Raw genomic sequence first — 41,058 nt, forward strand, 5'->3', positions numbered from 1 at the left:
GGCGTTTTGCTGTGGGGCGCAAACAGGGTTGCCATTTGCCTGCCCCCGGAGCCGGTGCTAGGTTTAGCCCACGCCGGTGTAGCTCAGTCGGTAGAGCAGCGCACTCGTAACGCGAAGGTCGCAGGTTCGATTCCTGTCTCCGGCACCACTCCTTTCCGACTCATGTGACTCCCGCCATTGATCGGCAGCAGCCCTTTCAGGCGCTGGCCCCCGGGCTCACCTCACCTTGCGGCTCAGCTCATCGAGGCTGCGCTGTAGTCGGTCCAACTGACGTTCCTGATTGCTCACCGTACGCTTGAGGTCGGACAGTTCACTGCTGTTTGAACTGGAACCCGAACCCCCGTTGCGCTTGAGGTCTTCTACCTGCTTGCTGAGTTTGTCCAACTGGCGCTCCTGATCGCTGACGCTGCGCTTGAGGCTGGATTGGTCATTGCTGCTGGAGCTGGAGCCATTGTTGCGTTTGAGCTCTTCGATGACACGGGCCTGTTCGCTGACGGTCTTCTTCAGGCTCTCCACATCGGCGTTGCTGCGCTTCAGGCTGTCCTGCAGGTTCTGCAAGTCATTAGCACTGAAACGTGAGTTGTGTAGGGTGTACACGCCGTGGGAATCGCGGCGAAGGGTGCCGATGCTGTCGGATGACGAGCCGTTGTCCGGGCTGAACTCGATACCGGCCTGGGCCGCCTGCGCCAGGGATGTGCCGCCCAGCAGCAAGGTCGCCAAGGCGGTGGCCAGAAGGGCTGGGGAGGAGGTTGAACGCTTGGGCATCACTGGGTTCCTTGTGAAGTGCCGATGTGGCACATCGCTATGACTGCGAATGTTGATTTCGGTTCCGGGGTGCAGTCCCGCCTGGGCGGCGGTGGTGTGGGCTTTGTACAGGTTCTTAGGAAATTGATGTCGTGACCCATATAAATCGTGGGCCAAAGGTCCTATATTCAGACCCTGTCTGAGCACCAGCTTGCTGTTTTCAGATGATCCCGAATGGTTCTGAGGGCCAGATAAACCGGCATGTGCAGCGGTTTTTTGCGGCAAAGAGATCCCAACGATCCAGATCCATCTTCCATTCCTATGATCAGAGAGAACGAGATGATTCCTAAAGAAGCAAGAACCGACGTAGCGCTTGAAAGGTACTTGGCTGCCACGCCTTCCTTGCAAGAAGAAATCAGTGCCCTGAGCCCGCAAGAGCAGAAGCAGCAGGCGCAGTGGGCTTTTGAGGACGAGGCGGAGTCGCGGGGCATCGAGCCCTGGGAGCTGGTTCTGGACCTGGTGGCCGAGAACCCGGAAGAGCTCAAGGCCATGCGCCTTGAAGTGCATCAGGAAGTGGCTGAAGCACTGGGCATGGACCTGCAGGACTATCTGGAACTCAACGAAATCGAAGTATGACCCGAGCGCCAGCCTGATCAGGGCTGGCGTTTTTCCTGGATCAGATGCTCAAGCGCATCGACAGGTCCACGGCCTTCACATCCTTGGTCATCGCGCCAATGGAGATGTAATCGACGCCGGTTTCGGCGATCGGGCGCAAGGTGCTCTCATTGATCCCGCCGCTGGCCTCGAGCTTGGCCTTGCCGGCATTCAGGCGCACCGCTTCGCGCATGTCATCCAGGCTCAGTTCATCGAGCATGATGATGTCGGCACCCGCCGCCAGCGCTTCCTGAAGCTCCTCCAGGCTTTCCACCTCGATTTCCACCGGCTTGCCCGGGGCAATCTTGTGGGCGGCCGCAATGGCCTGGGCAACGCCACCGCACGCCGCAATGTGGTTTTCCTTGATCAGGAAGGCGTCGTACAGCCCGATGCGGTGGTTATGGCAGCCGCCGCAGGTCACCGCGTACTTTTGCGCCAGACGCAGCCCCGGAAGGGTCTTGCGGGTATCCAGCAGCTTGACCTGGGTGTCAGCGACGAAATCGGCGTAGTACTGGGCGCGGGTCGCCACGCCAGACAGCAATTGCAGGAAGTTCAGCGCGCACCGTTCGCCACTGAGCAGCGACCGGGCCGGGCCTTCGAGGTGAAACAGCACCTGGTTGGGGCTGACCCGCTCGCCATCGGCGACCTGCCAATGCACCGCCACCCGTGGATCCAACTGGCGAAATACCGCGTCGACCCAGGCCGTGCCGCTGATGACGGCGGCTTCACGGGTGATGATGGTGGCTTTGGCCAGGCGTTCGGCCGGGATCAGTTGCGCGGTGATGTCGCCGTTGCCGATGTCTTCCAGCAACGCGCGGCGCACATTGGCTTCGATTTCGGCGGTCAAGTCGGCGAGGCGTAGATTCGGCATAACGGGCTCCACAAACAAAGTGCGCCGATTATAGGGCCATGGCCTTGGCGAACCCAAGGCGGCAAATACCTTCACCTCCGGCGAACCTGAATTGGCTCGGCTTGTCTGAGACTTCAGGCAGTGACGGCGCAGGCTAATTGAAGACGCGTTGCAGAGTCTGCTGGCACAAGAGGGGGCTTTTGCCAGATAATCCGCCTTTCGATTGACGTCATAGCTTTGACGTTCCTTGATTCCCTCTCAATACCGACGTGCAGTGGAGTGCACCTGCTTCCGCTGAGAGCCGACTGTGAGCGTTGTCGGCGCATTATTCGAACCGAAGAACCACCTTTCAGGAGGCTTGGATGCACAACGACGGGAATGTAGTGCCTTTGCACAAGGCGGCTACAGATCAGGCGACGGCTTCGCCGCTTGCCCGCCTGCCTGTGCTGCTGCTTCAGGTTCGTGACAAGGCGGCCCAGCAACTGCGCCATGGCCTGCAGGAACTGTTCGATAACGCCGACGATACCCTCTTCGAAATGGCCGACCGGGCGCAGAACAACGTCGACCAGAACACGTTCTTCGAAGCCATGCGCGACCTGCGCCTCAAGCGCAAAAGCATTGAGCGCGCGTTCCTCGAACAATTCTTCGAAGCCTTCGCCGGCCTGGTGCAGTACGAGCCGCCGCTGAGCCTGCCGACCGCGACGGTCGACGATTCGGCCCAAACCACCGATGACCTGGAAAAGGCCGTGGCCCTGGAAGCCATGGTGGCCAAGGTGCTCAAGCGCGACGGGCTGGTCCTTGGGCAGTTGACCGCGCGTTTGAGTGCACTGTTGGGCAAGCACCTGGATGAGCAAAGCAACCCCATGGGCCCGGGCAGGCTTTGTGGGTACTTCATGCAGGCCGGGCGCAGCCTGGGGGTGGAGATCAAGGTCAAGCTGATCATCCTCAAACTCTTCGAACGCTACGTGCTCAGCGACGCCGACCATCTGTACGCCGAAGCCAACCAATTGCTGATCGTCACCGGCGTGTTGCCTGAGTTGCTGCCCACGCCGGCGCGCCGGGCCACCGACCGGGCGGTCAACCGCCATTCCTACAGCGCACAGGCGTCCACTCCGGCCGGGGCGGGCCCTTCGACCATCGACGACAGCGTCCATGAAGTCTTCGGTGCATTGCAGGCGCTGCTGTTTCACGTACGCGGCAGCGTCGCGCCGACCCTGGAAGCCAGCGCCGAGACCCAGCCCATTTCCACTCGCGATTTGCTGCGCCTGCTGTCGCACTTGCAGCAATATGTGCCGGCCCACAGTGCCCTGGACGATTTCGACCTGCGTAACCAGCTGGAACAGCTACTGACCCGGGTCAGCGTCAAGAGTGGCAAGTCGCGGGTGGTCGATGTGGTCGACGAGGACGTGATCAATCTGATCGCCATGCTCTTCGAATGCATCCTCGATGACCGCAACCTGCCGGACTCCCTCAAGGCGCTGATTGGCCGCCTGCAGATCCCCATGCTCAAGGTGGCGGTGCTCGACAAAAGCTTCTTCAGCCGCGGTAACCACCCGGCCCGGCGCCTGCTCAATGAAATCGCCACGGCGGCCATGGGCTGGGAAGCCTGCGACGATGGCCAGCGCGACAGCCTGTACCTGCGGATCGAGCAGGTGGTGCAGCGTTTGCTGAATGATTTTGTCGACGACCCGGCAATTTTTTCCGAGCTGCTGGCGGACTTCCTGGTATTCGCCACCGACGAGCGCCGGCGCAGTGAGTTGCTGGAACAGCGCACACGGGATGCCGAAGAGGGCCGAGCCAAGGCCGAACTGGCCCGGCGTTGCGTCGAGCAGGCACTCAATGATGCGTTGCTGGGCAAAGTCTTGCCCCAAGTGGTGGTGGAGTTCGTCGAGCAGGCCTGGAGCCAGGTATTGCTGCTCAGTTGGCTCAAGCACGGCGAAGCGTCGATGGAGTGGCAGGCCGCGCTGAACATCATGGAGGAGCTGATCTGGAGTGTGCAGCGTCACTCGCAACCGGATGCCGCAATGCGCTTACTGGCGCTGGTGCCGGGCCTGCTCAAAGGCTTGCGCGACGGCTTGAGCAGCGCCGCGTTCGACCCCTTTGCCACCAGTGAATTCTTCAGCCAACTGGAGGCCCTGCACCTGGACCTGTTCGAGCAACAGGCCGAGGCTTCGGTGGCGGTGATCGACGCCGCACGCTCGCCGCTGGTCAAGGTCGAGCAGGAAATCGTCCTGCCGTCCGCCGAAGAGGGCCCTCTTGAGGCGGCGCCGCTGGCCCTGGCGGCGACCGACCCGGGCGTGCTCCAGGTCGACCAGTTGCGCCTGGGCGCGTGGGTCGAGTTCCTCGAGGACGACGACATCAACGTGCGCTGCAAATTGGCGGCAATCGTCGAGCAGCCGGTGGCCAAGTACATCTTCGTCAACCGCACCGGGATGAAGGTCCTGGAGCGCACGCGCATGGGGCTGGCCCTGGAGTTTCAGCGCGGTGCGGTGCGTACGCTGGACGATACTCTGCTGTTCGACCGGGCACTGGAGTCGGTGATCGGCACCTTGCAACGGCTCAATCGCGGCAAGTGATCGCAACCTGTGGGGCGAACGCGGCATACTGAGCCACCCAAGGCTTTAGTTGAAGGAAACGGTATGCGGTTGGACCCTGCCACGGGTTGGTTTCACGGTGTGCGTCATTGCCCATCACCCAATTTCAATGAGCGCCCGGGGGGCGAAATCTCCCTGCTGGTGATTCACAACATCAGCCTGCCGCCGGCCCAGTTCGCTACGGGCAAGGTGCAGGAATTCTTCCAGAATCGCCTGGATGTCACCGAACACCCTTACTTTCTCGGGATCGCCGATTTGCGCGTGTCGGCGCACTTTCTGATTGAGCGCGACGGTGGCGTGACCCAGTTTGTCTCTTGCCTGGACCGGGCCTGGCACGCCGGGGTGTCCTGTTTCGAGGGACGCGAGACGTGCAATGACTTTTCCCTGGGGATCGAGCTGGAAGGCACCGACGAGTTGCCGTTCACCGATGCCCAGTACACGGCCTTGATTCGCCTGACCCGGCAGTTGCGGGCAGCGTTCAGCGCCATCACCGTGCAGCGCATTTGTGGGCACAGCGATATCGCTCCCGGGCGCAAGACTGACCCGGGGCCAGGATTCGATTGGGCGCGTTATCGTGCCGCTTTGGAGCAGGGGGAAGAACAATGAGTTTTCTGGTGTTGCTGCTGGCGGTGTGGGTCGAGAAGTTCTCCGCGCTGCGTCAACGTATCCAGCGGGACGGCCCTTGGTTGGGCGAGCTGGCCAGGCTGGAAGCAAGTCCCCGGTTAAGCCAGCGTCCCTGGCTGACCTTGGCTTTGCTGGTGCTGGTGCCGGTGCTGCTGTTGGGCCTGCTGCTGTGGGCGCTGGAGCCGCTGCTTTATGGCTTGCTGGCCCTGCCGGTGCACCTGCTGGTGCTGATTTACGCCCTGGGTCGTGGCGATCTGCTGGCGGGTCTTGGCCCGTTCCGTGACGCCTGGCGCCGAGAGGACTTGCAAGCCTCGGCCCATGTCGCCCAGCGCGACCTGAACATCTGCGCCGAGAGTGGCGAACAGCTGCTGGAGCGGGTTCAGGGACACTTGCTGTGGCAGGCCTACCAGAGCTTTTTCGCGGTGATTTTCTGGTACTTCCTGCTGGGGCCGGTGGCAGCCTTGAGTTATCGCCTGCTGGCCCTGGCTGCCGAGCGGGGCCAAAACCCGGCACTGGTGGAGCGCGCCGCACAACTTAGGCACGCCTTCGACTGGCTGCCGGTGCGCCTGCTGGCGGCCAGCTTTGCCTTGGTGGGCAATTTCGTGGCGGTCAGCCGGGTGATGCTCCACGAATTGCTGAACTGGAACATCAGCGCTGCGCAGTTGGTGGAAAAGGTCGGCCTGGTGGCGGGGGAGATCCCGGCACCGGCGGCGGGCGCCGATGGCATCAACAGCCTGGACCGGATCTGGGAGCTGCTGCTGCGTGCGGCGGTGCTCTGGTACGCCGGCTTTGCCCTGTGGACCCTGTTGCTCTGATCCCAACGAGTGGCGAGGCACCTGCCTCGCCACGGCTTCCTTTCCAGACGGCCCTTGGCCGTGTCCCGCTGACCGCCCCTAAGCGCGGTTAACTTTAAGTTACAAAACCTCCTGTGGATTTGCGCTATACAGAAACAGCGTCGAAATAGTGGCGATCTGCTGCTTTCTCGTGCCTGCCCATAACAATAAAACAATTGGGGGACTTCCTTGTGAAGCGCTTGCTCTATCCCGCCGTGGCCCTGATGAACCGCCTGAGCTTCGGCATGAAGTTCAGCCTGATCAGCGTGTTGTTTTTCCTGCCGATGCTGGTCACCAACTTTTACCTGGTGCGCGATGCCTATCGCGAGTTCCAGGGCACTCAGGTGGAGCTGCAAAGCCTTGACCTGTTGGGCAGCAGCCTGAGCCTGCGGCGCGACCTGGAAACCCTCAACAACCTGGTGCAGATCAACACCAGCCTGGGGCAATCGGGCAAGGCGGGGGATATTGAAGGCACCATCAACGCTCTGGAGCAGACTGTGCTTGAGCGTCTGCAGGGGTTGCACGCGGTGACGGTGGAGCCTGAGCAGGTCGAGGTCTTCGATGGCAAGCGTGACGAACTGATTGCCGCGTTCAAGGCGCAGCAGGCGGAAAAATCCCTGCAAAGCAAAAGTGCAATGATCGGCAAGCTGCTGGGCAGCGCACAGATTTTCAGCCAGATCATCGCCAGCCAGTCGGGCCTGAGCCGCGACAGCCAGAGCGACATTCGCCAACTCAGCGAATTGATCACCAGCGTCACTCCGCAAATCACCCAGACCCTGGGCGAGGGCCGGGCCATGGGCGCCTACTCCCTGGGCCTGGGCTTTTTGAATTCATCCTCCAGCACGCGTTTCGACGAGCTGTTGGTGCAGATCGAGAAACTGCAGGCTGAATACGGCCTCAAGTTGCACGACGCCCTGGCCGCCAGCCCCGCCGCCCGCAACGCGCTGCAGGCCCGCGCCGACGCCAGTCGCGGCACCCTCAAGCAGGCCAGCGAGCTGTTCGAGGAGCAGGTGGTGATGGCCGACACCTTGGACGCGCCCTGGCAGGGCTTTTATGACCAGCTCAGCGGTTTCATGGCCCAGACCTACGCGCTCAACGAGGCGACCCTGGGCTTCCTTGCGGTAGAGCTGCAACAGCGTCTGGAGCAGAACCGCAGCCAGATGGTCCTGCTGGTCTTGGCCCTGGCGGCGGTGTTCCTCCTGATTGTTTACCTGTATGGCGGCTTCTATGCCTCGACCCGCACCACCCTCAAGCGCCTGGGCGGCGTGATGGACAAGGTGGCCGCCGGCGACATGACTGTCAGCTTCACCGCCCACAGCCGTGATGAGCTGGGTGAGTTGGGCAAGGTGTTCAACGGCACGGTGCTGAAGATCCACGACCTGATCGAGCGAGTGGGCCAGACCGTCGACGAAGTCGAGCGCCAGGCCGGCCAGGTGGAGAACGTCTCGGCCCAGAGCAACCAGGCGGTGGCCGGTCAGCGCAACCAGATCGAACTCGTGGCCACGGCGATGAACCAGATGTCCGCCACCGCCCAGGAGGTGGCGCGCAGTGCCGCGGCGGCGGTCAGCAGCGCCCACAGCGTGAATGACGAAACCCTCAGCGGGCGCGGGCTGGTGGAGTCCCAACAAGGCAGCATTGCTCGGCTGGCCAGCGAGATCGACCAGTCAGTGGTGGTAATCAACCAACTGGCCAGCGACAGCCAGTCCATCAGCCGGGTGCTGGAAGTGATCAAAAGCATCGCCGAACAGACCAACCTGCTGGCCCTCAACGCCGCCATCGAAGCGGCCCGGGCCGGTGAACAGGGGCGCGGTTTTGCCGTGGTCGCCGACGAGGTGCGGACCCTGGCCAAGCGCACTCAGCAATCCACTGAAGAGATCGAACAGATGATCGCCAAGCTCCACGGCGGGGTGAGCGCGGCGGTCAAGGCCATGGGCAGCAGCCATGAGATGGCCAGCGGCACGGTCGGGCAGTCGGAGAAGGTCCAGCAGGCGCTGGAAAACATCCTTGGCGCGGTGGGCATGATCGTCGACCAGAACCAGCAGATTGCCGCTGCCGTGGAGCAACAGACGGCAGTGGCCCACGACATCGATCAGAACATCGTCGAAATCAACCGTGCCGGTGAGCGCACGGCGGAAGGCGCCCACCAGACCGAGGACGCCAGTCGCCAGTTGTCGGTCCAGGTGTTGCAGTTGAAGCAGCTGATCGGCGCTTTTCGCGTCTGAGTTCAGGCCGTTGTGGCTGGCCAGCCGAACAGCGCGCAGGCATTGGCGGTGCTGGCGGCGGCCAATTGCTCGGGGGCGATGCCCATGAGGTCGGCCAGGGCGGCGCAGATGGCCGGCAGGTGCTGGGGGCTGTTGCGCAGCCCGGCGAACATGACGGGCGCCATGTCCGGCGAGTCGGTTTCCAGGACCACCGAATCCAGCGGCAGCTCGGCGATCACCTTGCGCAGGCGCAGGGCCTGGGGCCAGGTGGCGGCGCCGCCCAGGCCCAGCTTGAACCCCAGCTTGAGGTATTCCCGGGCTTCTTCACGGCTGCCGGCAAAGGCGTGGATGATCCCCGCACGTTTGAGCTTGAAGCGCTTGAGGGTGGCGATCACTGCCGCGTGGCTGCGCCGCACATGGAGCAGGGCGGGCAATTGAAAGTCTGCGGCCAGCTGTAATTGGGTCTCAAACAGCTGTTGCTGGCGCTCCCGGTCCAGGTGCGGCAGAAAGTAGTCCAGGCCGATTTCGCCCACCGCGCATAGCTGGCGATGGCCCACCAACCGGGCCAGCCAGTCGCCCAGCGCCTTGATATCGGCCGGTTGGTGCTGGTCCAGATACACCGGGTGCAGGCCAAAGGCGGCGTACAACTGGGGATCGCTTTGCACCAGATCCCAGACCCGCTGCCAGTTGCCCTGATAGACCCCCAGCACCACCATTCGCCGCACCCCAAGGGCGCGGCTGTCCGCCAGCAGCGCGACGCGATCCTGATCGAAATCCGGGAAATCCAGGTGGGTATGGCTGTCGATCAATTCCACGCGTCAGTCCTGCAGGATGCGCTGCTTGAAGGTCCGGGGAATGGCCTGCACGCCTGGCTGGTAATGGTTGTCTTCGATGGCTGCCAGGGCCAGTTGCAGCGCCTTGTCGGCCATCAAGGCATGTTGCTGGGCCATGGCGTTCACCGGCAGCGGCAGGAAGTCCAGCAACTGGGTGTCACCAAAGGTGCCCAGGCGCAGGGGCCGGGATTTGAGCGGGAAGTCCTGCAGGGCATCGAACACCCCCTGCAACAACACGTAGGAGGTGGTGACCAGGGCGTCCGGCAGGTGGCCGAGGCGCTGCAGCAGTTCTTCCATCAGTTGCCGGCCGCATTCACGACTGAAGGACTCGCCGTGTTCGACCAATACTTCGCCGTCGAAGCCTTCCAGGGCCAGGCGGAAACCGGCAGCCCGCTCCTGGCTGATGCTCAGTTCGGGGCGGGCGCCGATCAGGGCAATCTGCTTGGGTTCGGGCTGCAACAGGCTGCGGGTCAGGTGCAGGCTGGCTTGCTGGTCGTCGCTGACAACCGAGCAGAACAATTCAGGTTGCATCACCCGGTCGATGGCGATGATCGGCAAGCCTTGCTCTTGCAGCAGGCGATAACTGTCATCGTCGGCGGGCAGGCAACTGGCGACGAACAGCGCATCGCAGCGCCGGGCGCGGAACAGTTGCAGCAGTTGCCGCTCGCTTTCCGGGGCGTCGTCGGAGCTGGCGATCAGCAACTGGTAGCCGCGTGCCCGGGCACCTTGTTCCAAGAGTTTGGCGATGCGGGCGTAACTGGGGTTTTCCAGGTCCGGCAGGATGAAACCCAGGGTCCGGGTGCGCCGGCTGCGCAACCCGGCCGCCTGCGGGTTGGGGGTGAAGCCATGTTCTTCGACCACCGCGCGCACCCGTTCGACGGTGCTGCTGCTGATGCGTTGTTGTTCGGCTTTGCCGTTGATGACGTAGCTGGCAGTGGTAACAGACACACCGGCCAGCCGAGCGATATCACTGAGTTTCAACCCGGTTTTTCCTTGTTTTTTGACGCATGCGGCAGGATTTTGGCCGATCCTACTCCATCTGGGCAGACGACCATCGTCGGAACATGCATTCGACCGGAAGGGCTTCAAGGATGCGACATTATCGAGTAACGTGCCCAAGATTCTAGATTAAACGTTTCAGCAAGCGTATTTTCCAGGGTTATAAACAAACCGGAAGCCTGCCTGCCAAGCAATCAGTCCTGTTTGTGGCATTAAAGACACCTAAGCTGAATCATTCAAAACAATACCTAGCGCCCACCCCCGCGCTAAATAGGAGAAAGCATGCTCGAGCTCACCATAGAGCAGATATCCATGGGCCAAACGGCTGTGGATAAGTCCGCGGCACTGCACCTGCTGGCCGACAAACTGGTTGCCGATGGTTTGGTTGCCGAGGGTTATCTCGCCGGCCTCAAGGCCCGGGAAGCTCAGGGCTCGACCTTTCTCGGACAAGGTATTGCCATCCCCCACGGCACTCCGGAAACCCGTGACCAGGTGTTCGCCACCGGCGTGCGCCTGCTGCAATTTCCCGAGGGTGTGGATTGGGGCGACGGCCAGATCGTCTACCTGGCGATCGGCATTGCCGCCAAATCCGACGAACACCTGCGCTTGCTGCAACTGCTGACCCGGGCCCTGGGCGAGACCGACCTGGGCCAGGCTTTGCGTCGCGCCAGTTCGCCTGAAGCCTTGCTGAAGCTGTTGCAAGGGGCGCCGCAAGAGCTGGCCCTGGACGCGCAAATGATTGGCCTGGGCGTGGCCGCTGAAGATTTTGAAGAGCTGGTGTGGCGTGGCGCTCGCCTGCTGCGCCAGGCCGAGTGCGTGAGCAATGGCTTTGCCGCCGTGCTGCAACAGGTGGAAGCGCTGCCCCTGGGCGATGGCCTGTGGTGGCTGCACAGCGAGCAGACCGTGTTGCGCCCGGGCCTGGCCTTTGTCACCCCGGACAAACCGATTCGTTACCTGGGTCAGCCCCTGAGCGGGCTGTTCTGCCTGGCCAGCCTCGGCGAGGCCCACCAGGCCCTGCTGGAGCGCTTGTGTGCGCTGCTGATCGAAGGCCGTGGCCATGAGTTGGGCCGCGCCACCAGCAGCCGGGCGGTGCTCGAAGTGCTGGGCGGCGAATTGCCGGCGGACTGGCCCAGCGCCCGTATCGCCTTGGCCAACGCCCACGGCCTGCATGCGCGGCCGGCGAAGATCCTGGCGCAACTGGCCAAGAGTTTTGAAGGCGAGATCCGCGTTCGCATCGTCGACGGCAAGGATTCCGCCGTGTCGGTGAAGAGCCTGAGCAAGCTGCTCAGCCTCGGCGCCCGTCGCGGCCAGGTGCTGGAACTGATCGCCGAACCGAGCATTGCTGCCGATGCCTTGCCGGCGCTGTTGGCCGCCATCGAAGAAGGCCTGGGCGAAGAAGTCGAGCCGCTGCCGGCGGTGAGCGCACCTCGGGAAGTGGTTGAAGAGGTGGCTGTGCCCGTCAGCGCCCCGGCGTCCGGTAGCCTGGTCCAGGCGATTGCCGCCGCGCCGGGGATTGCCATCGGCCCGGCCCATATCCAGGTGCAACAGGCCATCGACTACCCGCTGCGCGGCGAGTCCACCGCCATCGAGCGCCAGCGCCTGCAGCAGGCCCTGGCCGATGTGCGTGGTGATATCGAAGGTCTGATCCAGCGCAGCAAGGCCAAGGCCATCCGCGAGATTTTCATCACCCACCAGGAAATGCTCGACGACCCGGAACTTACCGATGAAGTCGACACCCGCCTCAAGCAGGGTGAAAGCGCGGAAGCCGCGTGGATGACCGTGATCGAAGCCGCGGCCAAGCAGCAGGAGTCCTTGCAGGACGCCTTGCTCGCTGAACGCGCCGCCGACCTGCGGGACATCGGTCGTCGGGTGCTGGCCCAATTGTGTGGTGTGGAAACCCCCGCCGAGCCTGAGCAGCCCTACATCCTGGTGATGGACGAAGTGGGCCCGTCGGACGTGGCGCGCCTCGACCCGGCCCGTGTGGCCGGCATCCTCACCGCCCGTGGCGGCGCCACCGCCCACAGCGCCATCGTCGCCCGGGCCCTGGGCATTCCGGCCCTGGTGGGCGCCGGCGCCGGCGTCTTGCTACTCAAGTCCGGCACGCCTCTGCTGCTCGATGGCCAGCGCGGCCGCCTGCATGTGGACGCCGACAGTGCCACCCTGCAACGGGCCGCCGAAGAACGTGACACCCGCGAGCAGCGCCTCAAGGCCGCCGCCGAGCAACGTCATCAGTTGGCCCACACCACTGACGGCCATCACGTCGAAGTCTTCGCCAACATCGGCGAAAGCTCCGGCGTCACCAGCGCTGTGGAGAACGGTGCCGAAGGCATCGGCCTGCTGCGCACCGAGCTGATCTTCATGGCTCACCCGCAAGCCCCGGACGAAGCCACCCAGGAAGCCGAATACCGCCGTGTGCTGGATGGCCTGGCCGGTCGTCCGCTGGTGGTGCGCACCCTGGATGTCGGCGGCGACAAACCGCTGCCTTACTGGCCGATTGCCAAGGAAGAAAACCCCTTCCTCGGGGTGCGCGGCATCCGCCTGACCCTGCAACGCCCACAGATCATGGAAGCCCAGTTGCGCGCCTTGCTGCGTTCGGCCGACAACCGCCCGCTGCGCATCATGTTCCCCATGGTCGGTAGCGTGGATGAGTGGCGCCAGGCCCGGGACATGACCGAGCGCCTGCGCCAGGAAATCCCGGTAGCCGACTTGCAGTTGGGGATCATGATCGAAGTGCCGTCCGCTGCCTTGCTGGCGCCGGTGCTGGCCAAGGAAGTGGACTTCTTCAGCGTCGGCACCAATGACCTGACCCAATACACCCTGGCCATCGACCGCGGTCACCCGACCTTGTCGGCCCAGGCCGACGGCCTGCACCCGGCTGTGCTGCAACTGATCGACATCACCGTGCGCGCCGCCCATGCCCACGGCAAATGGGTCGGCGTTTGTGGCGAGCTGGCGGCCGATCCGCTGGCGGTGCCGGTGCTGGTCGGGCTGGGGGTGGATGAACTCAGCGTCTCCGGCCGCAGCATTGCCGAGGTCAAGGCGCGGATCCGCGAACTCAGCCTGGTCCAGGCGCAAACCCTTGCTCAACAGGCCCTGGCCGTCGGCAGCGCCGATGACGTGCGTGCCCTTGTGGAGGCCATGTAATGGCAACGATTCTTACCCTGACCCTGAACCCGGCGCTGGACCTTACCGTCCAGTTGGCGCGCCTGGAACCGGGCCAGGTCAACCGCAGCGAAGCCATGCTCACCCATGCCGCCGGTAAAGGCGTGAACGTGGCCCAGGTGCTGGCCGACCTCGGTCATCAACTGACGGTCAGCGGCTTTCTTGGCGAAGACAATCCCCAGGCGTTCGAGGCGTTGTTTGCCCGCCGTGGTTTTGTCGACGCCTTTGTCCGCGTACCGGGTGACACCCGCAGCAATATCAAGCTGGCTGAGCATGACGGCCGTATCACCGACGTCAACGGCCCGGGCCCGCAGGTCAGCGAGGCGGCGCAGCAGGCACTGCTCGAACGCCTGGAGCAGATCGCCCCCGGGCACGACGCGGTGGTGGTGGCCGGCAGCCTGCCTCGGGGCGTCAGCCCGGAGTGGTTGCACGGGTTGCTACTGCGCCTGAAGAACCTCGGTTTGAAAGTCGTCCTCGACACCAGCGGCGCCGCCTTGCGCGCCGGCCTGGCGGCGGGCCCCTGGCTGATCAAGCCGAACACCGAAGAACTGGCCGATGCCCTGGGCAGTCCGGTGCTGTCGTTGGCCGCCCAGGCCGAAGCTGCCCAGCGCTTGCACGCCCAGGGCGTCGAGCACGTGGTGATTTCCCATGGCGCCGACGGTGTGAACTGGTTCAGCACGGCGCCGACATGGCAGGCGTTGCCGCCCAAGGTCACGGTGGCCAGCACCGTGGGCGCCGGCGACTCGTTGCTGGCCGGCATGCTCCACGGTTTGCTCAGTGGCCACAGCGCCGAACAGACCTTGCGCACCGCCACCGCCATCGCCGCCATGGCGGTGACCCAGATCGGTTTCGGCATCAGCGACGCCGCGCAACTGGCGCAGCTTGAGCAGGGGGTGCGCGTTCATCCCCTCACAGAACAATAAGAGGGTTGCTTATGAAGTTAGCCATTATTACCGCCTGCCCCAATGGCATGGTCACCAGCGTGCTTTGTGCCCGTTTGCTCGATGCTGCGGCCCAGCGCCAGGGCTGGAGCACCAGCGTTGAAGTGCATGACGATGCCCATCCCGAGCGCGAGTTGTCGGCAGGCACCATCGAAGCGGCCGAGTGGGTGCTGGTCGTCAGCACCGGGCCTGTGGATATGTCGCGGTTTGTCGGCAAGCGGGTCTATCAGAGCACGCCGTCCCAGGCCCTGCAGGATGTGGACGCGGTGCTGCGCCGTGGCGCCGAAGAAGCCCAGGTGTATGTCGCCGGTACAGCCGTTGCAGAACCCGTGACCGCGGCTGCGCAATCGGTGCCGCGGTTGGTGGCGATCACCGCCTGCGACCGGGGTGGCCCACACCTTTATGGCCGCCGAAGCGTTGCAACAGGCGGCCAAACGCCTGGGTTACGACCTGCAGGTGGAAACCCAGGGCTCGGTGGGCGCCCGCAACCCCTTGAGCGCCGAGGCCATTGCCCAGGCGGACGTGGTGCTGCTGGCGGCGGACATTGAAGTCGCCACCGAGCGTTTTGCCGGCAAGAAGATTTACCGCTGTGGCACCGGGATCGCCCTCAAGCAAGCCGAGGCCACGCTGAACAAGGCCCTGGCTGAAGGTCAGCAGGAGTCGGCAGCCAGTGGCGGCCAGGCGCCGGCCAAGCAGGAAAAGACCGGGGCCTACAAGCATCTGCTCACCGGCGTGTCGTTCATGCTGCCGATGGTGGTGGCAGGCGGCCTGATGATTGCCTTGTCCTTCGTGTTCGGCATTACCGCGTTCAAGGAGCCGGGCACCTTGGCCGCGGCCCTGATGCAGATTGGTGGCGAAACCGCCTTCAAGCTGATGGTGCCCCTGTTGGCGGGCTACATCGCGTACTCCATCGCTGACCGTCCGGGCCTGGCGCCGGGGATGATTGGCGGCTTGCTGGCCAGCACCCTGGGTGCCGGTTTCATTGGCGGCATCGTGGCCGGGTTTATCGCCGGTTATGCGGCCAAGGCGATCAACAAATACGCACGCCTGCCGCAAAGCCTCGAGGCGCTGAAGCCGATTCTGATCATTCCGTTGTTGGCCAGCCTGTTCACCGGCCTGGTGATGATCTATGTGGTCGGCAAACCGGTGGCGGGTATGCTGGAAGCCTTGACCCACTTCCTCGACAGCATGGGCACCACCAACGCGATTCTGCTGGGCGTGCTGCTGGGCGGGATGATGTGTGTGGATTTGGGCGGGCCGATCAACAAGGCGGCCTATGCGTTCTCGGTAGGGCTGCTGGCCTCCCAGAGTTATGCACCGATGGCCGCGACCATGGCCGCGGGCATGGTGCCGCCCATTGGCCTGGGCATCGCCACCTTTATTGCCCGACGCAAATTTGCCCAGACCGAACGCGAAGCCGGTAAGGCCGCCCTGGTATTGGGCCTGTGCTTTATCTCCGAAGGCGCGATTCCGTTTGCCGCCAAAGACCCGTTGCGAGTGATCCCGGCGAGCATTGCCGGCGGCGCCCTGACCGGGGCTTTGTCGATGTACTTCGGCTGCAAACTGATGGCGCCCCATGGCGGCCTGTTTGTCATGCTGATCCCGAATGCCATCAACCATGCGTTGCTGTACCTGCTGGCGATTGTCGCGGGCAGCCTGCTCACTGCGGTGGTGTATGCGGTGGTGAAACGGCCTGAGGCGGTGGAGCTGGCCCTGCAACCCGCCTCTTCGTAGGAGCCGGCTTGCCGGCGCACAGGCCCTTGAGCCCTGCGCCGTTCCGGCCGACGCCTTCGCTGGCAAGCCAGCTCCTACGGAGGGTGCAACACGATTGGTGTAGGAGCCGGCTTGCCGGCGAATAGGCCCTTGAGCCCTGCGCCGTTCTGGCCGACGCCTTCGCTGGCAAGCCAGCTCCTACGGAGGGTGCAGCACGATTGGTGTAGGAGCCGGCTTGCCGGCGAAGCGTCTGACGCCTCAGTAAACGTCGCGGCGGTAGCGCCCTTGTTCGATCAGGTGTTCCACCTGCGTGGCGCCCAGCACTTCGTTGAGCACTTGATCCACCCCTGACGCCATTCCCTGCAAACTGCCGCAGATGTAGATCGACGCGCCGTCGGCCAGCCAGGCTCGCAGCTCGTCGGCGGCGTCTCTCAGGCGGTCCTGCACGTAGATTTTCTCCGCCTGATCCCGGGAAAAGGCCAGGTCCAGGCGCTCCAGGTCGCCAGTCGTGCGCCATTCCTGCAGCTCGTCCCGGCAGTGGAAGTCATGCTCGGCATGGCGCTCGCCAAACAACAGCCAGTTGCGCTGCTGGCCCTCGGCGATACGGGCCTTGAGCAAGCTGCGCAAGCCTGCCAGCCCGGTGCCGTTGCCCAACAGGATCAGCGGGCAAGGTTCGGCCGGCAGATGGAAGCCGCTGTTGCGGCGAACCCGCAAGCTGATGGCCGAGCCCACAGGCGCGTGCTCGGTCAGCCAGCCGGAGCCGATGCCCAGGCTGCCGTCGGGATGACGTTCCTGCCGCACCAGCAACTCCAGTTGGCCGTCGCTGGCAATCGAGGCGATGGAGTATTCACGCAGGCTCAGAGGCACCAGGGCATCCACCAGGGCCTGGGCATGCAGGCCCACCAAGTGGCTGCGGTTTTCCGGGAGTTGGCGGCTGGTCAGGGCCTGGCTCAGGGTCTCCTGCAGGCCGTCGAGTTGCACTTTGCTGTCGCCGTCCAGGCCCAGGCCATTGAGGAAGAATTCCACCGCCCAGTCGCTGTTGCGCGGCATGACTTCCACCAAATCCCCGGCCAGCCAACTGGTGGGGGCGGGCGCGCTCAGGCCCAGCAGGTACACGCCGGAACCCTCGCTCTCGGGGTTGAGCAGTTCACGCCGGTCCAAGGTCCAGTTGGCGAAGGTCGGTGCCTGCCACAGGTCCACCGGCGCTTGCCCGGTCAGTTGCCCGAGCTGTTGCTGCCAATGGCGCAGGGCGTAAGTGTCGCCGCTGTCCACTTCGATGGGGGCGAACAGGGTGGTGCTGCCGTGGGCTGTCAGCCAGGCATGCAAGCGTTTGGCAAAGCCGCAGAAGTGCGGGTACTGGCGGTCGCCCAGGCCGAGCACGGCGTAATTGAGGCCGTCCAGGGGCAGTTCGCGGCCGAGGATCTTGCGCTCAAAGCCCCGGGCGCTGTCCGGTGCCTCGCCGTCGCCAAAAGTACTGACCACAAACAGGGCGTTTTTCGAGGTGCGCAGGTCGTCTTCGCTGAGGCTGGCCAGGGCTTGGACCTTGGTCGGCAGCCCCGCCGCCTGCAATTGCCCGGCGGTTTGCCAGGCCAGTTGTTCGGCAAAACCGCTCTGGCTGGCGAAGCCGATCAGCCACGCCGGAGCGTCGCCGGTGTGGGTTTCCAGGCCCTGGCGCGCGGCCTTGATCTGCTGCTTCTTGCGGCGTCGGTCGAGGTACAGCAACCAGCCAGTGATAAAGAACAGCGGCATGCACACCGAGGCCAGGGCCATGAGGATGCGCCCCACCAGGCCGAAGTAGCTGCCCACGTGCAGGGCATAGATGCTGGTGAGCAACTGCGCCTTGAAACTCTTGTCGGCGTAGCGGTCATGCTGCTTGATGACCCCGGTCGCCGGGTCCATCTGGATCTGGTTCAGGGCTCGCTCATGGGGCGAGGTCTTGAGCAGGTAGTAGACCGTGGCCGGCTGCCCGGCCACGGGCGGCATGCGGAAGTTGTAGGCGTTGAGGTCCTTGCCGGCGTTGCTGTAGAGGCTGCTCCACATGGCGTTGTAGTCGGCGACCGGGGCCGGCCCCTTGGGCGGTGGCGCGCCGCGTGCGCCGCGCTTGCGTTCGATCTGCGACGAGTCTGACAGCAGCTTGGTGACACCGTTGCTGTACCACTCGTAGGACCAGGTCAGGCCGGTCAGCGCCGCCAGCAGGTAGAACACCAGGCACCAGGTGCCGGCCACGGCGTGCAGGTCCCAGTTGAAGCCACGGCCTTTTTTCGCCCAGTCCAGGGTCAGCCAGGCGCGCCAACTGGCCACTTGGCGCGGCCAGCGCAGGTACAGCCCGGACAGGCAGAAAAAGATCAGGATCAGGGTGCAGGCGCCGGTGATCTGCCGGCCGCTGTCACCCATGGCCAGGAAACGGTGCAACTGCATCATCAGGCCGAAGAAGTCCTGGCCCACGGCATCGCCGAGGAATTCGCCGGTGTAGGGGTCGAAGTAACGCATCTGTCCACGGCGCTCGCCGGGCGGCGGGGTGAAGAACACCCGCGCGGCATGGCCGCTGTCGGTTTCCACCCAGAGCATGGACACGGTCTTGCCCTCGGCGGCCTCGACCTTGGCCACCAGTTCGGCCGGCGGCAATACCCCGGCGGGCTGCTTCTCGACTTGCAGCACCGAAGGGTTGATGACCCGCAGGATCTCGTCCTGGAAGGACATCATGGCCCCGGTGACGCCCATCAGCGCCAGCACCAGGCCGGCGCTGATACCGAAGAACCAGTGCAGCTGGAGCAGGGTTTTTTTCAACACAAGAACCGCCTTGTACGTTCAAAAATAATCGGCACGGCGCGCATTATGCCGTGTGTGGTCGAGACTCATTCGTTTTTACGCAAAAACCCCACGCACCGAAGTGCGTGGGGCTTTGGCAGCGCCACTGAGCGTGTCTGCGCCTGCTTGAATGGCCAGGCGCAGCGGTTCGCGATCAGAAGTGGAAGTTGGCGCTCATCAGTGCAGTACGGCCCGCGGCAACGTGTGCGTAGTGGGTCTGGAACACCTGGTCGAAGTAACGCTTGTCGGTCAGGTTCTGCACGTTGAGTTGCAGGTCGACGTTCTTGCTCAGCTTGTAGGACGCCATGGCGTCGTAGCGCCAGTAGGACGGAATCTCCACCGAGTTGGCGATGTTGCCGAACTGCGAATCGACGAAGGTGGCGCCGGCACCGATGGTCAGCTTCTCGGGCACCACGTCATAGGTGGACCAGAAGGTGAAGTTGTTCCGTGGTGTGCTCGGCGTATGGTTGCCCTCGTCCGCCGCCAGGGTGGTCTTGACCACTTCGCTTTCCATGTAGGTGTAGCCGCCGTAGACCTTCCAGTTGCGGGTCAGCTTGCCGCTGTAGGTCAGTTCCACGCCGTTGACTTGCTGCTCGCCGTCCAGCACCTGGGTGGTGCCGCCGTCCGGGTCGTCGATCCGCGCGTTGGTTTTCTCGGTGCGGAACAGCGCTGCGGTCAAGGACAGGTCATCGCCGAAGAAGTCCCATTTGGTGCCCACTTCGTAGTTGCGGTTCTTTTCCGGTTCCAGGCTGGTGTTGGCGGCGGTCAACTCAAGGCTGCCGTTACCGCTGGTTTCGCCGGCCGGGTTGCTGGAGGTCGAATAGGCGGCATACACACTGCCGTTGGGCAGCGGTTTATAGACCAGGCCAATCTGGTAGTTCCACAGCTGCGAGCTGTTCTCCCGGGAGAAGTCGCCGATCGGTGCGCGGGTGGCATAGCCGCTGGAGCGGGTCTGGTAATCGTCGAAACGCAGGCCGAGGTTCAACGACCATTGTTCGTCGAATTTCAGGGTGTCGAAGACGTACGCCGCGGCGGTCTTGGTGTCGGTGTCGGTGAACGCACGGCTGTCCTTGATGGTGCCGTTCCAGGCATCGCCCGGCGACGGGTTGTTCAGGCTGGTGCAGTCGCCGTTGGCAATCAAAGCGGCGTTACAGGTGCTACCGCTGACCGCCGACGTGACGTCGTAGGCGCGGTTGTGAGTGTCCTGGTAGGAGAACTCGATGCCGGTCACCAGGCTGTGCTCGATGAAGCCGGTGTCGAACTTGGCGCTCAGGTCGGTCTGGTTGGACCAGCCCTTGGAGGTCGAGTTACGGCTTTTCGGGCTGCGGTACACGGTGCCATTGGCCACGTTGCCACGGCTGTCGTCAGGGTTGGTGACGATGTAGTCCAGGGTCGAACGGGACAGGCGGAAGCTGTTGGACAGGGTCAGGCTGTCATTCAGGTCGTGTTCGATCTTGAAGGTGCCGCTGTCGCTGGTGGTCTTGCGGTAGTCGCGGCTGGTCAAACCGTAGAAGTTGTCTTTATCGACGTTGGCCGGCTTGTCGACGTTGTACTTGCTGCGGTTGGTGCTGCGGGTCAGCGGGATGCCGTAGTCGGGCAGGTCGTCGGTGCTCAGGTGGTAGTAACCCACAGTGACCCGGGTGTCGGTGCCCAGGCCGAAGGCGAACGAGGGTGCCACGCCCCAGCGGCTGACTTCCACGGCATCGCGACCGGCGACATTGGCTTCGTGCTTCATCAGGTTCAAGCGCACGGCCGAGGTGTCGGTCATTTGCTGGTTCAGGTCCAGGGTGGTGCGCTTGGTCTGATCGGAGCCCCAAGTGAACCCGCCGTTGTACGAGTTGCCCAGCTTGGCGGTCTTGGAGATCAGGTTCAGGCTGCCACCGGTGGAGCCAGCACCAGTAAAGGCCGAGCCCGGGCCCTTGCTGACTTCGATGGATTCGACGTTGAAGATTTCCCGGCCTTGGGAAGCGGGGTCGCGCATGCCGTCGATGAACACATCGCTTTCGGCGTTGAAGCCGCGAATGATCGGTCGGTCACCGGCGGGGTTGCCGCCTTCGCCGGCACCAAAGGTGATGCCCGGGGTGGTGCGCAAGGCGTCGACCAGGTTGGTGGCACCAGTGTCGCGCATGACTTGCTGAGGAATGACCGTGACGCTTTTCGGCGTTTCACGCAGGGGCGCGGTGTATTTCTTGGAGGCGGAGTTGTCGCTCTTGTAGGACGTCTCGTCCTGTTCGCCCAACACGCTGGTGGCGTCCAGGGAAATGGCATTGCTCGACGGCTTCTGATCCGTCTCTTCAGCGGCCTGGGCCAGATGGGCCGCGGAGCCTGCCGTCAGTGCCACGCCAATTGCAGACGCAAGCAAGCGCGGTGAACTGACGGCAGAAAGTGGTGTGTGGCGTGACATGTGATTCCCCTCCCCAAGGATTTGAGGCCGCGGAATATAGGAGAAACAAGTATCGGTATCAATTGAGAAATGTTTACATTCGCATTGAATTTACATTCTTTACACTTTTCCTTTACGGTTTTTACGAACTCGTTCGTCTGATGGGTTTTACAGCGTCAATAAGAATCAATATCATCGGCGATCCTTTGTCTTCAGGTACCTTGCCATGCTCCTGCACATCCCTGGCGTGTTCACTCGAGAGGAGGTGCTGCGCATTCGCGAAGCCCTGGAGCAGGCGGACTGGGCGGACGGCAAGATCACCGCCGGCTATCAGTCGGCCAAGGCCAAGCACAACCTGCAATTGCCCGAGGGGCATCCGCTGGCCATGGAAATTGGCACGGCGATGCTTGAGCGTTTGTGGAAGCATCCGCTGTTCATGTCCGCGGCGTTGCCGCACAAGGTGTTCCCGCCGCTGCTCAACTGCTACACCGCCGGTGGCAGCTTTGACTTCCATATCGACAACGCCGTGCGCCAGCCCAAGGGCAGCGCGGAGCGGGTACGCACCGACCTGTCCTCGACCCTGTTCTTCAGTGACCCTGAGGACTACGACGGCGGTGAGCTGGAGATCCAGGACACCTTCGGCCAGCAGCGGGTCAAGCTGCCGGCGGGGGACTTGGTGCTGTACCCGGGTACCAGCCTGCACAAGGTCAACCCGGTCACCCGGGGCGCCCGTTATGCCTCGTTCTTCTGGACCCAGAGCCTGGTGCGCGAAGACAGCCAGCGCGCCTTGCTGTTCGAGATGGACGGTGCGATCCAGGCCTTGACCCAGGACATGCCTGACCATCCTTCGCTGATTCGCCTGACCGGCACCTACCACAACCTGCTGCGTCGCTGGGCCGAGGTGTAACCGTGAGCTATCAACTGCGCCGCGAAGAAGTCCTCGACGGCGAGCAACTGCGCGCCATGCTCGAACACAGTCCGGCCCGTGCTGCCCAGGCGGTGCTCGCTGCCGCCAAGGAAGGCGTGCTGGAAGCCCAGGCCCTGCTCGGGCAGATCCTTCTCGACGGCCACGGTATTCAGCAGGACCAGGCCCTGGCGCGGGTCTGGTTCGAGATTGCCGCCCGGCGCGGGCACCTGATGGCGCGCAACATGCTGGGCCGCTGCTTGGAGCATGGCTGGGGCGGCGCTGCCGATGCTGTTGTGGCCGCCGAAGCGTATCGCCAAGCGGCCGACGCCGGCCTGGATTGGGGGCTGTACAACTACGCCAACCTGCTGGCCACCGGTCGTGGTGTGGCCGAAAACCACGCCTTGGCCTTGGTTTGCTACCGTCGCGCGGCGGAGTTGGGGCATGCCAAGTCCATGAACCTGTTGGGGCGTTATCTGGAGGAGGGGCTGGTGTGCCAGGCCGACCCGCTGGCGGCTCGGGATTGGTACCGGCGCTCGGCCGAAGGCGGCGACTTTCGCGGGCAGTTCAGCTACGCCGCGGTGCTGGCTGCCAACGGGCGCATCGAAGACGCCCTCCACTGGCTGCACCAGGCCCTGGCCGGTGGCAACCTGAACTTCCTCCGCGTGGCCCGAGGTGCCTTGTTGCAGGCACAGCAGCCGCAGATCCGCGCCTTGGCCCTGGCCTATCATCAGCGAGCCGCAGCCCTGGGAGACGAACGGGACGCCGAGTGCCTGGCTGCGTTGGCTTAAATCACCCGGATTCAAACCCCATCGTTTTCAATCATCGACGCCACACCCGGCCAGAAACGAAAAAGCCCATGACAGGTCATGGGCTTTCTCTTGCCGCTTAACGCTTGCCGCTGCGTTTAAACGTAAAACGATTTCAGCGGCGGGAAGCCGTTGAACTCAACTGCGCTGTAGCTGGTGGTGTAGGCACCGGTGGACAGCCAGTACAGGCGGTCGCCGATGGCCAGGTTCAGGGGCAGGCCGTACTTGTAGTTCTCGTACATGATGTCGGCGCTGTCGCAGGTTGGGCCGGCGATCACCACTTCTTCCATCTCGCCTTTCTTCTCGGTCCAGATCGGGAACTTGATGGCTTCGTCCATGGTTTCGATCAGGCCGGAGAACTTGCCCACATCCGTGTACACCCAGCGCTCGACGGCGGTACGGGATTTACGCGCCACCAGCACCACTTCGCTGACCAGGATGCCGGCGTTGGCGATCAGCGAACGGCCCGGCTCCAGGATGATTTCCGGCAGTTCGTCGCCGAAGTCTTCCTTGAGGAAGCGGATGATTTCTTCCGCGTAGGTTTCCAGGCTGTTGGTGCGGGTGATGTAGTTGGCCGGGAAGCCGCCACCCATATTGATCAGCTTGAGGTGGATGCCGTCTTCTTCCTTCAGGCGTTCGAAGATCACTTTGACCTTGGCGATCGCGGCGTCCCATACGCTGATGTCGCGCTGTTGCGAACCGACGTGGAAGGAGATGCCGTAAGGCACCAGGCCCAGGTCACGAGCGAGGATCAGCAGGTCCATGGCCATGTCGGTCTGGCAGCCGAATTTACGCGACAGAGGCCAGTCAGCCGTGGTCGAGCCTTCGGTGAGGATACGCACGTAGATTTTCGAGCCCGGTGCGGCCTTGGCGATGTTGCGCAGGTCGGCTTCGGAGTCGGTGGAGAACAGGCGCACGCCCTTCTCGTAGAAGTAGCGGATGTCCTTGGACTTCTTGATGGTGTTGCCGTAGCTGATGCGGTCGGCGCTGACGCCGCGGTCCAGTACCTTGTCCAGCTCGTAGATCGAGGCGATGTCGAAACTCGACCCCTTGTCCTTGAGCAGGTCAATGATCTCGACGGCCGGGTTGGCCTTGACGGCGTAGTAGACCTTGGCGAATTCGAAGCCTGCACGCAGGTCATCGTAGGCCTGGCTGATCATCGCGGTGTCGATCACTACAAATGGGGTTTCTTGCTTGTCGGCGAAAGCCTTCATTTTTTGAAAGGTTTCGCGCGCGAAATAATCTTCGACGTTAATCGACATGCTTGGGAGCTCCTACTGGCAAACGTTAGTAATCAATGGGTGCGAGGGTGTGTCATCAATGAGTTCGCAGCCGAGAACTCATTGATGACACACCCTTCTGAACGTCCTCCGTATCCCCACTTTGGTTCGCCTACTTCCCAAGGCATGTCGCCGAAAGCAAAAAGGTCAACCTGGCGCTGCGCCGCGGGTGACCTTGCTGTCTCGTCGTCAGTACTTGAGCCGGATGGATCGTTTCCAGCATGGACGTTCGGCGCGAACTTTAGGGCGTGAGGGGTTTGAGATCAACAAAAAATGTCGCGTTTTTGCACGCTTCCGTCGTGTGGTCTCGGTCACCCACTTATGTAACCGACAGGTGTGACGAATTGATGTTCCCTAGATGAGAGGATTCAGGGGAAATGGCGTCAGGCTGATCGCCGGCAAGCCGGCTCCTACATAGGCCTGTAGGAGCGGCTTGCCGGCGATTGGGTCTATCAGGCCAGCGCCGTCTCGGCCGGCGAGACGATGCTGGTCTTGGCCCCGCGAGAGCGGCCCGAACTCAGGTACGCCGCGATCGACTCCTGGGTCACCTCGCCAAGGAACACCCGCTCCGCGTCCATCACCGGCAACCACGAGCGGTTGAACTCGTACATGCGCGACAGAAGAATCCGCAGGTGTTCGTCGTAGGCGGCCGTGGCATTGAACTCCCGCAGGTACTGGGCGCAGGTCCCGGTCTGGCGGTGCAGGTCGCGACGACGTACATAGCCCAAGGCCTTGTTCTCGGCACAGGTCACCACCACGTAGCGGCGGTCGTGTTCGTCCATCAGTTCCAGGGCATCGGCCACTGGGGTTTCCGGGCTCACCGACGGTGCGTTGTCCGCAGCGTCTTCGGCCTTCACCAGCAGCAAGCGTTTGAGGGTGCTGTCCTGGCCGACGAAGTTGCTGACGAAATCATCCGCCGGGTGGGCGAGCAAGGTGTCCGGGTGGTCGATCTGCAGCAGCTTGCCGGCGCGGAAGATGGCGATCTTGTCGCCGAGCTTGATGGCCTCGTCGATGTCGTGGCTGACCATGATCACGGTCTTGTTCAGGGCCCGTTGCATCTCGAAGAATTCGTTCTGGATCATCTCGCGGTTGATCGGGTCGACCGCACCGAAGGGTTCATCCATCAGCAGCAGCGGCGCATCCGCCGCCAGGGCGCGAATCACCCCGATCCGTTGCTGCTGGCCACCGGACAGCTCCCGCGGGTAGCGGTGCAGGTACTGCTTGGGCTCCAGCTTGATCATGCTCATCAGCTCGCGGGCGCGGTCGTGGCATTTCTGCTTGTCCCAGCCGAGCAGCTTGGGCACCACCACGATGTTTTCCTCGATGGTCATGTTCGGGAACAGACCGATCTGCTGGATCACATAGCCGATGTTGCGGCGCAGGGTCACTTCGTCGAGGTCGGTGGTGTCTTCGCCGTTGATCAGGATCTTGCCCGAGGTGGGCTTGATCAGGCGGTTGATCATTTTCAGCGTGGTGCTTTTGCCGCAGCCCGAAGGGCCGAGGAATACGCAAATTTCGCCTTCATTGACGGTCAGGCTTACGGAATCAACGGCGGTGATGGTCTTGCCGTTGCTTTGGAAGGTCTTGGTCAGGTTTTGAAGTTCGATCATTTGAGCAGTCCTTTTGGAGTCAGCGTGCGTTGCAGCCATTGCAGAAGCAGGTCGGCGAAGATGGCCAGGAGACTGACCAGCACGGCGCCGACAATCAGCATCGACATGTCGCTGCGGCTGATGGAAGCAAGAATAAGTACGCCCAGGCCGCCGGCGCCGATGGTGGCGGCGATGGTCATTACGCCGATGTTCATCACCACGGCGGTGCGCACCCCGGCCAGGATCACCGGCACGGCGATCGGCAGTTCGACCATGCGCAGGCGCTGGCCAAAGGTCATGCCGATGCCCCGGGCAGCTTCACGAATGCCCGGCTCCACACCAGTGAGCGCCAGGTAGGTGTTGCGCATGATCGGCAGCAGGGAATAGAGAAACACCGCGGTGATCGCCGGCAGTGGGCCCAGGCCCTGGCCGAACTTGGAGTAGAACGGCAGCAGCAGGCCGAACAGGGCAATGGACGGGATGGTCAGCAGCACCGTGGCGCTGGCTTGCAGGGGGCCGGCCAGGGTGGGGAAGCGGGTCATCAGGATGCCCAGGGGCACGCCGAAGACAATCGCCAGGGTCACGGCGATGCCCACCAGGGTGATGTGCTGCCAGGTCAGTTGCAGCACTTGCTGCCAATCGAGATGGGAAAAGGCATTCAAGAATTCCATGACGTTTCCTCCCTCAGTTCAGTGGATGCTGGCGCAGAAAATCCGCGGCCACGGCGGACGGGCTTTGGTGGTCGACATCGACCCGGGCATTGAGCTGGCGCATGGTCTCGTCGTCGAACAATTCGGCCAGGGGCTTGAGGTCGGCGGCCAGTTGCGGGTGGGCGTCGAGGAAGGCCTGGCGGATCACCGGCGCAGCGGTGTAGTCCGGGAAATAGTGCAAGTCGTCTTCCAGCAGCTTCAGCTTGAAGGCGTTGAGGCGCCCGTCGGTGGTGTAGACCAGGCCGGCGAACACCTGGCCATTACGCAGGGCGGTGTAGACCAGGCCGGCATCCATCTGGCGGATGTTGTTGCGGGTCAGGTTCATGCCATACAGCTTGACCATGCCCTCCAGGCCGTCGGAGCGGTTGGCGAACTCGGTGTCCAGGGCCACCAAGTGGTTGTCCTTGGATTCGGCGTCCAGGACTTTTTTCAGGTCGCTGACGCTGTTGATCTGCGGGTACGCCTGGGCGACTTTTTCCGGCAGGGCCAGGGCGTAGGTGTTGCTGAATTTCGACGGCGTCAGCCAGACCAGCCCTTGCTTGGCATCGAGCTCTTTGACCCGGGCATAGGATTGCTCGCTGTCGAGCTTTTCCGTGACGTGGTTGTAGGCCACCAGGGACACCCCGGTGTATTCCCAGAGCAGGTCCAACTGCCCGCTTTCATGGGCGCTGCGGGCCAGGTTGCTGCCCAGGCCGCCGGTGATGCGGGTGTCGTAGCCTTTGCTGCGCAGGTATTGGGAGGTGATTTCAGCCAGCAGGGTCTGTTCGGTGAATACCCGGGCGCCAATGCGCACCAGGGGTTTTTCAGCGGCTTGGGCGGCTCCGGCCAGCAGCAGGACGCAGCCCATGATCATCGCTAATGTCTTCATATCGATTCCTTTGCTCAGTCCAGGCTCAAGAGGCGCGCAGGCCACGTTCCAGCCAGAGGCGGCTGGCCAGGGTCACCAGGCCATCCAGGAGCAAGGCCAGCAGGGCGGTGCAGGCCGCGCCGAGCAGCAGTTGCGGCTGATTGTTCAGGGCGATGCCTGGGAAGATCAGGCTGCCCAGGCTGTTGGCGCCGATCAGGAACGCCAGGGGCGCGGTGCCGACGTTGATCGCCAGGGCGACGCGGACCCCACCGATGATGATCGGCACGGCGTTGGGCAACTCGACTTTCCACAGCACTTGGCGCGGGGTCATGCCGATGCCGACGGCGGCTTCCTTGAGGGAGCCCTGGACGTTTTTCAGGCCTTCGTAGGTGTTGCGCACGATGGGCAACAAGGAGGCGAGGAACAGGGCGAAGATGGCCGGGCCAGCGCCGATGCCGAGAATCCCCAGGGCGATGGCCAGCACGGCCAGGGGGGGAATGGTGTTGCCGATGTTGAAGATCTGCATGAAGCGCTCGGCCCGCCCGACCATGTTCGGTCGGCTGAGGAAGATGCCGGCGGGGATCCCCACCACCAGGGCGGCGAACATTGAAGCGAGTACCAGGTACAGATGGGCTTGCAGGTAGAACAACAGATCGTCGCGGTAGTGTTCGATCGTATTGATGCCGATCCAATGGACCAGCAGGGCCAGGAGGGCGATTACCGCCACGCCTCCTATCAGCCCTTTGCCATAGCGAATAGCCACAGGCGGACTCCTTTATATCGGGCGGCGCGCACTTTCCCGTGTGACAAGGCCATGCCTGGCTGCCGGAAAAATGAGCGCGAGAAGCAGCCCGTGGCGGCCGGCTAAGCGGCGTGTACACGGGCCATAAGCGCGGCTCGACGAGGCTAAGTGGCTGATATTCCAGCCGCCTGGCGCCGAGCCGTAACAGGGGAGTGGACGCCCCGGCGTTTCAAAAGGTTCCCTCAATGACAGTATTTAGCCATCGTCCGAGTGCTCAACGGTTCGGTTCTGGGTTCAATTTGGGCTATAATCTGCGCCCTTTTTTTGAATCACCTGCCAGGCGATTTCCCATGACCAAACAGGCCGCCGAAGTCGCGAAACGCCGCACTTTCGCCATTATTTCCCACCCGGATGCGGGTAAGACCACCATCACCGAGAAGCTCTTGCTGATGGGTAAGGCTATTTCTGTGGCGGGTACGGTGAAGTCCCGTAAATCCGATCGCCATGCCACCTCCGACTGGATGGAGATGGAGAAGCAGCGGGGTATCTCGATTACCACGTCGGTCATGCAGTTCCCCTATCGCGAACACATGATCAACCTGCTGGACACTCCGGGCCACGAAGACTTCTCGGAAGACACCTATCGCACCCTGACCGCCGTGGACTCGGCGCTGATGGTGCTCGACGGCGGTAAGGGCGTTGAGCCACGGACCATCGCCCTGATGGACGTTTGCCGTCTGCGGGACACGCCGATCGTCAGCTTCATCAACAAACTCGACCGCGATATCCGCGACCCGATCGAACTGCTCGACGAAATCGAAGCGGTATTGAAGATCAAGGCGGCGCCGATCACCTGGCCGATCGGCTGCTACCGCGACTTCAAAGGGGTCTACCACCTCTCGGGCGACTACATCATTGTCTACACCGCCGGTCATGGTCATGAGCGGACCGAGGTGAAGATCATCGAGAAGCTCGACTCCGACGAAGCCCGCGCCCACCTGGGTGACGAGTACGAGCGCTTTATCGAGCAACTGGAACTGGTGCAGGGCGCCTGTCACGAATTCAATCAACAGGAATTCATGGACGGCCAACTGACCCCGGTGTTCTTCGGTACTGCCCTGGGCAACTTCGGTGTGGACCACGTGCTGGATGCCGTTGTGGACTGGGCGCCGCTGCCGCTGCCCCGCGTGGCCAACGAGCGCACCGTGGAGCCCGAGGAAGAGAAGTTCTCGGGTTTTGTGTTCAAGATCCAGGCGAACATGGACCCCAAGCACCGCGACCGCATTGCCTTTATGCGCATCTGTTCGGGCAAGTACGACAAGGGCATGAAAATGCGCCACGTACGCACCGGCAAGGACGTGCGCATCGGTGACGCCCTGACGTTCTTCTCTTCCGAGCGTGAACAGCTGGAAGAGGCGTACGCCGGCGACATCATCGGCCTGCACAACCACGGCACCATCCAGATCGGCGACACCTTCACCGAAGGCGAAACCCTGGGTTTCACCGGCATCCCGCACTTCGCCCCGGAACTGTTCCGCCGTGTACGCCTGAAGGACCCGCTGAAATCCAAGCAACTGCGCCAGGGCCTGCAACAGCTGGCCGAAGAGGGGGCGACCCAAGTGTTCTTCCCCGAGCGCAGCAACGACATCATTCTCGGCGCCGTCGGTGTGCTGCAGTTCGATGTGGTGGCCAGCCGCTTGAAAGAGGAATACAAGGTCGAGTGCTCCTACGAGCCGATCACCGTGTACTCCGCGCGCTGGATCGAGTGCAGCGATAAGAAGAAGCTGGAAGAGTTTTCCAACAAGGCTGTGGAAAACCTCGCGTTGGACGGCGGCGGTCACCTGACCTACCTGGCCCCGACCCGGGTCAACCTGGCACTGATGGAAGAGCGCTGGCCGGACGTGAAATTCCGTGCCACCCGCGAACACCACTAAGCGGTCCCGCAACACCCAAAACCCCGCCGTGCGAACGGCGGGGTTTTTTATTGCCCATCGCCGGCAAGCCGAACCGCGCCCTGTGTAGGCGCTGGCTTGCCAGTGGTCACGCCAGATCACGCTCCACAAAAACCGAGCCCCAGCCCGGATTTTGCAGCGCGCCCATCGCCGGCAAGCCGGCTCCCACAGGGCGTCGCGAGGTTAGGCGACGAATTGCTCGGCGTAATGGCAGGCCACTTGGCGGTGGTCCAGGGAACGCAAGGCCGGTTCTTCGGTGCTGCAACGTTCTGTCGCATAGGGGCAGCGTTTGTGGAAGGCGCAGCCGGACGGCGGATTCAGCGGGTTGGGCAGTTCGCCGACGATCTTGATCTTCGGCTTGTCCGGGTCTGGGTGGATGGTCGGCGTGGCCGACAGCAGCGCCTGGGTATAGGGATGCAGCGGACGGCTGTAGATGTCTTCCTTGGGCCCCATTTCCACCGGGCGCCCGAGGTACATCACCATCACGTGGTCGGCCACGTGACGCACCACTGCCAGGTTGTGGGAGATGAACACGTAGGCGGTGTTGAACTCCTGCTGCAGGTCCATGAACAGGTTGAGCACCTGGGCCTGGATCGACACGTCCAGGGCCGAGGTCGGCTCATCCGCCACCAGCACTTTGGGTTGCAGCATCATGGCCCGGGCCAGGGCGATGCGCTGGCGCTGCCCGCCGGAAAACATGTGCGGGTAGCGCTGGTAATGCTCAGGGCGCAGGCCCACCTGTTTCATCATCGCCTGGACCCTTTCCCGGCGTTCAGCCGCCGACAACGAGGTGTTGATCAGCAGCGGCTCGGCCAACTGGTCGCCAATCTTCTGCCGGGGATTGAGGGAGGCATAGGGGCTCTGGAACACCATCTGCACGTCTTTGCGCAGTTGCTTGCGCTGGGCCTTGTTGGCCCCTGCCACTTCCTGGCCGGCAATTTTCAGGGAGCCGGAAGACGGCTCCTCGATCAGCGTCAGGGCCCGGGCCAGGGTGGATTTGCCGCAGCCGGACTCGCCGACCACGGCCAGGGTCTTGCCGGCCTCCAGTTCGAACGACACACCGTTGAGGGCGCGCACCAGGGCGGTGCCCTTGAACAGGCCACGGGAGACTTCGTAATGCCGGGTCAGGTCGCGGGCAGTAAGAACGACGGCCATTACGCCACCTCCTGGTTCAGCGGGTAGAAGCAGCGCACCAGGCTGGCGGCTTGCGGGTCGAGGCTTGGGCGTTGGCTGCGGCAGTTGTCCTGCACATAGGGGCAGCGGGGTGACAGCAGGCAACCCTGGGGCCGGTCGTAACGGCCGGGAACGATGCCCGGCAGTGTGGAGAGGCGCGCCGCGCCCAGGCTGTGTTCCGGAATCGCCGCCAGCAGCGCCTCGCTGTAGGGGTGGGCGGGAATCTCGAACAGCTGCGGCACCTGGCCGACTTCCACGGCTTGCCCGGCGTACATCACGCAGACTCGCTGGGCGGTTTCCGCCACGACGGCGAGGTCGTGGGTGATCAGCACCAGGCCCATGTTCTGCTCCTGTTGCAGGTTGAGCAGCAGCTCCATGATCTGTGCCTGAATGGTCACGTCCAGGGCGGTGGTGGGTTCATCGGCGATCAGCAGTTTCGGCTCGCCGGCAATCGCCATGGCAATCGCCACGCGCTGGCTCATGCCGCCGGACAGTTGGTGCGGGTAGGCGTCCATGCGGCTGGCGGCGCCGGGGATCTCGACTTTTTCCAGCAGTTCGATGGCTCGCTTGCGGGCGGCCTTGCTCGACATCTTCAGGTGCAGGCGCAGCACCTCCTCGATCTGGAAGCCCACGGTGTAGCTTGGGTTCAGTGCGGTCATCGGGTCCTGGAAAACCATCGCCAGGTCCTTGCCGACGATCTGCCGACGCTGCCGGGCACTGAGCTTGAGCATGTCCTTGCCGTCGAAGTTGAGGGCATCGGCGGTGACGATGCCGGGGTGCTCGATCAGGCCCATCAGCGCCATCATGGTCACGGATTTACCGGAGCCGGACTCGCCGACGATCGCCAGCACTTCACCCTTGTCCACCTTCAGGTCCAGGCCATCGACCACAGGCACGGCCTTGGCATCCCCGAAGCGCACATTGAGATTCTTGATTTCTAGCAGTGACATGGGAATCTCCTCAGGCGGCGTTCTTGAGTTTCGGGTCCAGCGCATCGCGCAGGCCGTCGCCCATCAGGTTGATTGCCAGCACGCTGAGCAAAATGGTGAGTCCGGGCAGGCTCACGACCCACCAGGCGCGTTCGATGTAGTCCCGGGCCGAGGCCAGCATGGTGCCCCACTCGGGCGTTGGCGGTTGCACGCCCAGGCCGAGGAAGCCCAGGGCGGCGGCATCGAGAATCGCCGAGGAGAAACTCAAGGTGGCCTGGACGATCAGCGGCGCCATGCAGTTGGGCAGCACAGTGATGAACATCAGGCGTGGCAGGCTGGCACCGGCCAGGCGGGCGGCCGTCACGTAGTCGCGGTTGATCTCGCCCATCACTGCGGCGCGGGTCAGGCGCACGTAGGACGGCAAAGAAACCACGGCAATGGCGATCACGGTGTTGATCAGGCCTGGGCCGAGGATGGCGACAATCGCCACGGCCAGCAGCAGGGACGGCAGGGCCAGCATGATGTCCATCAAGCGCATGATGGTCGGGCCCAGCAGCCGCGGGAAGAACCCGGCGAACAGGCCGAGGAGGATCCCCGGGATCAGCGACATGACTACCGACGACAAGCCGATCAGCAGCGACAGGCGTGAACCCTGGATCAGCCGTGACAGCAGGTCGCGGCCCAGTTCATCGGTGCCTAGCAGGAACTGCATCTGCCCGCCTTCGAGCCAGGCCGGCGGCGTCAGCAGGAAGTCGCGGTATTGCTCGCTGGGGTCATGGGGCGATACCCAGGGCGCGAAAATCGCGCAAAAAATCACCAGCAACATAAACAGCAGGCCGGCCACGGCGCCCTTGTTACGGGAAAACGCATGCCAGAATTCTTTGTAAACCGAGGGGTAGAGCAGGCTTTGATCGACTGCTACCGAAGGCGTGGGTGTGCTCATGGTCTTGATCTCAGCGCTGATGACGGATGCGTGGGTTGGCAAAGCCGTAGAGGATGTCCACCACGAAGTTGACCAGGATCACCAGGCAGGCGATCAGCAGGATGCCGTTCTGTACCACCGGGTAATCCCGGGCGCCGATGGCTTCGATCAGCCATTTGCCGATGCCGGGCCAGGAGAAGATGGTTTCGGTCAGCACGGCGCCGGCCAGCAGGGTGCCGACTTGCAGGCCGACCACCGTCAGCACCGGAATCAGCGCGTTGCGCAGGCCGTGGACGAACACCACCCGGGCCGGCGACATGCCTTTGGCGCGGGCGGTGCGGATGTAGTCTTCACGCAGCACTTCGAGCATCGACGAGCGGGTCATGCGGGCGATCACCGCCAGGGGAATGGTGCCCAGGACGATGGCCGGCAGGATCAGGTGATGCAGGGCGTCGAGGAAGGCGCCGGGCTCGTCGGCGAGCAGGGTGTCGATCAGCATGAAACCGGTCTTGGGCTCGATGTCATACAGCAGGTCGATGCGCCCGGAGACAGGGGTCCAGCCCAGGCTGACGGAGAAGAACATGATCAGGATCAGGCCCCACCAGAAGATCGGCATCGAGTACCCGGTCAGGGAAATGCCCATCACCCCATGGTCGAACAGCGACCCGCGCTTCAAGGCGGCGATCACCCCGGCCAGCAGCCCGAGGATCCCGGCAAACAGCAGGGCGGCCATGGACAGTTCCAGGGTCGCGGGGAACAGCGAGGTGAACTCGCTCCACACACTGGTGCGGGTACGCAGGGATTCCCCCAGGTCGCCCTGGGCCAGCTTGCCGATGTAGTCCAGGTACTGGGCGTACAACGGCTTGTTCAGGCCAAGACGCTCCATGGCCTGGGCGTGCATCTCGGGGTCGACTCGACGCTCGCCCATCATGACTTCCACGGGGTCGCCGGGAATCATGCGAATCAGGGCAAAGGTCAGCAAAGTGATGCCGAAGAATGTGGGGATCAGCAACCCCACACGGCGGGCAATAAAACTAAACATCGTTGGGTGTACCTCATCAGCCGGTTAGGCGTGCCCGTGGTCGTTGGGGTCAACGGCAACGGGCGTTTCTTATCACTTCACTTGTGTGGTCGCGAAGTTGTTCGTGGTCAGGGGGCTCATGTGGTAGCCCTCGACGTTCTTGCGCATGGCCGTGAATAACTTCGGGTAGGCCATGGGAATCCAGGGTTGATCCTGGTCAAAAACCACCTGGGCTTGTTCATAGAGCGCAGCCCGTGCGGCCGGTTCAGTGCCCGTGCGGGCTTTGTCGATCAAGTCCTGGAACGCCTGATTGCACCAGCGGGCGTAGTTTTCGCCGTTTTTCGCCGCTTCACAACTCAGGTTAGGCGTGAGGAAGTTGTCTGGGTCGCCGTTGTCGCCGGCCCAACCGGCGGACACCATATCGTGCTCGCCATTTTTTGCACGCTTGAGCATCTCGCCCCACTCCATGACCCGGATGTCCAGCTTGAGGCCGATCTTCGCCAGGTCGGCCTGCATCATCTGTGCCCCCAGCAACGGATTGGGGTTGGTCGGCCCGCCGCCGTTACGGGTAAACAGGGTCAAGACCGTGCCGGGTGGCACCTGGGCTTGCTTGAGCAGGGCGCGGGCCTTGTTCAGGTCCCGGGGCGGGTTCTTCAGGGCGTTGTTGAAGCCTAGCAGGGTCGGCGGGTAAGGCCCGGTGCCGATCACTGCGGAGTCCGGGCCATACAGGCTGCTGATGTAGGCCTCTTTGTCGAAGGCGATGTTGATCGCCTTGCGCACCCGCACGTCACTCATGAACGGCCGGGTGGTGTTCATGGCGATGTAGCCGGTGGTCATGGCCGCCATTTCATCGACCTTGAGGTTGGGGTCGGCCTTGATGCCGGCAATGTCATCGGGCTTGGGGTAGAGGGCGATCTGGCATTCGTTGGCCTTGAGTTTCTGCATGCGCACGTTGTTGTCGGTGGTGATGGCGAAAATCAACGGGTCGGCGGGGGGCTTGCCGAGGAAATAGTCCGGGTTGGCCTTGAAGCGCACCTGGGCGTCCTTGGCGTAGCGGTTGAAGACGAAGGGGCCGGTGCCGATGGGTTTGCTGTTGAGTTCGGCGGTCTTGCCGGCCTTGAGTAACTGGTCGGCGTATTCGGCCGGGTAGATCGAGGCAAAGGCCATGGCAATGTCGGCCAGGAACGGTGCTTCGCGGCGGGTCAGGGTAAAGGCCACGGTGTGTTCGTCGACTTTTTCGACGCTTTTGAGCAGCGCCTTGAAACCCATGCTTTCGAAATACGGGTAACCCACGCTGGATTTGTCGTGCCAGGGGTGTTTGGGGTCCAGTTGGCGCTGGAAGCTCCAGACCACGTCGTCGGCATTCAGGGGGCGGCTGGGGGTGAAGTAGTCCGTGCGGTGGAACTTGACGTCCTGGCGCAGGTGGAAGGTGTAGGTCAGGCCGTCCGGGCTGATGTCCCAGGATTCGGCCAGGGATGGTTCGATGTCCGTGGTGCCGGGCTTGAAGCCCACCAGGCGGTTGAAGATGGTTTCCGACACTGCATCGCCGGTGACGGCGGTGCTGTACTGGACCATATCGAAGCCTTCCGGGCTGGCTTCGCTGCAGACCACCAGGGGCTTGGCCGACACATCGGCGGCGATGCTCAGCAATGCGGCGGCAATTGCCGTTTTCAAGGGATGCACGTTCATGGAAAACCCTCTGCCATCAATGGAAGCAGATTAGCTGCAATGGCGGGCCCGTCATGGGCCCGCCAGGCCACTGCCGCGTTAGAGAATGTTGAATGGAATGGTGGTCACCATGCGGAACTCGTTGATGCTGCCGTCAGCCTGGTTTTCGCTGGCCCGGTGGGTGGTGTAGGTGGCGCGGATCGCGGTGTCCTTCAGCGGCCCGCTCTGCACCGCGTAGGAGGCGCCGATGCCGTATTCGTAGTGGCTTTCGCCGTCCATGGTGCGCACGCCAAACACCGTGCCGTCCGCCTTGACCCCGCTGTAGGCGGTGCCTTTGTAGTGGGTCCCGTCGATGCCCCAGCCGCGAGCCTGGTAGAGGTTGAATTTCAGGCCGGGTATTCCGTATTCGGCCATGTTCAGGCCGTAGGCGATCTGCAAGGATTTCTCGTTCGGGCCGTTGAAGTCCGACAGCAGGGAGTTGGCCAGGTAGATGCCGTTGGTTTCGTGCAGGTAGTCGAAGTACTCGTTACCGGCCACTTCCTGGTAGGAGAAGGTCAGGCTGTGGGCCTGATGGGTCAGCCCCAGTGACAGCGAGAAGGTGTCGTTGTCGATCTCGCCCATGGCTTTTTTGCCGGTGTCGACGGTCTTGTAGTAGTTCAGGCCGGTGGTCAGGCTCAGCGCCGAGCTGTCGCCCAATTGGTGAGTGGCGCCGACGTAGTACTGGTTCCAGAAGTCTTCGACCTGGGTGGCGTAGAGGCTGGTTTTCAGGCTCTTGAGCGGCTGGTAGTTGAGGCCGGCGATGTTGACGTGGTCGGTTTCGATCTTGCTGTTGACGCTGTATTCGCTGCGGAATTTCGACAGGCTCTGCTCGCTGCGTGGCGACACGCGATCGAAGGTGCCGAGGTCGAACGACAGGTTGTTGAACTCTTCGCTGTGCAGGCTCACCCCTTCAAAACTCGACGGCAGCGGACGGTTGCCGATGACGTCGACAATCGGCGTGCTGAAGTTCTGGCGCCCGGCGGTCAGGGTGGTGTTGGAGATCCGCGCCTTGACGTTGGCCAGGCCCAGCTTGCTCCACTGGTCCACGGCATCGCCGTTGCTGTGGGCCAGGGTGCGGTTGGAACCGCCGGCAATGTCCTTGCGGCTGCGGTCCAGGGCAACGGCGTTGTAGGCCGCGACTTCGGTGCTCAGGCCCACGGTGCCCTGGGTAAACCCTGAGCTGTAGTTGAGGATGGTGCCCTGGACCCAGTTGATCCGCCGCGACGAGGTGCGGGTCTCGCCGTGTTTTTTATATTCGTAGCGGGCACCGCGCTGGAGAACCTCGTTGGAGTACCAGTTACGCGTGCTGCCCGACAGGCTCTGGCCGTCGATAAAACCCTGGGCCTCGGCCTGGGCATTGCTGCTGTTCAACTGGGTCGGAACGAATACCTGGCTGACGCTTTCGGCATGGGCGGCGGCGCTGAGGCTGCTGATCGCCAGGACGAGTAGCGTGCTGTGGTTCGGTTTCATGCTGTAGCTCCTTGGGTTTCTTTTTTTATCTGCCGGCCTTTTTTGCTTGAACCGGCTATGGGTGTGGAACTCATTCAGGTTGGTGCAAACGTTTGCCTATGGCGCCAAGGCCAAATCCAGGCAAAGCGCCAGCGTGAGGGCGACAAGCGCCCCCAGGGTTTTGCTTCAGGGGTTATGGGGCCAGGCTGACGCCGGAGAAGACGTTGCGGCCGAAGGGGCTGACTTTGAAACCTTCGACTTTGGCGCTCAATGGCTGGCTGACCGTGGAGTGGGCAATCGGCGTGATCGGCACTTGCTGCTTGAGCAATTGCTGGGCCTGTTGGTAAAGCAGGCTGCGTTGCTCGCGGTCGGTGATCACCTTGGCCCGTTTGATCAGTGCGTCGTAGGCCGGGTTGCACCACATCGAATAGTTGTTGCCGCCAATGGCGTCGCAGCTGTAGAGGGTGCCGAGCCAGTTATCCGGATCGCCGTTGTCACCGGTCCAGCCGATCAGGCTGATGTCGTGCTCGCCATTCTTGGTGCGCTTGATGTACTCGCCCCATTCATAGCTGACGATTTTTACCTTGAGGCCGATTTTCCCCCAGTCCGACTGCAGCATCTCGGCCATCAGCTTGGCGTTGGGGTTGTACGGACGCTGCACGGGCATGGCCCAGAGGGTGATTTCGGTGCCTTCCTTGACCCCGGCGGCCTTGAGCAGCTCACGGGCTTTTTCCGGGTTGTAGGCGGCGTCCTTGATGCTTGGATCGTAGGACCATTGGGTGGGCGGCATGGCGTTCGTCGCCAGTTGCCCGGCCCCCTGGTACACGGCGTTGAGGATGCTCGGTTTGTTCACCGCCATGTCCAGGGCCTGGCGTACTTCGAGTTGATCGAAGGGTTTGTGCCGCACGTTGTAGGCGATGTAGCCGAGGTTGAACCCGGGCTTTTCGATCAGTTGCAGTTTCGGGTCGTTTTTCAGCGCCTCGATGTCGGCGGGGCGCGGGTGCAGGGTGACCTGGCACTCGCCGGCCTTGAGCTTTTGCACCCGCACCGAGGGGTCGGTGTTGATGGCGAAGATCAGGTTGTCGAGCTTGACCCGGCTTGGGTCCCAGTAGTGTTTGTTGGCGGTGTAACGGATTTGCGCGTCTTTCTGGTAACGCTGGAACACGAACGGCCCGGTGCCGATGGGCTTCTGGTTGATCTCACTGGGCTTACCGGCCTTGAGCAGTTGCTCGGCGTACTCGGCGGAGAGGATGGCGGCGAAACTCATGGCGATGTTCTGGATAAAGGCGGCGTCCACCGAGTTCAGGGTCATGACCACGGTCATGGGCCCGGTCTTCTCGACCTTGGCGATGTTCTTGTTCAGGCTCATGCCGTTGAAGTAGGGAAACTCGGTCGGGTAGGCCCGGCGGAAGGGCTGCTCGGGGTCGAGCATGCGGTTGAAGGTGAACAGCACGTCATCGGCGTTGAAGTCGCGGCTGGGGGTGAAATACGCGGTGCTGTGGAACTTCACTCCTTCGCGCAGGTGAAAGGTGTAGGTCAGGCCGTCATCGGAAATATCCCAGCGTGTGGCGAGGCCGGGGACCACCTGGGTGGCGCCTTTTTCAAATTCGGCCAGGCGGTTGTACAGCGGCTCGGCCGCGTCGTTGTCGGTGGCGGTGGTGTATTGCGCGGTGTCGAAGCCGGCCGGGCTGCCTTCGGAACAAAACACCAGGCTATTGGGCGCGGCCTGGGCGGCGCCGGCGAGCAGGCTGCTGCCCAGCACTGCGGATAAAACCAAGAAATGACGCATCACGGTCCTGCTCCTTTCTCGTGTGTTGAGCCATGGGGGTTCGCTCCCTCCAGGGAGCGACAACTGCCCATGGCTTCCAAGCCATTGATTGTCGCAAGTGCCAGACCGCGGATGCAGGACTGCCAGGCCATGACGGTAGAGACCGTTGAGCGCGGAGTAAATGCATGGAGCCTGAAAGGCTTGTAGGAAACGCCTGAATATTCAGCTGCAACCCCGTTGCCGGAGATGCGCTGATGTCGGTCGTGCCCTTGAGCCTGGCGAACAGCACCGCGACGACGTCAGATGACGCCGTCGCGGCCGGATCCTACTTGCTGACGCTGACGCCGTAGAAGGAATTCAAGCCAAAGGGGCTGATCTTGAAGTCCTGCACGGTGTTGCGCATGGGTTGATACACCGTCGAGTGAGCGATGGGGGTCAGGGGGACCTGTTCCTTGAGGAGGTGTTGCGCCTGCTTGTACAACTCGGTGCGCTTGGCCTGGTCCGGCGTGGCCTTGGCGGCCTTGATCAACTTGTCGTAGTCGGCGTTGCACCACTTGGAGAAGTTGTTGCCGTTCATGGCGTCGCAACCGAACAGGGTGCCCAGCCAGTTGTCGGGGTCACCGTTGTCGCCGCTCCAGCCAATCAGCATGGCGCCGTTTTCACCGGCCTTGGAACGCTTGATGTACTCGCCCCATTCGTAGCTGACGATCTTGGCCTTGATGCCGATTTTGGCCCAGTCGGACTGGATCATTTCGGCCATCAGCTTGGCGTTGGGGTTGTAGGGGCGCTGGACCGGCATGGCCCACAGGGTGATTTCGGTGCCTTCCTTGATGCCGGCTTCCTTGAGCAGGGCCTTGGCTTTTTCGGGGTCGTAGGGCACGTCCTTGATGCTGGTGTCGTAGGACCATTGGGTCGGCGGCATGGCGTTGACCGCCAGTTGCCCGGCGCCCTGGTAAACGGCCTCGATGATCTGCGGCTTGTTCACCGCCATGTCCAGGGCCTGGCGGACTTTGAGCTGGGCCATGGGGTTGGGCTGGTCGCTGCCCTTGATCTTGTCCATCACGTTGTAGGCGATGTAGCCGAGGTTGAAACCGGCCTGGTCAGGCATCTTCAGGTTGCTGTCTTCCTTGAGCGGCTTGATGTCCGCCGGGCGTGGATAGACGGTGACCTGGCATTCGTTTTTCTTCAGCTTCTGCATGCGCACCGAGGCGTCGGTGGTGATGGCGAAGATCAGGTTGTCGATCTTCACGTCATCGGGCTTCCAGTAGTCCTTGTTGCCGCTGAAGCGGATGTTGGAGTCTTTCTGGTAGCTCTTGAACACGAACGGGCCGGTGCCGATCGGCTTCTGGTTGAGGTCGGCAGGCTTGCCTTCCTTGAGCAGTTGCGCGGCGTATTCGGCGGACTGGATCGAGGCGAAGCTCATGGCGATGTTCTGGATAAAGGCCGCGTCCACGGTTTTCAGGTGGAACTTGACGGTCTTGCCGTCGATTTTCTCGACCTGGGTGATGTTGCTGTCCATGCCCATGTCGGTGAAGTACGGGAACTCGGTGGGGTAGGCCTTACGGAACGGCATGTCTTTGTCGAGCATGCGGTTGAAGGTGAACAGCACGTCGTCGGCGTTGAATTCACGGCTCGGCTTGAAGTACGGGGTGGTGTGGAATTTCACGCCGTCGCGCAGGTGGAAGGTGTAGGTCAGGCCGTCATCGGAGATGTCCCAACTGGTCGCCAGACCGGGGATGACGTTGGTGGCGCCGCGCTGGAATTCCGCCAGCCGGTTGTAGACCGTTTCAGCGGCCGCGTCGAAGTCAGTGCCGGTGGTGTACTGGCCAGGGTCGAAACCGGCGGGGCTGCCCTCGGAGCAGTACACCAGGTTGCCCGCTGCGTGGGCGAAGGGTGCGCTGGCAAGCAAGCCGGCGC

29 protein-coding genes, 1 tRNA gene and 1 pseudogene are annotated in these 41,058 nt (G+C 62.8%); 12 read left to right on the plus strand and 19 right to left on the minus strand.

What is annotated here, in order from left to right; genetic code table 11:
• Window positions 1-72 precede the first annotated feature (72 nt).
• Window positions 73-148, plus strand: a tRNA-Thr gene (locus tag M1B35_RS30230).
• A gap of 68 nt (window positions 149-216) precedes the next feature.
• Here M1B35_RS30230 and M1B35_RS30235 read toward each other — a convergent pair.
• Window positions 217-765, minus strand: coding sequence for a hypothetical protein (locus M1B35_RS30235; RefSeq protein ID WP_268263880.1), 549 nt, complete (start codon window positions 763-765; stop codon window positions 217-219).
• A 318-nt stretch (window positions 766-1,083) separates the two neighbouring features.
• Here M1B35_RS30235 and M1B35_RS30240 point away from each other — a divergent pair, with 318 nt between their 5' ends.
• A complete protein-coding gene (locus M1B35_RS30240; protein WP_268263881.1) occupies window positions 1,084-1,380 on the plus strand; it encodes a DUF6388 family protein in 297 nt (98 codons plus the stop codon).
• A gap of 40 nt (window positions 1,381-1,420) precedes the next feature.
• Here M1B35_RS30240 and nadC read toward each other — a convergent pair whose 3' ends face one another.
• A complete protein-coding gene (nadC, locus tag M1B35_RS30245; RefSeq protein ID WP_268263882.1) occupies window positions 1,421-2,269 on the minus strand; it encodes a carboxylating nicotinate-nucleotide diphosphorylase in 849 nt (282 codons plus the stop codon).
• Window positions 2,270-2,610: 341 nt separating this feature from the next.
• Between nadC and M1B35_RS30250 the strand changes: the two genes are divergently transcribed.
• The 4 genes from M1B35_RS30250 (at window position 2,611) to M1B35_RS32475 (ending at window position 8,521) form a co-directional block, all read left to right on the plus strand.
• The gene (locus M1B35_RS30250) at window positions 2,611-4,824 is read left to right on the plus strand and encodes a DUF1631 domain-containing protein (RefSeq protein WP_123337288.1); all 2,214 of its coding nucleotides are present in this window, start codon (window positions 2,611-2,613) and stop codon (window positions 4,822-4,824) included.
• 63 nt (window positions 4,825-4,887) lie between these two features.
• A complete protein-coding gene (gene ampD, locus M1B35_RS30255; protein ID WP_268263883.1) occupies window positions 4,888-5,448 on the plus strand; it encodes a 1,6-anhydro-N-acetylmuramyl-L-alanine amidase AmpD in 561 nt (186 codons plus the stop codon).
• On the plus strand, window positions 5,445-6,281 hold the full coding sequence (gene ampE, locus M1B35_RS30260; RefSeq protein ID WP_268263884.1) for a regulatory signaling modulator protein AmpE: 837 nt from the start codon (window positions 5,445-5,447) through the stop codon (window positions 6,279-6,281). Before ampD ends, ampE begins: the two co-directional genes overlap by 4 nt.
• 1,535 nt (window positions 6,282-7,816) lie before the next feature.
• Window positions 7,817-8,521, plus strand: a complete 705-nt coding sequence (locus M1B35_RS32475) for a methyl-accepting chemotaxis protein (RefSeq protein ID WP_425273461.1) — start codon at window positions 7,817-7,819, stop codon at window positions 8,519-8,521.
• Window positions 8,522-8,523: 2 nt separating this feature from the next.
• On the opposite strand, the gene M1B35_RS30270 is transcribed toward M1B35_RS32475, so the two are convergent.
• Together M1B35_RS30270 and cra are read right to left on the minus strand one after the other, a co-directional pair.
• Window positions 8,524-9,315, minus strand: a complete 792-nt coding sequence (locus tag M1B35_RS30270) for a TatD family hydrolase (protein ID WP_268263886.1) — start codon at window positions 9,313-9,315, stop codon at window positions 8,524-8,526.
• 3 nt (window positions 9,316-9,318) lie between these two features.
• Window positions 9,319-10,314: a catabolite repressor/activator gene (gene cra / locus M1B35_RS30275; RefSeq protein WP_123337280.1), complete on the minus strand. Its 996-nt coding sequence runs from the start codon at window positions 10,312-10,314 to the stop codon at window positions 9,319-9,321.
• 300 nt (window positions 10,315-10,614) lie between these two features.
• Between cra and ptsP the strand changes: the two genes are divergently transcribed.
• From ptsP to M1B35_RS30290, 3 genes and pseudogenes are all read left to right on the plus strand, one after another.
• Complete coding sequence (gene ptsP / locus M1B35_RS30280; RefSeq protein ID WP_123337278.1) at window positions 10,615-13,476, plus strand: phosphoenolpyruvate--protein phosphotransferase; 2,862 nt, start codon at window positions 10,615-10,617, stop codon at window positions 13,474-13,476.
• Window positions 13,476-14,417 (plus strand): 1-phosphofructokinase, encoded by a 942-nt coding sequence (gene pfkB / locus M1B35_RS30285; protein WP_268263887.1) that lies wholly within the window; start codon window positions 13,476-13,478, stop codon window positions 14,415-14,417. The genes ptsP and pfkB overlap by 1 nt, the downstream gene beginning before the upstream one ends.
• 11 nt (window positions 14,418-14,428) lie before the next feature.
• Window positions 14,429-16,169: pseudogene (locus M1B35_RS30290) on the plus strand (PTS fructose-like transporter subunit IIB).
• 237 nt (window positions 16,170-16,406) lie between these two features.
• On the opposite strand, the gene M1B35_RS30295 reads toward M1B35_RS30290, so the two are convergent.
• Both M1B35_RS30295 and M1B35_RS30300 read right to left on the minus strand, forming a co-directional pair.
• Window positions 16,407-18,938, minus strand: coding sequence for a sulfite reductase flavoprotein subunit alpha (locus tag M1B35_RS30295; protein WP_268263888.1), 2,532 nt, complete (start codon window positions 18,936-18,938; stop codon window positions 16,407-16,409).
• A 172-nt stretch (window positions 18,939-19,110) separates the two neighbouring features.
• Window positions 19,111-21,360, minus strand: coding sequence for a TonB-dependent receptor (locus tag M1B35_RS30300; protein WP_268263889.1), 2,250 nt, complete (start codon window positions 21,358-21,360; stop codon window positions 19,111-19,113).
• 205 nt (window positions 21,361-21,565) lie between these two features.
• Between M1B35_RS30300 and M1B35_RS30305 the strand changes: the two genes are divergently transcribed.
• Together M1B35_RS30305 and M1B35_RS30310 are read left to right on the plus strand one after the other, a co-directional pair.
• Window positions 21,566-22,246, plus strand: a complete 681-nt coding sequence (locus M1B35_RS30305; RefSeq protein WP_268263890.1) for a Fe2+-dependent dioxygenase — start codon at window positions 21,566-21,568, stop codon at window positions 22,244-22,246.
• Between the two features lie 2 nt (window positions 22,247-22,248).
• A complete protein-coding gene (locus M1B35_RS30310) occupies window positions 22,249-23,034 on the plus strand; it encodes a tetratricopeptide repeat protein (protein ID WP_268263891.1) in 786 nt (261 codons plus the stop codon).
• A gap of 116 nt (window positions 23,035-23,150) precedes the next feature.
• On the opposite strand, the gene M1B35_RS30315 is transcribed toward M1B35_RS30310, so the two are convergent.
• From M1B35_RS30315 to M1B35_RS30335, 5 genes are all read right to left on the minus strand, one after another.
• A complete protein-coding gene (locus M1B35_RS30315) occupies window positions 23,151-24,314 on the minus strand; it encodes a type III PLP-dependent enzyme (RefSeq protein ID WP_123337265.1) in 1,164 nt (387 codons plus the stop codon).
• Between the two features lie 470 nt (window positions 24,315-24,784).
• Complete coding sequence (locus M1B35_RS30320) at window positions 24,785-25,942, minus strand: osmoprotectant ABC transporter ATP-binding protein OsmV (RefSeq protein WP_123337263.1); 1,158 nt, start codon at window positions 25,940-25,942, stop codon at window positions 24,785-24,787.
• Window positions 25,939-26,592, minus strand: a complete 654-nt coding sequence (locus tag M1B35_RS30325; RefSeq protein ID WP_123337261.1) for an ABC transporter permease — start codon at window positions 26,590-26,592, stop codon at window positions 25,939-25,941. The genes M1B35_RS30320 and M1B35_RS30325 overlap by 4 nt, the downstream gene beginning before the upstream one ends.
• A gap of 13 nt (window positions 26,593-26,605) precedes the next feature.
• Complete coding sequence (locus M1B35_RS30330; RefSeq protein WP_123337259.1) at window positions 26,606-27,499, minus strand: glycine betaine ABC transporter substrate-binding protein; 894 nt, start codon at window positions 27,497-27,499, stop codon at window positions 26,606-26,608.
• A 25-nt stretch (window positions 27,500-27,524) separates the two neighbouring features.
• The gene (locus M1B35_RS30335) at window positions 27,525-28,241 is read right to left on the minus strand and encodes an ABC transporter permease (protein WP_268263892.1); all 717 of its coding nucleotides are present in this window, start codon (window positions 28,239-28,241) and stop codon (window positions 27,525-27,527) included.
• Window positions 28,242-28,570: 329 nt separating this feature from the next.
• Here M1B35_RS30335 and M1B35_RS30340 point away from each other — a divergent pair, with 329 nt between their 5' ends.
• The gene (locus M1B35_RS30340) at window positions 28,571-30,154 is read left to right on the plus strand and encodes a peptide chain release factor 3 (protein ID WP_268263893.1); all 1,584 of its coding nucleotides are present in this window, start codon (window positions 28,571-28,573) and stop codon (window positions 30,152-30,154) included.
• A gap of 201 nt (window positions 30,155-30,355) precedes the next feature.
• Here the strand turns inward: M1B35_RS30340 and M1B35_RS30345 are convergent, their stop codons facing one another.
• The 8 genes from M1B35_RS30345 to M1B35_RS30380 form a co-directional block, all read right to left on the minus strand.
• The gene (locus M1B35_RS30345) at window positions 30,356-31,327 is read right to left on the minus strand and encodes a peptide ABC transporter ATP-binding protein (protein ID WP_123337253.1); all 972 of its coding nucleotides are present in this window, start codon (window positions 31,325-31,327) and stop codon (window positions 30,356-30,358) included.
• Window positions 31,327-32,295: an ABC transporter ATP-binding protein gene (locus tag M1B35_RS30350; protein ID WP_268263894.1), complete on the minus strand. Its 969-nt coding sequence runs from the start codon at window positions 32,293-32,295 to the stop codon at window positions 31,327-31,329. Before M1B35_RS30350 ends, M1B35_RS30345 begins: the two co-directional genes overlap by 1 nt.
• A gap of 10 nt (window positions 32,296-32,305) precedes the next feature.
• Window positions 32,306-33,217, minus strand: coding sequence for an ABC transporter permease subunit (locus M1B35_RS30355; RefSeq protein ID WP_268263895.1), 912 nt, complete (start codon window positions 33,215-33,217; stop codon window positions 32,306-32,308).
• Window positions 33,218-33,227: 10 nt separating this feature from the next.
• On the minus strand, window positions 33,228-34,238 hold the full coding sequence (locus M1B35_RS30360) for an ABC transporter permease subunit (protein ID WP_123337247.1): 1,011 nt from the start codon (window positions 34,236-34,238) through the stop codon (window positions 33,228-33,230).
• Window positions 34,239-34,310: 72 nt separating this feature from the next.
• The gene (locus M1B35_RS30365) at window positions 34,311-35,906 is read right to left on the minus strand and encodes an ABC transporter substrate-binding protein (protein WP_268263896.1); all 1,596 of its coding nucleotides are present in this window, start codon (window positions 35,904-35,906) and stop codon (window positions 34,311-34,313) included.
• A gap of 78 nt (window positions 35,907-35,984) precedes the next feature.
• Window positions 35,985-37,394: an OprD family porin gene (locus tag M1B35_RS30370; RefSeq protein ID WP_268263897.1), complete on the minus strand. Its 1,410-nt coding sequence runs from the start codon at window positions 37,392-37,394 to the stop codon at window positions 35,985-35,987.
• Window positions 37,395-37,566: 172 nt separating this feature from the next.
• Window positions 37,567-39,162 carry an ABC transporter substrate-binding protein gene (locus M1B35_RS30375; protein WP_268263898.1) on the minus strand — a complete coding sequence of 532 codons (1,596 nt, stop codon included), beginning with the start codon at window positions 39,160-39,162 and terminating at the stop codon, window positions 37,567-37,569.
• 304 nt (window positions 39,163-39,466) lie between these two features.
• A partial coding sequence (locus M1B35_RS30380; RefSeq protein ID WP_268263899.1) for an ABC transporter substrate-binding protein occupies window positions 39,467-41,058 on the minus strand: 1,592 nt, incomplete at its 5' end.

This window comes from Pseudomonas morbosilactucae (genome assembly GCF_023241665.1).
In the GTDB taxonomy this organism is placed as follows: domain Bacteria; phylum Pseudomonadota; class Gammaproteobacteria; order Pseudomonadales; family Pseudomonadaceae; genus Aquipseudomonas; species Aquipseudomonas morbosilactucae.

Excerpts from the sequence above, each read along its gene's own strand:
- M1B35_RS30300 (WP_268263889.1), bottom strand. The coding sequence starts at position 21,360 with ATGTCACGCCACACACCACTTTCTGCCGTCAGTTCACCGCGCTTGCTT.
- ampD (WP_268263883.1), top strand. The coding sequence starts at position 4,888 with ATGCGGTTGGACCCTGCCACGGGTTGGTTTCACGGTGTGCGTCATTGC.
- pfkB (WP_268263887.1), top strand. The coding sequence starts at position 13,476 with ATGGCAACGATTCTTACCCTGACCCTGAACCCGGCGCTGGACCTTACC.
- M1B35_RS30365 (WP_268263896.1), bottom strand. The coding sequence starts at position 35,906 with ATGAACGTGCATCCCTTGAAAACGGCAATTGCCGCCGCATTGCTGAGC.
- M1B35_RS30305 (WP_268263890.1), top strand. The coding sequence starts at position 21,566 with ATGCTCCTGCACATCCCTGGCGTGTTCACTCGAGAGGAGGTGCTGCGC.
- M1B35_RS30340 (WP_268263893.1), top strand. The coding sequence starts at position 28,571 with ATGACCAAACAGGCCGCCGAAGTCGCGAAACGCCGCACTTTCGCCATT.
- M1B35_RS30355 (WP_268263895.1), bottom strand. The coding sequence starts at position 33,217 with ATGAGCACACCCACGCCTTCGGTAGCAGTCGATCAAAGCCTGCTCTAC.
- M1B35_RS30235 (WP_268263880.1), bottom strand. The coding sequence starts at position 765 with ATGCCCAAGCGTTCAACCTCCTCCCCAGCCCTTCTGGCCACCGCCTTG.
- nadC (WP_268263882.1), bottom strand. The coding sequence starts at position 2,269 with ATGCCGAATCTACGCCTCGCCGACTTGACCGCCGAAATCGAAGCCAAT.
- M1B35_RS30330 (WP_123337259.1), bottom strand. The coding sequence starts at position 27,499 with ATGAAGACATTAGCGATGATCATGGGCTGCGTCCTGCTGCTGGCCGGA.
- M1B35_RS30350 (WP_268263894.1), bottom strand. The coding sequence starts at position 32,295 with ATGTCACTGCTAGAAATCAAGAATCTCAATGTGCGCTTCGGGGATGCC.
- M1B35_RS30315 (WP_123337265.1), bottom strand. The coding sequence starts at position 24,314 with ATGTCGATTAACGTCGAAGATTATTTCGCGCGCGAAACCTTTCAAAAA.
- M1B35_RS32475 (WP_425273461.1), top strand. The coding sequence starts at position 7,817 with ATGTCCGCCACCGCCCAGGAGGTGGCGCGCAGTGCCGCGGCGGCGGTC.
- M1B35_RS30250 (WP_123337288.1), top strand. The coding sequence starts at position 2,611 with ATGCACAACGACGGGAATGTAGTGCCTTTGCACAAGGCGGCTACAGAT.
- M1B35_RS30370 (WP_268263897.1), bottom strand. The coding sequence starts at position 37,394 with ATGAAACCGAACCACAGCACGCTACTCGTCCTGGCGATCAGCAGCCTC.
- M1B35_RS30320 (WP_123337263.1), bottom strand. The coding sequence starts at position 25,942 with ATGATCGAACTTCAAAACCTGACCAAGACCTTCCAAAGCAACGGCAAG.
- M1B35_RS30345 (WP_123337253.1), bottom strand. The coding sequence starts at position 31,327 with ATGGCCGTCGTTCTTACTGCCCGCGACCTGACCCGGCATTACGAAGTC.
- ampE (WP_268263884.1), top strand. The coding sequence starts at position 5,445 with ATGAGTTTTCTGGTGTTGCTGCTGGCGGTGTGGGTCGAGAAGTTCTCC.
- M1B35_RS30240 (WP_268263881.1), top strand. The coding sequence starts at position 1,084 with ATGATTCCTAAAGAAGCAAGAACCGACGTAGCGCTTGAAAGGTACTTG.
- M1B35_RS30375 (WP_268263898.1), bottom strand. The coding sequence starts at position 39,162 with ATGCGTCATTTCTTGGTTTTATCCGCAGTGCTGGGCAGCAGCCTGCTC.
- ptsP (WP_123337278.1), top strand. The coding sequence starts at position 10,615 with ATGCTCGAGCTCACCATAGAGCAGATATCCATGGGCCAAACGGCTGTG.
- M1B35_RS30360 (WP_123337247.1), bottom strand. The coding sequence starts at position 34,238 with ATGTTTAGTTTTATTGCCCGCCGTGTGGGGTTGCTGATCCCCACATTC.
- M1B35_RS30325 (WP_123337261.1), bottom strand. The coding sequence starts at position 26,592 with ATGGAATTCTTGAATGCCTTTTCCCATCTCGATTGGCAGCAAGTGCTG.